The sequence below is a fragment of the Brevundimonas sp. M20 genome, assembly GCF_006547065.1.
Taxonomy (GTDB): Bacteria; Pseudomonadota; Alphaproteobacteria; order Caulobacterales; family Caulobacteraceae; genus Brevundimonas.
In genome coordinates, this window is sequence record NZ_CP041243.1 from 388,918 (window position 1) to 446,588 (window position 57,671).

Genomic DNA, 57,671 nt, shown 5'->3' on the forward strand with positions numbered 1-57,671 from the left:
CGGCTGCGAGCTGGCCATGCTGTGCGACTTCATCATCGCCAGTGAGAAGGCGAAGTTCGGCCAGCCCGAGATCAACCTCGGCGTCGCCCCCGGCATCGGCGGCTCCCAGCGCCTGACCCGTCTGGTCGGCAAGTCCAAGGCGATGGACATGGTCCTGACCGCCCGCATGATGGACGCCGCCGAGGCCGAGCGCGCCGGCCTCGCCTCCCGCGTCGTCCCCCATGACGACCTGCTGGCCGAAACCCGCAAGATCGCCGCGAAGATCGCGAGCCAGAGCCCCCTGGCCGTCATGGCCAACAAGGAAATGGTCAACGCCGCCCTCGAAACCACCCTGACCCAGGGCGTCCAGTTCGAGCGCCGCCTGTTCCACTCCCTCTTCGCCTTCGACGACCAGAAGGAAGGCATGGCCGCCTTCGTCGAAAAGCGGAAACCCAACTTCACCGGCCAATAAGCGCGCCCCGTCTGCTCCCCGTCGCCCCTCGACGGGGAGGGGGACCGCGCGACGCCCGCAGGGCGCCGCGGGGTGGAGGGGCTCCGGCCTCAGGCGGCCTTGCGGCCCAAGCGTTCGATCTGATCGTTAAAAGCCGCGCAGACCGTCAGACGCTCTTCAGTCGGGAGCCAGTTCGACATCTGCGGCACCACAGTCGTCCAGAATCGCAGCTGCTTTTCGGTCAGCGGCATGGCATCCGCCGCCTCGAGCGTTTGCAGCAAATTCCCCAACCGCGCTCGAACAGTGTCGATGTCGGGGGTTATGGACGGCCGCTCCGCCGCCATGGAAAAAAGCTCGAACTGAGACATTCGGGGATCATCGCGCGATTCTGGGCGAGGTCCAGACGTCGTTATGGTTGCGCAAATACGATCCCCAAGCGATTGAAGGGGGTGTCGAGGGGGCATGGATGTCTGTGACTGAGGAATTGGCGAAGGCTGTTTCGCGTTTTGGCGCATCGGCCACGTCCAAGCTGAAAAATTCGGCAGTCATTGGTCAGCCCGAAGATCAGCTTCGAGCGCCGCTCGAGGGGCTTGTCGCCGACCTTTGCGCTCTGATCGGCCCGGCGGCTGATGGAACCGTCCTCGTCGGCGAAACCTCGCTGGCCGATCTTCTGACCCGGCCCGACTACGCCGTCATCCGCAAGGGAGCGCTGATCGGCCACATCGAGGTGAAGGCGCCCGGCAAAGGCGCGGACCCCCGCAAGTTCAAGGACAAACACGACAAGGCCCAGTGGGAGAAGCTGAAGGCTCTACCGAACCTCATCTACACGGACGGGAACGCCTTCTCTTTGTGGCGCGATGGTGAGAAGGCTGCTGAGATCGTTGTCCTGGATGGCGACATCGAGACGAGCGGCGCCGATCTGAAGGCGCCGTTCGCCCTGCTCTCGCTTCTGGAAATCTTCCTCGACTGGGTGCCGATTTCTCCGCGGACGCCGAAGCAGTTGGCCGAGACCTCGGCACGCCTCTGTCGCCTTCTCCGGGATGAGGTTCTCGAACTGCTTGAGCGCGAACCGCCATCGACCGTTCTGGTCGGGCTGCGCGATGATTGGCGCCAGCTGCTCCTGCCGGAGGCGACCGACGCTGATTTCGCCGACGGGTTTGCCCAGGCGGTGACCTTCGGCCTGCTGATGGCGAAGGCGCGGAACATCGATCTCAGCCTCGGCATAGACGCGGCGGCGAAGACACTCAGCCAGACGAACACCCTTATCGGTTCGGCGCTTCGTCTTCTGATCCAGCCGACGGCCGACGCCCATATTCTGGAGACCTCGATCCAGACCCTGGTCCGGGTGCTGGACGTGGTGAAATGGAAGGCCCTGTCCAAAGGCCATCCCGAGGCCTGGCTCTATTTCTACGAGGAGTTCCTGCAGGCTTACGACACCTCTCTTCGCAAGAAGACGGGCAGCTACTACACGCCGCCCGAGGTCGTCACCGCCATGGTGCGGATGGTGGATGAGGCGTTGCGCTCACCTGCTCGGTTCAATCTCGCGCGGGGTCTCGCGGCGTCGGAGGTTACGGTCGCCGATCCGGCAGTGGGCACCGGAACCTTCCTTCTGGGCGTGCTGAACAAGATCGCGAGAACGGTCGAAGATGAAGAAGGGGCCGGCTCGGTTCCCGCGGCTGTTCAGGCTTCGCTCAAACGCCTGATCGGGTTTGAGCTTCAGTTCGGCCCGTTCGCGGTGGCCCAGTTGCGTCTGCTGGCCGAGATCGCGGAGCTGACGGAGGCGGACCCGGACAAGACGGATTCCACGGCCCTGCGTCTGTATATCACGGACACCCTCTCCGATCCGGATGAGGAGACCCAATGGGTTCCGACCTCGGTAGCCGGCATCGCGGAGTCGCGCCGTGAGGCGAACCGGATCAAGCGGCACGAGGCCATTACCGTCGTCATCGGCAACCCGCCCTACAAGGAGAAGGCCAAGGGGCTTGGAGGATGGGTCGAAAGCCGGGGGCCGGGACTGCGCACGCCTCTCGATGACTGGCAGCCCCCGGTCGAATGGGGCGTCGGGGCCCACGCCAAACATCTGCGGAATCTTTACGTCTATTTCTGGCGCTGGGCGGCGTGGAAGGTCTTCGGCGGCGATCCCTTCCGGGGTGGTACGGACACCGCCGCCATCGACGACTGGACCCGGCGTCAGGGCATCGTCTGCTTCATCACCGTGGCCGGCTTCCTGAACGGACCGGGTTTCGAGAAGATGCGTGCTGATCTGCGTCGCGATGCGGACGAAATCTGGGTCATCGACTGCACGCCCGAGGGGCATCAGCCGCCGGTGTCCTCGCGCATCTTTGATGGGGTTCAGCAGACGGTCTGCATCGTCATGGCCCTGCGCAAACGACCGGACAGCCCGTCGGGGTCGGCGCGGGTTCGGGTGCGTTCCTTGCCCGAAGGGGCGCGCAAAGAGAAGTTCGACGCGCTTGCGGCGATTGGTCTGGATGACGCTGGATGGGTGGAAGCGCCTCAAGAGCCGCGTGCCCCCTTCCTGCCTGCTGCCGAGGCAGCGTGGGGTGGCTACCCGGCGCTTGATGAGCTTTTTGTCTACAACGGCTCTGGAGTGATGACGGGCCGGACTTGGGTTATCGCGCCAGATGCTCAATCGCTTAAGGAGCGCTGGGCGCGCCTGGTTGCTGAGAAGGATGTCGCAAGGAAGGAAAATCTTTTCCATCCGCACATGAATGGCGACCGGACGCTGACCAAGGTCGTACGGGAATCCTTGGCCGGCCATAAGCATCCGCCATTGTCGGTGAATGATGACGAAGGGACGGGAAATGCCCCTCTTCCCTATGCCTTCAGATCCTTTGACCGACAGTGGGTGCTTCCCGACAATCGCCTGATTAATCGGGCGAATCCGACCCTGTGGGATGGCCACTCTGAGCAGCAGGTCTATTTCACTGCGCCTCACGACCGAACGCCGACCGCCGGGCCGTCCTTGACGGCAACTTCTCTGATGCCGGATTTGCACCACTACAATGGTCGCGGTGGTCGAGTTTTTCCGCTTTGGGGTAACGCTGACGCGACGCAAGCTGGTTTCTCGCCCGTTCTGATCAAGTCACTAGGCGAGACCTACGGCTTGGCGATTTCGCCCGAAGATCTGATGGCCTACATCGCTGCCGTCGCCGCCCATCCCGGCTACGTCGAGCGGTTCCGAACGAATCTCAAACAGCCCGGCCTGCGCATTCCCGTCACCGCCGATGGGGCCTTGTTCGCTGAGACTGCCAAGCTGGGCCGTGAGGTCATCTGGCTCCACACCTTCGGCGAGCGGTTCCAGGACGACCGCCCCGCTGGCTCGCCGCGCGTGACCGATGGCCCCGAACCCACGATCCCCAAAGAAGGGGCGCTGCCCAAGACCTTGGCCGAGATGCCGCGCGATCTTGAGTATGACTCGGCTCTGAAGCGCCTGAAGATCGGTACGGGCTTCATCGACAATGTGTCGCCCGAAGTCTGGGCCTATGAGGTTTCGGGCAAGCCCGTGATCCGCCAGTGGTGGAGCTATCGACGCGAGGATCGCTCCAAGCCCCCGATGGGCGACAAGCGGCCGCCGTCGCCGCTCAGCCTGATCCAGCCGACCGAGTGGCTGGCGGAGTACACTACCGAACTGCTGAACGTGCTGCGGGTGCTGACGCGCTTGGTGGCGCTGGAGTCGCATCAGGATGAACTTCTGGGTCGGATCGTGGACGGGCCGACGATCGAGGCTGAGGATCTTGTACAATCTGGCGCGCTGACGGCCGTACCATCGAGGAGTCTCGCCTCAGACGAGGAAGGCTAGAGCGTTTCATCCCTATCGCCTTGATCCGGCGATCTCGCCTTTCCGACTCTTTTTCGGAACCCTCCCGCTAAGGTGACGCTTGAGCTCAATGCTCAAAGCCAAGATGAACCCCCGCGTCTTCTGGGGGGCGAGCCTGATTATCGGGCTGCTCCTCCTCCTCGCCCTGCTCGCGCCGGGCGCTTCCGACAGGGTGTTTCAGGCCGCCCAGGCGTGGGTGATCGACACCTTCGGCTGGTTCTACATCGCCGCCGTCGCGGGCTTCCTCGGTCTGGTCCTGATCCTCGCCGTCGGGCCGACCGGGGCGCTGAAGCTGGGGCGGGACGACGCCGAGCCGGACTTTCCCTACATCTCGTGGCTGGCGATGCTGTTCGCGGCGGGGATGGGCATCGGCCTGATGTATTTCGGCGTCGCCGAGCCGATCCAGCATTTCATCAACCCGCCGGCTGAACAGGGCGGCACCTTTTCCGCCGCCCGCGAGGCCATGGGCATCACCTTCTTTCACTACGGCGTCCATGCCTGGGCGATCTACGGTCTGGTCGGGCTCAGCCTGGCCTTCTTCGCCTACCGGAAGAACCTGCCCCTGACCCTGCGCTCGGGCCTGTCGCCGCTGCTGGGCAAGCGGGTGAACGGGCCGTTGGGCGACGCCGTCGACATCTTCGCCATCTGGGGCACGGCCTTCGGCATCGCCACCTCGCTGGGGTTCGGCGTGTCCCAGATGAACAGCGGCCTGTCCTATCTGCTGGGCATCCCCAACACCGTTTGGGTGCAGGTCGGGCTGATCGCCGTGGTCATGGCGGCGGCGACGCTGTCGGTGCTCAGCGGGGTGGGCAAGGGGGTGCGGCGCCTGTCCGAGCTGAACCTGACGCTGGCCGTCCTGCTGATGATATTCGTGCTGGCGGTCGGGCCGACCGGCTTCCTGTTCAAGGCGCTGGTCCAGAATTTCGGCTTCTACCTCGACCATTTCTTCGAGCGCAGCTTCCTGATGTACGCCTATGAGCCGCGGGCGTGGATGGCGGACTGGACGCTGTTCTACTGGGCCTGGTGGATCGCCTGGTCGCCCTTCGTCGGCATGTTCATCGCCCGCATCTCGCGCGGTCGCACGGTACGGGAGTTCATCCTGAACGTCCTGCTGGTCCCGGCGGGCTTCACCTTCCTCTGGATGACGGTCTTCGGGAACACCGCCATCAGCCTGGACATGGGGGCGGCGGCCGGGGCCATCTCCCAGGCCGTGACGGCCGACCTCTCGACCGCCCTGTTCCACTTCCTCGAGCAGCTGCCCGGCGCCGCCATCACCTCGACCCTGGCGATCATGCTGGTGGCCGTTTTCTTCGTCACCTCGGCGGATTCCGGGGCCCTTGTCATAGACACCATCGCCTCCGGAGGGGCGGACGAGACGCCGAAATGGCAGCGGCTCTACTGGTGCCTGCTGCTGGGGCTGGTGGCGGCCTTGCTGCTGCTGGCCGGCGGTCTGGGCGCGCTGCAGGCGGCCACGCTCGTGGCGGCCCTGCCGTTCACCGTCATCATGATCCTGATCTCGGTCGGTCTGGTGCGCCAGATGAACGCGGACCTTTCCGGGCGGACGCTGGAGACCGAGGCGCCGCCTCTGTCCGAGCAGCTCAAGCGGATATTCTCGCCGGCCTCCCGCAAGGAGATCGATCGCCAGTTGGCCCGCGCCGGCGTTCCGGCGCTGGAGAGCGTGCGGGACGGCCTGCGGGATGAGGGGTTGGCCGCCGAGGCCGTCGCCGACGAGGGCGGGGCGTCCCTCACCGTCGATGTGACCGAGGGCCGGGCCTTCCACTACCGGCTCTCCGCGCTGCGGCGTCCGCGTCCGGCCCTCAGCGCCCTGGATGCGCCCGAGGGACGCCGGACCATGGAGTGGCGGCTGTCCGCCCGCTCGGACGACGCCGGTCGCGCCCGGGACGTCACCGGCTTCACCCGCGACCAGCTGGTCGAGGATGTGCTGGATCACCTGCAGCGCTGGAGGCGGGGATGAGGGGACACGGAATCCGAGTCAGACTCGCCTTGATCCCCCCGACCCTTTCCGCTATAGCCGCGCGCTCTTGAGATTTCCGCACGCCGTGGATGTGAGTTCCGCGGCGTTTTCCGTTCGAAGGTTTGACTGATGGCCAACAATCCCGGCGCCAAGAAAGCGATCCGCAAGATCGCCGCCCGCACCGAAGTGAACAAGGCGCGCCGCACGCGCGTCCGCACCTTCCTGCGCAAGTTCCAGGAAGCGGTCACCGGTGGTGACGCCGGCGCCGCCAGGACCGCGTTCGTCGAAGCTCAATCGGAGCTGATGCGCGCTGTGTCGAAGGGCGTCGTTCACAAGAACACCGGCTCGCGCAAGGTCTCGCGCCTGGCCGCGCAACTGAAGAAGATGTCGGCCGCCTGATTTTCGGGCGCCGGACGGCCTTTCACAGGCCTGTCATGGTAAACACGAGCGATTTCAACGGCGAGGGCGCGCAAGCTCCCTCGCCGTTTGCGCGTGCGGCGGTAACCGTTATCACGCGAAACGGCGCTCGCTTCTGTGGCGAAATCTGGATTTCCCAAGGCGGTGACAGCACTTGCTGGAGTCAACAATTTTAACTGCAAATTGAGTCTCGAATCAGCGTTGACCCGCCCTTCGCCGGGCGTAAGTTCAAGGGGCTGACGCACTTCCATCCCCACACGGATGAAGACGGCGCGGAACCCTGTTCCGCACCGGCGTGAGCCGTCTGATCGAGAGAACGACCCCATCCGGGCGGCGGCTTCGTCGCACCGGGCAGGAGAAGTCGTCCCTGCATCGGCCGGTTCAGAAGGGCGTCGCGTGATGGATTTTTGCGGCGGGTGGCTGACCGATGATGGGGAGCGCAATGATGGCGGGGATGACGGATCCGGATCATATCTGGACCGAAGCGGCCGGACGGCTGCGCGGTGAGATCGGCGAGGGGGCGTTCAGTTCCTATATCGCGCCGTCGGCCGTGCGCGTGGACGGCTCGGGTCAACTGATCCTCGTCACCCCGACCGCCTATGCCCGTGACTGGGTGCGCAAGAACGCCCTGCGTCGCATGAACGAGCTGTGGCTGGGCCTCGACGCCCAGGCCCGTCGTCTGGACGTCCGCTGCCGCGCCGAGATGGGCTCGGTCGCCCCGGCCTCGCAGGTCGCCGCCGGCCGCGCCGCCCCTTCGGCCCTGTCGGGCAATGTCGTCGCGATGCCCCACGCCTCCATGCCCCTGGCCACGGTCGCCCCGGTCGCCGACGGCGCCCGCGCCGTGCGCGCCGCCGGTCTGCAGGACCGCCTGACCTTCGACAGCTTCGTGGAAGGTCAGGGCAACGCCTTCGCCCTGGCCATCGCCCGTCAGGCCGCCGCCTGGGCTGACGGTCACTTCAACCCGATCTTCTTCTGCGGCCCCTACGGCTACGGCAAGACCCACCTGCTGAACGCCATCGCCTGGGAGGCCCAGCGCCTGCGTCCGGACGCTAGGGTGGTCTATCTGACCGCCGAACGCTTCCTGTCGACCTTCGTGCGCGCCATGCAGGACCGCTCGACCGCCGCCTTCAAGGACAGCCTGCGCTCGGCCGACATGCTGCTGATCGACGACGTCCAGTTCGTCGGCGGCAAGGCCTCGACCCAGGAAGAACTGCTCTCGACGCTGACCGCCCTGATCGAGGACGGCAAGAAGATCATCCTCTCGGCTGACAAGCCGCCGATGGCCCTGACCGAGGTCGAGCCGCGCCTGCGCAGCCATCTGGCCTCGGGCCTGACCTGCCCGGTCGAACCGGCGGATCGCTCGCTCAAGCTGGCCGTGGCCCGCAACCGCATCGAGGCCCTGGCGAAGCTGGGCGTCGTCTCGGGCGAGGTCCGTCCCGACGTGCTCGAGCATCTGGTCGATCGCACGCCCGGCTCGATGCGCGAGCTGGAAGGCGCCGTGAACACCCTGGCCGCCGTCGCCGCCGGCCGCCTGTCGGCCCTGACCGTCGATGAGGCGCAGGGCCTGCTCGGCTCGGCCCTGCGCGGCGGGCCGGAGCGCCGCATCACCGTCGACGAGATCCAGAAGACCGTCGCCGAACACTTCACCCTCAAGCAGGCCGACCTGCTGTCGGAGCGCCGCACCCGTTCGGTCGCCCGCCCGCGCCAGATCGCCATGTATCTGTGCAAGCAGCACACGACCCGCTCCTATCCGGACATCGGCCGTCGCTTCGGCGGGCGCGACCACACCACGGTCCTGCACGGCGTCCGCAAGATCGAGGAGCTGATCGCCCAGGACGAACAGATCGCCCGCGACGTCGAGGCCCTGACGCGCAAGCTGCGCGGCTGACGCCGCAGTGGCGAGTGATGAGTGACGAGAACGGGCGTTCCACAGGGGCGCCGACTGTTCCACACCTATTCACTCGCCACTCGCCACTCGTCACTCGCCACTTCCTTGCTCCGGCCCGCTAATCCGCTAGTGTCCATACCCCATAGTTTACCGGCGGCTCTCGGTGAGTCGCCGCGGGGCGAGACGACATGCAACTGACCATCGAACGTTCCGCGCTTCTGAAGGCCCTCGGGCACGTCCAGAGCGTCGTCGAGCGTCGCAACACCATTCCGATCCTCTCCAACGTCCTGCTGTCGGCGGGCCGCGACAAGCTCAGCTTCGCGGCCACCGATCTCGACATGGAGATGGTCGACGAGGCCGAGGCGACCGTGAACGTCGAGGGCCAGATCACCGCCCCGGCCCACACCCTGTACGAAATCGTCCGCAAGCTGCCGGATGGCGCCGAGGTGTCCCTGTCCTATTCGGGCGACGACCCCCGCCTGCTGGTCCAGGCCGGTCGGTCCAAGTTCAACCTGCCGGTCCTGCCGGCCGGCGACTTCCCGGTCATGTCGACCGAGACCACGGGCGCCCGCTTCACTCTGACGAAGGAAGACCTGGCCCGGCTGATCGACAAGACCCGCTTTGCCGTCTCGACCGAAGAGACCCGCTACTATCTGAACGGCCTGTATCTGCACACGGTGGCCGAGGGCGGCATTCCGCTGCTGCGCGCCGTGGCCACCGACGGGCACCGTCTGGCGCTCGCCGAGACCCCGGCCCCCGAAGGCGCCGCCGGCGGCCCGGGCGTCATCGTCCCGCGCAAGACCGTCGATCAGGTCCGCCGCCTGCTGGATGACGGCGCCGGCGCCGTCGAGGTGCAGGTCAGCCCCCAGAAGATCCGCTTCGAGTTCGGCGAGGCCTCTCTGACCTCAAAGGTCATCGACGGCGCCTTCCCTGACTACATGCGCGTCATCCCCAAGGGGAACGACAAGCAGGCCGACATCGACAACGCCCTGTTCTCCAAGGCCGTCGATCGCGTCGCCACTATCTCGGCGGAAAAGAGCCGTTCGGTGAAACTGGCCTTCGAGCTGGACCGCGTCACCCTGACCGTCCGCAACATGGAGGCCGGGCAGGGCGTCGAGGAAGTCGAGATCGGCTATTCGGAAGAGCCCTTCGAGATCGGCTTCAACGCCCGCTACCTGCTCGACGTCGCCGGCCAGATCACCGGCGAAACCGCCCACTTCAAATTCGCCGACCCGGCCAGCCCGACCCTTGTCCTCGATCCGGGCGATCCGGGCGTCCAGTACGTGCTGATGCCGCTGCGGGTGTGAGGCGAAGTGATTGGTGGGTAGTGATTGGTGATTGCTGGACTGCGGGCGGAATTCACCCGGTCGCCAGCGGTGCGCGCCGTTCTTCTACTCACCAGCCACTTTTCACCCACGCTTGATCACATCTCTCACCCTCACCGACTTCCGCTCCTATGCGAGCGCGACCCTGCCCATCGCGGCGGGGGCGGTGGTGCTTCATGGGCCGAACGGCGCCGGCAAGACCAACCTGCTGGAGGCGCTCAGCCTCTTCACGCCCGGCAAAGGGCTGCGCGGCGCCACGGCTCCGGAGATGGGCCGCCGGGAGCCGGGCGAGGCGACCGGCCGCGCCTGGGCCGTCGCCGCCGTCCTCACCGACGGCGAGGGCGAAACGAAACTCGGCACCGGCGTCCAGACGCCCGGCGCGGCCCGCCGCATCGTCCGCATCGAGGGCGAGACCGCCCAGCCGGGCCGTCTGCTCGACTATCTGCGCCCCGTGTGGGCCACGCCCGAACAGGACCGTCTGTTCTCTGACGCCCGCGCCGCCCGGCTGAAATTCTTCGACCGACTGGTCTTCGCCGACCGCCCTGATCACGCCGCCGCCGTTTCCGCCTACGAAAAAGCCCTGCGCGAGCGCCTGCGCCTGCTGACGGAGGGCGCCGAAGGCCGCCCGGCCGACCCCCTGTGGCTTGATGCGCTGGAAGTCAGGCTGGGTGAGGCCGGAGCCGCCGCCGCGACCGCCCGCGCCGCGGCCCTGACTGTCCTCCAGTCCGCCATCGACGCCCGCAATGATCGTCCTTTCCCGCAGGCGGATCTCAGCCTGACGGGGGAAGCTGAAGCCATGGCCGTCTCGGGTGCGGACCCGGACGCCATCGCCGCCGCCATCCGTGAAGGGATGGTGCGTTCGCGCGGGCGCGACGCCGCCGCCGGCCGCTCCCTGTTCGGTCCGCATCGCTCTGACCTGACCGCCCTGCATCGCGAGAAGAACCGCCCCGCCGCCGAGGGGTCGTCCGGCGAGCAGAAAGCTCTGGTCCTCAACCTGATCCTCGCCCAGATAACCCGTCTGTCCGGCCAGAGCGCGGCCCCGATCCTCCTCCTCGACGAGGCCCCGGCCCACCTCGACACGGCCCGCCGCGCGGCCCTGTTCGACGAGATCGAGGCCCTCGGCCTTCAGGCCTTCATGACCGGCACCGAGGCGGATTTGTTCGCGCCGTTGGCGGGTAGGGCCCAGTTCGTGAAGGTGGCGGACGGCGGGTTTGGCTAGGTTGCCGCCCTCTCCCTCGGGGAGAGGGAAGGGGCCGCGCCGTCAGCCGTAGGAGGGAGTGGGGTTACACAGTCGGCCGCGCATCTCTCGACCTCACCTCTCCATTCGCCCTCAAGCGAATGGAGAGGACAGACCGGCGCGGCAGCGACGGTCAGGAGAGGGCGGCTCGGTGTCGGCAGAAGACGCCTCGAACACCGGTGTCGGCGACCAACCGTCAAACGCCTGCGCCGCCCCCTCCTGATCGCTGCGCGATCTGTCCTCCCCATCGCCTTGAAGCGGGCGATGGAGAGGTGAGGCGCCGCACTCCATCCTTCAAAGATACGGAGGAGTTCACGTCCTGCCCGCGCAATTCCGGGCACTAACCCTCTGACTGCGCTCCATAATTTCCCGGCCCAGCGTCATTTTCCCGCCATAGGAAGCCCGGCCCTCACAATACGTCCATCCCGTCGATGGGGAGGGCGTCGGATCCACGCTTCTCGACGACGGCGGGCTGTGGCCGAGCGATGAAGCCCGCGCGATGGAGAGTGCGGGGGGGCTCGTCGGGCAGGGATGGATCCCGTCCGCTTGCTCGCCGCGCGCTGTTGGAAGCGGACCGCTGGCGTCTCTGAACGGTCGAAGTCCGCCCCGCGTCGGGGTCAGCAATGATCCCGGCGGTGATCCGGCAAGGCCCCAAGCAAAGGCCGCCAACCGGAGGAACGTGTGGAAAACGGCCGCGCGGGACGTCGCTCTCGTCGAAACGGTAAAACAAAACACCACACACCGGGCGAGGCCCGGCGTCCCGCGCCCTTCCCACTCGACCTGCCGCGTTTCGCGGCGGGCCGAGACCGCATGCTTGTCATCCCGGAGCCCGAAGGGCGAGGCCGATCCGGGCCGATGCGGCGAACAGTCGTGCTCCATTCAAAGCCCTCCCGTTTGGCGGAGGGGGGAGGGTTGGGTGGGGTGAATGCAGTGACGCTCAGAACCACCCCGAAAGGCTCCATCGACCCCGCCTCCCGCGCCTCACGCCGAAACACCGCGCCCTCACCCCCATCCCCGGCCCTCCTCCCTCGAGGGGGAAGGGAGACGCACGAAGCCGGGCGGGGAGGGAGATGGGCGCAATCCACTTCCAACTCCGAAAGCCCGCCCATGTCGCCACGCCGTCCCTCTCGCCGTCATCGTCGCAACGCCATGCTGATGGCCGCCCAACGCCTGCGCCTCGAAGGTGTCGCCCGCGGCGAACTGGAGCCGCGCAGTCCGCGCGAGGCCTGTTTTCAGGGCATGATCCAGGACTGCGGTCGCTTCCCGACGCGCGACTTCATCGTCTCCCCGCTTCTCTTCCTGCTCGAGGATGTCGAGCCGGATTCCGACCCTGTCGGCGCCCCCTGAAACCACCCACGGGAATCGCCCCGGAAAGCTCGCAATTCCCGCGATAATTCCTATATTCTGAGCCTTCCGGCGCGGGCCAGATTCGCGCCGTTTTCCGGGTCCTTCACAGGGCCGTCTCACCGACCGATTTGATGACCGACCAGACCCCCGACGACGCTGTCGCCCCGGCCGAATACGGCGCCGACTCCATCAAGGTTCTCAAGGGCCTGGATGCCGTTCGCAAACGCCCCGGCATGTATATCGGCGACACCGACGACGGCTCGGGCCTGCACCACATGGTCTATGAGGTGGTCGACAACGCCATCGACGAGGCCCTGGCCGGTCACGCCGATCTGGTCGAGGTGATCCTGAACGCCGACGGTTCGGTCACCGTGACCGACAACGGGCGCGGCATCCCGACCGCCATCCACGCCGAGGAAGGCGTCTCCGCGGCCGAGGTCATCATGACCCAGCTGCACGCGGGCGGTAAGTTCGACCAGAACTCCTACAAGGTCTCGGGCGGTCTGCACGGCGTGGGCGTCTCGGTCGTGAACGCCCTGTCCGACTGGCTGAAGCTGGTCATCTTCCGCGACGGCAAGCGCCACGAAATGCGCTTCGAGCGCGGCGACACCGCCGAAAGCCTCAAGGTCACGGGCGACGCTCCGATCCGCACCGAGGGGACGAAGAAAGGCGAATTGCTGACCGGCACCCAGGTCACCTTCTTCCCGTCGCTGACCACTTTCAGCCACATCGACTTCGACCTGAAGACGCTGGAACACCGCCTGCGTGAGCTGGCCTTCCTGAACTCGGGCGTGGTCATCAAGCTGCGCGACGACCGCCACGCCGAGCCGTTTGAGGAAATCCTGCACTACGAGGGCGGCGTCGAAGCCTTCGTGCGCCACCTCGACAAGTCCAAAACCCCTCTGCTCAAGGACGTCATCGTCATCCGCGGCAAGAAGGAGGGGATCGAACTCGACCTCGCCCTCTGGTGGAATGACAGCTACCACGAGACGATGCTGTGCTTCACCAATAACATCCCCCAGCGGGATGGGGGCACCCACCTGTCGGCCTTCCGCGCCTCGCTGACCCGCGTCATGGGCGGCTATATCGAAGCCGCCGGCGCCGCCAAGAAGGAGAAGGTCTCGGTCTCGGGCGAGGACGCCCGCGAAGGCCTGACCTGCGTTCTGTCGGTCAAGGTTCCCGATCCCAAATTCTCCAGCCAGACCAAGGACAAGCTTGTCTCGTCAGAGGTCCGCCCGGCGGTCGAGGCCCTGTGCTCGGAAGGTCTCGCCACCTGGTTCGAGGAGCACCCGGTCGAGGCCAAACAGGTCGTCGCCAAGATCATCGAGGCCGCCGCCGCCCGTGAGGCCGCGCGCAAGGCCCGTGACCTGACCCGCCGCAAGACGGCGATGGAAATCTCGTCCCTGCCCGGCAAGCTGGCCGACTGTCAGGAACGCGATCCGGCCAAGTCCGAGCTGTTCATCGTCGAGGGTGACTCCGCCGGCGGCTCGGCCAAACAGGCCCGCAATCGCGAAAATCAGGCCGTCCTGCCCCTGCGCGGCAAGATTCTGAACGTCGAGCGCGCCCGCTTTGATCGCATGCTGTCGTCCGAACTGATCGGCACCCTCATTCTGGCGCTCGGCACCGGCATCGGCCGCGACGACTTCAACGCCGACAAGCTGCGCTACCACAAGATCATTCTCATGGCCGACGCCGACGTCGACGGCGCCCACATCCGCACCCTGCTGCTGACCTTCTTCTACCGTCAGATGCCGGAGCTGATCGAGCGCGGGCACGTCTACATCGCCCAGCCGCCGCTTTACAAAGTCTCCAAGGGCAAGCAGTCGCGCTACCTCAAGGACCAGGCGGACATGGACGCCTATCTGATCGAGGAAGGTTCGTCGGACGCCGAGCTGGACCTGCCGTCCGGCGAGCGTCGCACCGGTCTGGACCTGCAGGCGCTGGTCCGTGAGGCCAAGGCCTTCAAGGCGGGCGTGGATCGCCTGTCGCAGCGCGCTCCGGCCTTCGCCATCGAGCAGTCGGCCCTCGCCGGTCTGTTCTCTGATGAGGGCGGGGATGTGTCGAAGGCCGCCGAACGTCTGAACCTCTTCGCCGAGGAAGGCGACGGCGCCTGGTCCGGCGCTCCGGGCGCGCAGGGGGCCGTCGCCTTCGAGCGTGTTCGCCGCGCCGTGACCGAACGCATCGTTCTGGAAGAAGCCCTGATCCGCTCGCTTGACGCCCGTCGTCTGGCCGAGCGCGCGGCCGCCTTCGAGGGCCTGTTCGACGCCCCCGCCGTCTTCCGTCGCAAGGACAAGACCGTGACCATTCGCGGTCCGATCGATCTGCTCGACGCCGTCCTCGACGCCGGCAAGAAGGGCATCGCCATCCAGCGCTACAAGGGTCTGGGCGAGATGAACCCCGAGCAGCTGTGGGAGACGACGCTGGACGTCAACGCCCGCACCCTGCTGCAGGTCTCGGTCGAGCATGAGGAAGAGGCCTCCGACCTCTTCGCCAAACTCATGGGCGATGTGGTGGAGCCACGCCGCGAGTTCATCCAGGAAAACGCCCTCGACGCCGCCGTCGACGCGTAAGAGCCGGGCTCCGGGTGGTCCGGGTCATAATAGATGAGAACTGACCCACAATAGATGAGAACGGGTCGGAGATTATCAGAATCGCCTGCAAGCCACCCACTTGCGGACGATGAGGCTCTGGACACGCAAATCAGCGGTACGGAGTTGTGACTTCGGACCGCCCAATTCCGAGTAACAACCGAAGGCCGGCGCATGCTGGCCTTCCTTTGTTCGTCTTAGCTCGTCTGGGAGAACGGCTGTGCGCCAGTAGGGGAGAGGTAAGCAACCTTCAGACGTCCCGCTTGGGCTTGGGTCCGCTCCGCCGGACGTCCCGATCGCCCGATTCTGCCCTGCTCACATCCACGGCGGCATCGAAACGTCTCGCGGTGGCATGATCCACCGAGACAGAGACCTTCAGGGTTTCAACTTCTGCGCCCACCTGCTTATCTTTACCGCTGGGAGAGGCGCCTTTGACATCAGATATCACAATCCCGCCCTTTCTCGCGCAGGAAGCCGCGCGAGGCGGAGTTGCTCTATTTTTTGGAGCCGGCGCCAGTCGTGGTGCGCGTCACCCCGTTCCCAATACGAAAATGCCGCTTGGTCTTGGACTGCGGGACCTCTTGAGCGACGAGTTCTTGCAAGGCGACAGCAAAGACCGCGCTCTGAGTGAGGTGGCATCGTTCATTGAGTTGGACGGCGGTCGCCTTCGCCTTGACTCCTACATCGCGAAGCTTATGCTCGGGCCATTCGGGCGACCGATGTTGGGGCAGCGCTCGCCACGGTTCGCAAGAGTCTGGTCCATAGCGGCTACAAGCGACGCTTTTTGATCGAGCAGGTCATCTGCGTGGTGTGCTTCGAACGTCGGCGGAGGCGTTTCAGAAGCAGTACGTTTCGAGCTCCGAGATCGCGAAGGCGCACGGGCTGAAGGCCGTCGCGGTGACACGCCGGCTCAAACATCTGGGGCTCAAGCCTGCACTGGAAAGCGACGGCAGCGCGCGCGTTCAGGCGTGTTGGCGACGCGCGGACGTTCGAGATCTGGATTTCCAATCCCAGTACATGCTGCCATGTGGACGGGCATCGGCGCCGTCGATGTTGGAAGGCGCACACAGACTCGCGAAGCGGCCTACCGGGAGCCCTCGTCTGGCGGCTGGAGCCATCTACACCCACACCGCTTCCGGCATCCTCGGTACGAACTCCTGCAGCCTGCGGGCGGCCGTGGAAGAAGGTCACATCAGGGCCGTGAGCCGGTCGGCGACGGGCAAGATTTTGACCGTCATCGAGGATGACGTGGTGGCCTTCGCACAGCGATACGTTTTTACGCCCAAGCTGGCTGCGGAACTGGGTCTGTCAGTTCGAAACATCTCACGGGGCTTGCTTCGACTGGGGGTAGAGCCGGTATGGGCGGGCAGAAAGCCGGTTCATGCCCTCTGGGATCGTGATGCGTTCGATACTGGAGATCTGCTGCAGCGATGGGTGACGGCAACGGGCGAGCTGTCCGAGCAAAGCTCGCTCTTCTAGGCTGGCGAAATGGGACGAGATGAAACGATACAGGCACTCCGCCGGCTAGCGCCTGTCCTGGCAGCCCGTGGGGTCGAGCACCTCTATTTGTTCGGCTCCGTTGCCCGCAATCGCGCTGGTGAAGCGTCCGACGTTGACCTGGCGTTCGACGTCGCTCCGGATACCGTGTTTGACGCGTTCGATATGGGCGGTGTGGTGATGGACTTGATGGGGGCTCTTGGCCAGAGGGTGGACCTCGTCGAGCGCCGGTCTATGTCGCCCGAGTTCGCCGCACGCATCGCGCCGGACATCGTCCGAATATTCTGAGCTGTATGCGACTGAAGATCATATGACAGTCTGGCGGCCACGATTACCCGCCAGATACATCGTTCGATGCCGGTGCTGGGGCAGGCGCAAAAAGAGCGAGCGCCCGATCACCGGTCGGACCCCGGAGCAGGACGGTCCGTCCTCGTACGGACACCAGTTTCCAGCCGTCCAGTTCCTCTCCAGACCGGACACGGATGACCTCGCCGTCGCTGCCCTTCAGGTAGGCCGTCGAACCCGCGATCCCGACCAGTGTCGGGGTTTGTACAGCATCGGCGACCGGCTCGGTCCGGAGGGCCCCCAGGGAGAAGGGGAAGACGGTGAGGCGCGTGGACGGGCGGGTCTCGAATGTCGGGCCGTCGAACCGGGCCTGCGCTGGCGCCTGCGCCGAGGCGGGTTCCGGCTGCGGCCACAGAAGTAATCCGAGGGTGAGCGCTGCGCATCCGCCGAGGAGCGCCGGGAGCAGATAGCGTCCGGCGATCTTCATGCGACGACCATCAGCAGTACGAGCGTCACTTGACCTCGCCCTTCGGCGCCCCGAGCCAGGACCAGCGATTCAAGTCGAACGGCCTCCCTGTTCACCGCCACCCAGTTCGCGACGGAACCGACGGCCAGGGCGTCGCCGGATCCGGTGATGCGCATCTCCGCCAGTTTGAGGCCTCCCCCCAAGGGACGGACGGAGACGGTGTCGGCGCCATTGACGAGAAGGCCGAGCTCTCCCAGCCGGACGTTGAGATACTCCGCAATCGCGGTCTCGGGATCTGTGCCCGGCGCGCGAACGAGGGGGTGCAGGGACGGGGGCCGGGGACTCTGCGCGGGAGGCGATGCGGACACGGGCGCGCCGGCCCGGGCGGCGCGGACCGCCATGACGTCGCCGACCACGGCGATGAGGGAGGCGAGGGTGACAAGGCCGAGGCCGACCGCAGCCACCGCAGCCGCGCGCCTGAACCAGACCGGCGGGATCATCGGCAGGTCTCCTCACCAAAGAACACGCCTTGCGGCGCGCCGCCGCTGGCCGGTTGAGCCTCGGCGCCGAGCGTCTCCAGTCGCGCGATGTCGGCGGTGTTCTCCGGGGTGAAGGTCACCTGGCGTGTGTCGGCCGAAAGATTGAGGACGGGGACCGGCTGGGTCCCGATCGCGCCGCCGACGCACAGCAGCCGGGTGGAAGCATCCGTGCGCTCCAGGGCGGCCCAATCCGCCAGGGCGGCGTTACGCTCACGGGCGTCCCGCGTCCGACGGGCGGTCTCGCGTTGGGCCTCCGTGATCTCCGGCAATCGCTGCGCCTTCCATTGGTCGGCGCGCATCTGGCCGGCGAGCGCGACCGCGGCGAGGCCGAGCGCGATCAGCGCCGCCCGCGGCGCGTGGACCAACCAGCGGGCCTCGCGATCATCGACGGCGAAGATATTGCGGAACCGGAAGGTCGCCTCGACCCCATCGACAGATCGGGTGGCTGTGATCGCCCGGCGGGAGGCGAATGCAGGGTTCTGCAGCGCCGACCGCCTGAGGATGCCGAGCGCATAGCCCGTCTCGGCGCCGGTTGTTTTCAGGCGAACGAGATCGAAGACGACATCCTTGGGCGGCAGGGGCGATAACCGATCCAGTTGCAGGCGCACGATCGCCCGGGCCTGACGCAGCGAGGTCGTCGGCAGGCTGACGATGCGGGTCATCACCTCCAGGCGGGGGGAGGCGGCCAACTCGAGGTTCAGGTCCTGTTCGGGCGGCATGACTGACTGACACTGTCAAACTCGCACCGCTCGGGCAGGGTGCAACGATAGGGGCGTTCGGGGGGCGACGAGGCGGGGTCTTCCGCGCGGCAGGTCGGGACGGCCCGATCCGCCAGCCCGGCCTGGGCGAGCGCCAGCCGGTGGGCGCTCCGCCCGAGCGCGGCGTAGGCCGCGCCTGCGCCGACCATCAGGATGGAGGCGACCGACATGGCGATCATGAGCTCGAGGACGGTGTAGCCGGCGCGGGCGGCGCCACGGCGTCCACGACCAGGTCCTGGCCGAACCGCCGGTCCACGGTGATCCGGATGCGCCGCGCGGCGGACCCGTCGGCGTCGAGACTTTCGTAGGTCCATGGGCGTCCATCCGTGCTTCCGGATTGCTGCCCGTCAGGACGAACGCCGGCGTAAAGATCCTCGTAAAGATCGTCGGCGATCCGCATGGCGGTCAAGCGATCCTTTGCTTGCGCGAGGCGAGTCACCGTCGTCGCCGCCAGACCGACGGCGGCGGCGACGCCCAGGGTCATGACCGCCAGCCCGGCGAGGGCGTCGACCGCCAGATAACCGCTTCGACGGGACCGGAGGTCAGACGGCAACGGCGTCACCGATCGCGAGAAGCCCCTGGAAGACCAGCATGGTGATCAATCCGACCATCGCGCCGACCAGGATGATCACCAGCGGGGTCATGATCGACAACAGCCGTTCGACGTTCTCCTGGGCGCGCGCGGCCAGCAGGGCTGAGGCGTTCTGGAGCGCCTCCGCGGCCCGTCCGGACTGTTCGCCCATCGTCACATAGTGGAGCAGGTCCGCGGGCGTCTGGGGAATGGCGCTCAGGATCTCTGACAGCCGCGCGCCCTCCATCAGACGATCATCCTGGCCGGCGAGGGCGCGGCTGAGCCAGTCCACCGTGACCGGATCGCGGGCGAGCCGCCAGGCGGGCGCGAGGGGAACCCCGGCGTGCAGCATGACCGCCAGGCGGGACGCGAGGTTGGCGAAGACGAAGTCCCGCAGGGGAGAAACGCGGCCTCGCATTCCAAGTCGGGACAGCAAGCCAAGCGTGAGCCTGCGCAGGCGGGCCGAGAGGACCAGGGCGCCGGCGCCCAGGCCAAGGCCTGCGGCTATGACGGGGGTCGCCGCGCGGACCATGAGGCCGAAGGTGATGACCGCCTGGGTCTGGGCGGGAATGTCCTGCCCCAGGCCTTCGAAGGCGGGCTCCAGGGCCGGCAGGACGGCGTAGGCGTAGATGCCGATCGCGCCCAGGGCGACCGCGATCACGAAGCCAGGATAGAGGCCCAGGGTGATCAGGCGACGCCCCAGCTGGTCCATCGCGGCCAAAGAGGCAGCGCCGGCGGCGAGCACCTCTGTCTGACGGCCGGAGGCCTCGCCGCCGCGCGCCAGGGACTGCAGGAGCCGCGCCGGCGCGCCGGTGGCGACGCCGAGGGCGCGTGAGAGTGGTTCGCCCTCGATCAGCCGACGGCGGATCTCCCGGATGATGGCGGCGACCTTCGGGGTTTCTCGGGCTTCGAGCAGGCTCAGGGCCGGGCCGATGGCCATGCCGCTCTGCATCAGTTGCGCCATGTCGCGGCCCAGCCGCGCGGCCTCGGCGTTCGACAGGCGAAGCGAGCTCTGACGCTGGAACAGGGCGGGGCGGATCCGGACGGGGTGCAGGCGGCTCTCGATCAGGCGATCGCGCAGCGCCGCGGCGGAGGCGGCGTAGCTCACCCCCGTCTGGTGTCGGCCTTCAGGGGTCAGCACCCGGTAGCGAAAGGCCTTCATCGGTCAGCCAGCCGCCAGGCGTCGCCCCAGTCGACCAGGCCTTGCGCGGACTGGGACAGGGCGTCCTGGCGCAGGCTTGCGTAGCCCGTTTGGCGCGGGAGGGTTTCGCGGAGCGCGGAGGCCGGGGCCCCGACGCCGATCAGTTCGCTCACCTCTGGCGTGCAGACCATCAGCTCGGTGATCGCCCGCCGACCACGCCGCCCGGTTCCCCCGCAGGCCGGGCAGCCCTGGGCGCGGCCGACGCGTGGAAAGCTTGGTAGCCCTGCGTCCGCAAGGGCCGCGCGTTCCGGGACGTCGAGCGGCTCCAGGGTGTGGCAGTGGGCGCAGAGCTGGGCCGCGAGCCTCTGGGCCATGACGCCGATCAGGGCGTCGCCCAGCAGGTAGCGCTCGACCCCCATGTCGATCAGCCGCGACGGCGTGGTGGCGGCGTCGTTGGTGTGCACAGTCGCCAGCACAAGGTGTCCGGTCAGGCTGGCCTGGACGGCGAGCCGCGCGGTCTCCGTGTCGCGGATTTCGCCGACCAGGATGACGTCGGGATCGTGTCGCAGGAAGGACCGCAGGGCGGTGGAGAAGGTGAAACCGGCGGCTTCGTTGACCTGGCTTTGCAGGATGTCCTCGAAGACGTATTCGACCGGATCCTCGACGGTCAGGATCTTCTGGCGGGAGGAGGCCAGCCGACGAAGGCCGGCGTAGAGGGTGGTGGTCTTGCCGCTGCCGGTGGGACCGGTCACCAGAAGCAGGCCGTGGGTGCGTTTCAGGAGCTGGTCCAGCCCGGCGGTCACCGCATCGCGCAGGCCCAGCCGTTCAAGGGAGTACTCCACGTCGCGCCGCGTCAGCAAACGGACGACGAGGGACTCGCCGAACACTGTCGGCGTGGTCGAGATACGGACATCGACGGGCACGCCGCGGACGTTGATGGTGGTGCGGCCGTCTTGGGGCGCACGGCGCTCCGCGACGTCCAGATCCGACAACACCTTGATGCGTGCGATCAAAGCCGGGCCGATTTCGCTCGGCAGTCGATCCTGGTCCTGCAACTGGCCGTCGATGCGCAGGCGCACCCGGGTGTGATCGATTTTCTGCTCGATGTGGACGTCGGAGGCGTTCAGCAGGAAGGCGCGCTCGAGGATCTGTTCGGAGATTCGCACCACGGGGGCGTCGCGGGCGTTGTCGCGGAGTCTTTCGGCGTCATCAAGCCAGGTCGCGGCGATCGGCGCGGCTGTTTGCGGGAGATCTATTGCATCGACCGAGGTCTGGGTCTGGCGCCAACCGCTGAGCGTGATCGTGCGAATGCGTATCTCGCGCCCCAGGGCGAACCAAAGCGCCTCCCGGGTGGCCGCGTCCCCCGGATCGACCAGGCCCAGGCACCATTCGCCGGTGTCGTCCGCCATGGCGATCGCGTAGCGATCCTGCAGGAAGCGGGCGTTGAGGCCGGGCAACTCAAGGGGTTCGATCGGCCGGGTGTCCGGCCAACGCGGGGCGTCATACAACTGACTGCAGGCGTCCGCGATCGCCTCTTCGGTCGCCAGGCCCAGCAGGCTCAGGGCGACGGCCAGCGGTTGGCCGGAGGCCCGGCTGGCGCGGGTCGCGCGATCCACGGCGCTGCCGGACAGGCCGAGCGTCCCGGCCAGGTCAGCCCGCGCATGGTCGGGCGCCGGCAGTTCGAACTCATCAGACGTTACAGTCATTCCGACGCCGATGGACTCGGCCCCCGCTCCCCTATAGTCGCTTGATTAGCGCGTCGGTTCTGGGGGAGCCATGGGGGATATCGGCAAAGGGGTGCGATCGGAGCGATCCGGTCGGCGATCAGGCTATACCCTGACGGAAATGCTGGTGGTTCTGGTCATCATCGGTTTGATCAGTGCGATCGTGGTTCCGCAGACCCTGGGTCAGATGGATCGCGCCAAGGTTCGGGCCGCGCGTCTGAAGATGGAGAGCGTGGCCGCGGCGCTGGAGATGTATTCGGCGGACCTGATGCGTTATCCGAGCGCCGAAGAAGGTCTGGCGGCCTTGACCGACGCCCCGGCGGGCGTGGCGGACTGGGCCGGTCCGTATCTGTCAGACAAGGCCTTGCTGAAAGACCCTTGGGGCGCGGACATCGTCTATGCGCCGCCGGCTGCGGCAGGCGACCGGTTCACCCTCACCAGCTATGGGTCTGACAAGTCGCCCGGCGGCAACGGGTTCAAGCGCGACATCACCTTGCAGGCGGCCCAATGACCTTGAAGACCCGCGCGCTTATAGGCGCGGCGATGTGTGTTCTTGCCGGCTGTGAAGCGCCGCGCGCCATCCGACCGGACCTGGCGGTCATTCCCCAGAGCCGCCCGGCGGCGCTGACCCCGGCGGTCGAGGATACGACCGCGGCCGTGGATGAGGACGCGCTCGCATGGCGCATCGAAAACGCCGCCGCGGCGCCGTCGGCGCCCGCGCCGCGCGCATCACCGCAACGGTCGATGAATGTCGTGTTCGACCAGGCGCCGGTGGCGGCCGTCGTGGATGCGGTGATCGGCCAGTCCTTGCGCAAATCCTATCGTCTGGATCCCTCGGTGCAGGGGTCTTTGACGCTCAGCCTGGTCGGCCGGATGAGCGAGGCGGAGGCGCTGGCGAGCTTTGACCGCGCCCTGCGAAGCATCAATGCCGCTGTCGTTCGCGAAGGCGCGGGATATGCCGTGGTGCCGTCCGCCCAAGCGACCCGGTTCAACGGCTTGCCGGTTGCGGGGGACAGCGCCGATGTCCTCGCGGGTTCCGCTGTCTATCAGGCGCGATCGATCAGCGCCGCCGAGATCGCCCGGCTGCTGGAGCCTTTGGCGGGGGAGGGGGCGGTCGTTCGGGCCGACGCCTCGCGCGAACAGGTCTTCGTCACCGGTGATCCCACCACGGTCAGCGCTCTGGTACGCACCGCGCGGTCGCTCGATGTGGATTGGCTCCAGGGCAAGAGTCTGCAGTTCTTCCCCGTCCGTCATGCAACCCCGGCGGACATCGCTTCGGACATCCGCCAGGTCTTCGGCGGTCCGGACGGCCCGCTGGGCAGCCAGATCCAGTTCATCGAGCTGAACAGGCTGAACGGCCTGCTGGTGATCGCCCGGTCTCCGGCCGGCCTGGACCGGGCTTCCGAGTGGATCGCCCGCTTCGACCGGTCGCCGCCGCCCGCGGCGCGGCGTTTGCGATCTATTCCGCTGGCCAACCTTGAGGCCGAACAGTTTGTCACAACCCTGGGCTCCCTTCTCGGCGCCGCGACCAGTGTGACGCCGACCGCCGGGCAACAGCCCGGCGGACAGCCATCGACGCCCGCGCCCGCGGACACGACGGCCGGCGCCACGCCGGCGGCGGTCGCGGGGGGCGCGGCCGGAACCTTGCGGTTGACGGCCGACCCCAGAACGAATTCCCTGATCCTGCTGGCCGACGACGCGGAGTATCGCAATGTCGTCGACATCGTGCGCGAGCTGGACGCGCCGCCGCCCCAGGTCCTGATCGAGGCGACCATCGCCGAGGTCACCCTGAATGACCGCCTGCGCTTCGGCGTCCAATGGTTCCTGGATGATGGCGATCTGACCGGCGGCTTCTCCTCGACCAGCAATGACGAGGCCGCGCCCAGCTTCCCGGGCTTCTCGTTAAGCTATGCGACGTTGGACATACGGGCCGTGCTGAACGCCCTGTCGACCGTCACGGATGTTCAACTGGTCTCGACTCCGAGGGTCCTGGTACTGTCCAACGAGACCGCCGAACTCCAGGTTGGCGACCAGGTGCCGATCATCACCCAGACCGCGGTCGGCCTGAACAACGATAGTCGCATCCTCAACAGCGTCCAGTACCGCGACACGGGCGTCGTTCTCTCCGTAACGCCACGGGTCACCGAGAGCGGCCGCATGTTCATCCAGATCGAGCAGGAGGTGAGCGAGGTTGCGGGCACCACGACCTCCGACATCGATTCCCCCACCATCCAGCAGCGGCGGCTGAACACCCGTATCCAGGTCGAGGACGGGCAACTGGTGGTGCTGGGCGGCCTGCTGCGGTCGAGCACCAGCCTGGGCGACACCGGCGTGCCTTATCTGAGCCGCATCCCGGCGCTGGGGGCCTTGTTCCGGTCGCGCGACAACAACCAGCGCCAGACCGAGCTGGTCATGTTCCTGCGCCCGAAGGTGATCCGGTCGCGGGGCGATATCGAAGCGGTGACCGCGGAAATGGTCAGCCGTCTCCAGGCCCTGAGTCTGCCCGTTGAAGCGCCCGTCGCGCCCTGAACGGGAGAGCCGGCAGGGATACATCTCCCTGCTCGCCATGAGCCTGACGGTCGGTCTGGCGATCTTCGCCGGCGCGGTGGCGACGGGGACGGCGTCCTATATCCGGGCGACCGGCAGTGAGGCGGGGACGATCCGTGAGCGCATCGGGATGGAAAGCGCGGCGGCGACCGTTCTTGGGCGAGCGGCTGAGGGTTTGACAGTCCAGGCCGAGACCGAGGTCGCGATCAATGGGGTGACCTATCGTGTGTCGCTCACGCCGACGAGTCAGAAGGTCGATCTTGCGACGGATAATGAAACGGCGCTGACCCAAGCTGCTGAGGCGGTGGGGATCGTCGTGGATTCCGAACTGGCGCGATCAGCGACGGGGTTGGCGAACCTCTCAAATCTGCTGAGGCTGAATGCGTCCGACGAGGATTGCCTGCGGGCCCGCTTCACCTATGGGCGCGGCGGGCAATCGCGGAGCGAGGGTGATCGTCCGCCTGCGCTGACCGTTGCTCCGGGTGATCAGCTCGATGTTCGGGTCGCTTCAAACGTCGTGCCGGGCACGGTGCTCTGGATGCGAGCGCGGTTTCTTGACCAGGCGTGGGCCTTGCATGACTACCGCCGGCTGCAAGGCGTCACTGTCTGTGAGACTCAGGGCTCGCCCGGTCCACACTGATTGCCGCCGCTGGGGACGCACCCCTCACCGAGCGTCACCTCCACGGTCACCTGGGCGGTGTCCGTGCCGCCATTCCCGTCGCTGACCGTGTAGCTGAAGGTATAGGTCCCGGGCGTGGAGGGCGCGGTATAGTTCAGATAGCCGCCGCCGGGCGCGATGGCGACGTTCCCGCCCGTCGGCGTGGTCACCGCGGTGATCGTCAGGGCATGGCCGTTGGCGTCCGTGTCATTCGCCAGGGGGAAGATAGCCTGTGCGGCGCTGACTGTCGCGCTGGCGTCGTCGTTCGTCGCCACCGGCGGTTGGTTCGCCGACGAGACGGTGACGGTGACGCTTGCCGTCGCCGTGCCGCCGGCGCCGTCAGAGACGGTGTAGGTAAAGGTCTTTGTTCCCGCGCTCGCCGGCGCTGTATAGCGCACGTAGGTTCCGCCGCCCTGGATGGACACGGAGCCGCCGCCGGTTATGGTCCCGAGGTTCGTGACGGTCAGGGTGTTTCCGTCCGGGTCGGAGTCGTTCGCCCGTACCGGAATGTTCACGCTCGCCGACACCTGCACCGACGCGGCGTCATTGACCGCGGTCGGCGCTGTGTTCGGCGTATTGGTGGTCACGATCTGGGTGCGATTGCCCGCCGCATCATAACGATAGTTGATGGTGACGCCGTTCGAATAGATCGCCCGGATGAGACGGCCGGAGCTGTCATAAACATACTGCACTCCCGCATGAGCCGGCAGGGCGGATGCAAGGAGCAGGGCGCCCAGAACGGCGCTGATGGGCTTGGCGAACGTCATCGGCGACCTCAGTTCGGAACGGCTTTGTTAGCTTCGGCGAGCGCGGGCGAGAGTTCGGCTTCCATGGCGCGACCGGCGTCCTGGTTGGCGCGCCATTCCTGCTCGGTCGGGAGGCGCGGAGGCCTTCCGCGGAATTCGGGCTGTAGAAGCCAGGCGCCCAAGCTGACCGCGAGAGCGACGGTCGCCAGTCCGCTGCCGATGATCGCAACTCTCTTCCATGCAACGGCCTTCAGACGGTCCCGCCAGCTTGTCGCCGAGTGGAACTGCTCCATGTCCAGGATATGAGCCCATTGATGCCGAATGACGGATCCGCAGGCGCGCGCTCGCGCCCACAGTCCTGTCAGCAATGCGTTCAAACGCGCCATACATCCCCCGCCGGCAAGCGAGCAGACTAAAGCTGAGCCTTATTGCAGGGACAAGCTGCAATTTCTCGTTGAGGGGTGGATTTTCTCTCTTTCAAAGCGAGGGCGGTTGAGCTTGTCTGTAAGCGTAGCTGTTGCGCGGTGGGGGCGTTGATGGGTCTCGGTGTTGGGAAGGTCCGGCAGGTTGTTCGCCGGATGGGACTTCGTCGCGTCATGCTGGCGGGTCTGGCCGGGACGATGGCGCTGGGCGCCTCGGCGGGCGCCTTCCTGTCGGTGTCGAAGACCGGCGCGCGCGCGCAAGGGACGCCAGGCTACACGCTCTCCACCTACACGGCGTCTGACCTCCCCGGGTTCCGGCTCTCGGTTCAGCAATCTCTCGTCTCGCCCGGCAGCGGTGATCTGGCGACGGTCTATGGTTCCCCAACCTCGCCGACGGCCGGTGCGCCGAGTGCGCGGATCACTGCATTGGCCCGAGCGCTGGAGAACGATCCGGATCGCATCTACCAGTTCGTGCACAACACCATCCTGTTCGAACCGCAGTTCGGCCTGCACAAGGGGGCGGACGGCGTGCTGCTGGACGGCTCGGGCGGGTCGTTCGACCAGTCGCAGTTGATGGTCGAGCTGCTGCGGGCCTCAAGCTATCAGGCGCGCTTCGTGCTGGGCCAGGTCAACCTGTCCGGCGCGGACGCCAAATCGATCCTGCGCGTCAGCAATGCGAGCCAAGCCTGTCTCCTGCTGGCGGCGGCGGGCACGCCGGCGACGGTGAACGGCGGGACGGCCTGCGGATCGATGAGCGGCGACGTCACCGGGGTGACGATGCTGCACCTGTGGGTCGAGGCCAATATCGGCGGCAGTTGGTATGCCTTTGATCCGTCGCTGAAGCTGAACGACAAGATCACCGGCATCGACCTGTGGGACGCGGCGGGGACCAATGCGGCCTCGGCCTGGAACAACATCTCATCCGGCGTGTCGATCGGCGGCGATAATCTGACCGGCGCCAACGCTGCGAACATCCACGCAGACCTGGAAGCCTACGCGACTGCGTTACAGAGCGACCTGATCAACAGCCACACCGACAAGTCGCTCAAGCAGCTGACCGGCGGTTGGGAGATCGTCCGTACAGAAGCCGCGCCGCGCGATGCGACTCTGGTTCGACAGGCTGCCGTCTCAGCCCGCTGGACCGGGGAGGTACCGGCCCCCTATCGCGCGACCCTCCGTGTCGAAACTGCCGGCTTCGACCACACCTTCGACCTGCCCGGCATATATGGGTGGCGGGTGCAGGCCCAACTCCAAGGCACTCTTGAAAGCAGCAAGCTCGTCGTCGCTGTCCGCAAGCAGGACCACCTCGACGCGAGCGCCAACGCCTATTTCGGGACCGGTGGGCCGAACGCCGCCTGCAATACCGAACTCGTGAAGTGCGGCGCCTTGCCGCTCGCCGCGGAGTTCGCCGCCCAGGATCGTCGCCTCGACCTGACCATCAACCATCCCTACGCCGCGCGCGCGACCGGATCGCCGACGACCGCCCTCGGAAGTTTCGGCGACGAAAAGGTGTCCAAGGCCCTCGAAGTGGGCAAGCGGGCGGACTTGTTGGTCCGTACCGGAGGCGGAGACGGGGATCGCCACAGCGTCTGGTCGGCGGCGATGGATCCGGTGCAGGCGCACCGCATCATCCCTGCCGGCAACGCCTACGAATGCGCGTCCCAATCGGGGAACACCCAGACTGACCCGCATGCGTGCGACGGCACCCAGGCGAGCGACTGGCGCTATTGGCGCCAGACAAGTCAGTACGGCCTCCGTCTTTTCCCGTTGGGCGAAAACGCCGTCGCGGAGATGGGTACGAAGAAGGACGCGCTGATCAACAGCTGGACGGACCTGTTCGACAACACAGTCCGGGTGATGGAAGGGCTGTCCGGAGCCCGCATCTTTCATCAGCATTCGGTTGGGATCGCCATCACCACTGACGGCATGGAGAATGTGCTCGACATCGACACCTCCGTCGGCGTCATGGCGATGGGGACGGATTCTCCCCACCACGTCATGGGCGCCCTCGCCGCTCTTGGAGCGATGGAAGAGGGCTTGGCGGTCAGTCAGATCGCGCGCGACCGAAACATGTTTACGGGCGAGTTGCCTGGCGTGAACGCTTCGCATCGGTTCGGCGAGGGGGCGGCCGGGTTGAAGGTGTTGTCGGCTCCTGGCGCGACTTCAAGCCTTCCGTCGAGCGTCCATCAGGATACGCGAACCCAGATCGAGCGGTATCTCGACCGGGGGTTCGAGGTGGTGGCCACGACTGCAGGGACGGAGAACGCGTTCTTCGCTCGCAGGACGGACGGCTCAGAGCAGGCCTGGATCATCCGTACGCCGGTGCGAGCGCACGAGGACAATCTCGATCCGCGCTCCGCCTTCCGAAAGGGAGCTGAGTCTGATGTGCCCAATCCGCTGGATTACCTGGGTAAGGCCGAAGGCCGCCGCATCGCCGCCAATGTCGCCGGCGCCCATCTCGGCGCGGTCGATCTCAGATCGGGATCCCTTTCCTTCAGCGAAGGCGCCGAGATCACCGTCGGACAGGGGGATTTTCCCTACAGCCTCAGCTTCTCGCGCAGTTACAGTTCGTCCGGCCCCGTGGAGGGACGAAGCGGCCTGGGAACGGGTTGGACCCATAACTGGGAGTCCTCCGTCTCCCAAAGTTCGGACGTTCACGCCTTCTTCCCTGAGGCCAGTGTCGTATCGGCAGCGCCCATGCTGGTTACGGCGATGGTCGCTTTGCAGGCTGCCCGAACCGATACCCTCGAAGGGGCCGTCGTGGGAGGCATCGCGACCTCCTGGCTGAATGATCAGGCCTTCGCAAACGTTATAAACGTCAACGGCGGCGGGCAATCCGCCCGTTTCGTGCGCTTGGTCAGCGGCGCTTGGCACAACCCGGCTTCACCGACGGAGACACTGAGCAATATCGGGCCCGGCGTCTCCTATGCGCGCACCCTCGATTGGACGCTGTCGGACAGGTCCATCATGCATTTTGAGGAAATTCCCTACACTCCCGGGACTAATCGTTGGGATCATGTGTACGGCGAAGAGAACGGCCGGGCGGCCATGACGTCGTGGAGCTTCCCGACCGGTGTTGTGATCACTCTCGCCTACACCGGCCAGAATGCGACCAACTCGCCGTCGTTGACGGCGGTCTCCAACAATCTCGGCGCTGTGCTGACGTTTACCAACAGCGCCGCGCCGGAGATGACGGACCAGGACGGCTGCGAGGCGACGGCGGCCCTGATCGATTACGATGGAGGACGCCGCGCGGCCCAGCAGTCCTGTCACGAGGGACGGCGCTTTGGCGGTCGTATCATGAAGGTGAGCGCCGGGGCGGACGAGGTCCGCTTCGAGTACACGGGGCAGTGCCCCAAGAATGTGAACTTCTGCGCCTTCGAGCTGATTTCGGCGCATCGGCAAGGCCTGCGTAAGCGCTACTACAGCTACGGCGCACCAGCGGGTGCTCTGGCGTATCCCGCCGCCGCCATCGATTATCAGCAGGTTCTGACGCAGGTCGTGGACGAGGGTGTTGCGACGCCGCGGGCCCGGTTCGACTGGCGGGCGGTGGGCGGTCAGGTGGCGCCCTATGTGGCGGAATCGTTCGACGCCCAGAACCGCAAGACGGTCTATCACTCCTCGACCTTCACCTTCTCCTCGGCGCGGGACGCCGAAGACGGCGTGGTGCGTCAGGCCTATGACGAGGATGGTCGGCTGATCGCGTCGGCCGACGCTTTGGGCCGCACCTCGCGAGCGAAGTACGACGGCCCGGGCCGGACCATCGAGATCAAAACCCCTTACGGCGACCGGACGACGTTCGAGTTCGACCGCTGGGGCGATCTGCGGGCGCGTGAGCAGACGCCGATCGACAACTGCATGGCAGGTTACACAACCCCCCAGCAACAGACCTGGGCCGCCAACTACTGGTGCGCCACCATCAGGATCGAGGCGGACTATGATCCGGTCTGGCACAAGCCGACCCTGATCCGCCTGCCGGCGACGGCGGCGGACCCGACCCGGCCGGAATGGACGTTGAGCTACAACAGCAAGGGCCTGGTCGATGTGATGACCGGACCCAAGGTCCCGGATGCGACCAACAACAACGCCCTGACCCATCCGGTCTGGCGAACCTGGTACGACAGCTACGGTCGTCCGAACCGCACACAGGATCCGACCGGCGTGGAATCCGCCATGACCTATGGCGGTGGGACCAATCCGGCCTTCTGCCTCACCCGGCAGGTCCAGGGCTCCCAGGTCTCCGGCGGCACGATCTCCACGGACTTCACCTGTGATCCCGTCGGCAATGTGCTGACCACGACGGTGGGCGGCGCCACGACGACGGCCCACTACGATTCCATGCGCCGCAAACGTCTGGAGACGGGACCGGCCGGGACCAACATCGCGACCAAATGGTTCTATGACGACAACGGCGACCAGACCCTGGTCGAGCGCTGGGACTCCAACACTTCGACCTGGCAGGCGACGACGACCACATACTCCGCGACTCACCAGCCGCTGACCGTGACGGACCCGTCCGGCGACATCGCCCGCACCTGCTATGATCTGGTCGACCGGCCAGTGATGACCATTGATCCGGAACTGCGGGCGACGCGGACGGTCTACAACCTCGCGGGCCAGCCGACGGCCATCCATCGCTTCCAGCGCGCAAGCTCCAGCGGCTGCACGGCCGCGACTGAACTGCCGACCGACGTGAACTTTACCGAGACCCGCTGGCGCCGGTTCGAGTACAACGTCGGCGGAATGCAGGCGGCGGAGATCGACGCCAACGGTAATCGCACAGAGCAGCAGTACGACGGTCTGGGCCGTCAGGTTCGCACGATCTACGCCAACACCCTTCAGGCGTGGACGGCGAGCGACCAGCGCGGTCAGGTCGTGGCGCGCAAACAGCCCGCGGGCCATCTGGTCAGCCTGTTCTATGACGCCATGGGCCGCGACTTCCATGTGCGCGAGTTCGGCGCCGCCGAGACCGGTTACGTCTATCGTGGGCGCAACACGGTCGCCGGCTATGATCTGGCGGGTCGTCCCGCCTACCGGGACGTCTCGACCCAGACGACGAAGACCGCGACCTTCGACGACAGCCTGCGTCGGGATGTTCGCAACTACACCTACAACGACGGACTGAAGCGGCTGACGGCCGAGCAGTGGCGTCCCGAAGGGACGGGCGGCATCAGCTATACGACCGGCTACGAGTACGGGGACGGACGCGGCAACCGCACCGCGATCACCCAGCCTCAGTCGGGCGGGGGAAGCTGGACCATCGACTACATCTACGATCTGGCCAATCGGGTGCAGACGGTCAGCTTCCCCAGCGCCTCGGGCACGCAGACGGTCAACATCAGTCATGACTCCCTCAACCGACGCACGGGCGTCGATCGGCCCGGCTCCGCGGCGGACACGACCTACGCCTATGACGTCGACAACGATCTGACCGGTATGAGCCACGCCTTCGTGGCGGGGACTGGCCCGGGCGCGACCAGCTTCACCTATGGCCGGGACCAGTCCGGCAAGGTGACCTCCATCGGCATCAACCAGCCGGTGTTCGAGTGGATGCCGACGCTGGGTTATGGCCGCACCTATGGTCCGGCCTCGAACATGAACCGGATCAGTTCGGTCAGCGATGCGGTCGAGAGCCGAGGGCTGAGCTGGAACGGGGACGGAGACCTGAGCCAGGAGGTGCGCACGCCGGTCGGCGGCGGGGCGGCGGTGACTTGGACCTACAGCTGGACCTACGGCCACCGTCTGGCCGTCGTGACCAACAACGCGGCGGTTAATCCGCTGACGGCCAGCTACCACTATGACAGCGACGACCGGCGCACCAAGAAGGTGGTCAACGGGGTCACCACCCGCACGATGTGGTCCGGAACCGACGAGCTGGCGGAGTACGACGTCAACGGCGATCTGATCCGCAGGTTCATCCCGGACGGGACGGGCGGCATGGATCAGCGGCTGGCGACGGTGACGGCGTCAGGTGCTGTTTACTGGCACCACACCGACCATCAGGGCTCCGTGATCGCCACCTCGGGCAGTGACGGGCAGACGGTGGGGACGGCGACCTACTCGCCGCACGGGGAAGGCGCGCCGCCGGCCCAGAGCCCATTCGGCTACACCGGGCGGCAGTACGACCCGGAGACAGGGCTCTACTACTACCGTGCTCGGTACTACTCACCCTACCTGGGCACCTTCCTTTCCATGGACCCCATCGGGACCAAGGATGATCCGAACCTCTATATCTACGTGGGGCTGGACCCCACGAATGCGACGGATCCGACGGGGAGGCAACTCGCTGCTATAGGCCGGGCAATCAGGAATGTGCAGCAGGTCGGCGGCCCGATAGTTGATAGCTATCGGAGAGGAATTCGGGATTGGATTGACGGAGTTGACTCCCAAGAGGCCCGAGACACAGAAGCTGTTGTCACGGGCGATGTTGTTGGCTTGTTGACCGGTGGAAACCTACGTGCGGACGAGAGGGTCGTCGTGGATGCGATGGTTGCAGGCGCAACTGGTGGCGTACTCGGCGGAGCTCGTCGTGGAGGGGGGGAGCAGGGAGGCCGGTCGGGAAGAGGGCAACGTGGTCCACAACATCACAGGCCAAACCCCGAAGCTTCTGGGCCGCACTCTCAGTTTCGAACGAATCCAGAAAGCGGGCGGGTGTCTTCGTACGAGACCTACGATTATCCATCGGAGGGGCGTGGTGTCCGAGTTGATATAGAGGGGAGTTCGCATGGCGGTATCCCGACGCCCCATGCGGTTGATACTACGGTACATGTAAATCCGAACGATCCGTCCGCTAGTCGCGTGGTGGAAGGTCCTACTCGTCCTGCGCGTCCAGACGAAATACCTAGGGGGAGGTGATTTTATGAACTTCGATGATTTGATCGCGAGAGGGCTGATATCAACGCTGGATGCCTGGAATGAGGGTGCTGTGAGTAAAATTGGGCTGGAAGACTTGTCTTCTTTGTCGGGGGGCTCGGGATTATTTTTATCTTATGCATCGTTGTTTAGCCCTAAGCTGACCGAAGTGGGGGGGGGTCACTTTCTATCTTTTAGGTTTGATGAAGGTATTTACTTAGAGTGGATTGGATCTGGGCGCGCAATTAGCGATGTAGAACTTGTAATGAATCACGTTCACATGACTTATTTTGCTCAGGGCGAGGATGTTTCTATTGATGTTTTAGACAAAATGGCCGAAGTTTTATTCCATTTCTGGAGTCTGGGTCTTCCGGCGGGGGTTTCCCCTGTTATCCTTGGCAAAGGAACCGTTGACGTTTCGGTGACATTTTTTACATCTTTGTCTTGATGGTTTATTTTGGTTTCTGGAACGTGTGTGCCCTATATTCTTTAGAGGGTTGCAGCCAGGCAAAGTGTTGCTCTCAAGGTGGTTGGCCAAGTGAAGACTATTTAGGGTGGTTGCAACTGGTGATTTGGTGGAAGCAGCGGATTGATACCAACGTAACTATCATGGGCGGTGATAAAACGGGGCGGTTTGTGCGTCTGGCGGATAGCAGTTTGCGCAACTCGAAATCGTCGAAGGAAGAGCTGATGGTCAGCACTCCGGCCCCAAGCTTCTGCCTTCATGACTGGACCCAGTCACATGTGCAGCGGAACGGTGCAGGCTCGACGACCTTCAGCATAGCTCCGGCAAAGTGACCTCAATTGGCATGAGCCAGCCGGTTCTCGAGTGCATGCCGCGCTGGCTTTATGGCCCCACCTATGACCCGGCCTCAAACATGAACAGGATCGGTTCGGTCAGCGATGCGGTCGAAAGCCGGGCGCTGACGTGGTATGGGGACGGGGACCTATAACATGAGGTGCACACTCTGACGGGGGCGGGGCGGCGGTGACTTGGACCTCCGCTGGACCTACGGCCACCGTCTGGCGGGGGTGGCGAACTACTCCCCGGCGGCCCAGCTGGCGGCGACTTACCGCTATGACAGCGACGACCGGCGCACCAAGAAGGTAGTCGGCGGGGTCACCACCCGCATGACGTAGTCCGGAACCGCCGAACTGGCCGAGCACGATGTCAACGGCGACCTTATCGGCGGTTCATCCCGGACCTTATGCAGGTCCTTGGATGGAGGGTGGGACCTCGTCGAGCGCGGGTCTATGTCGCCGGAGTTTGCCGCTCGCATCTAGTCGAGGATCATCTGGATATTCTGATCTTTAGGCAGCCGTGGACGACAGGCAGGGCGGACCCCGGTTTTCTCGGAAATTGTGAACCGGGGTCTCACTTTCCCAGAAATTCTGAACCGCCCAGCTCACTTTCTCAAAAATTGTGAACCAGCATTCTCAAATTTTCTGAATCTCGCAAGGAAAAGGCGAGTCATTTCAGCGAGAGCTTTCTCGTCAATTGTGATTCGGACCATCCGGGCGGCTTGGCCGGGGCCTCCGGCTAAGGCCGCCCGGCTTCCACGAAGGCCCGGATGCTGGGGTACGTCGTGCCTTGCGAGCGGGCGCCGTCACAGACGATCTGCTTGAGGAATTCCGGCGCCGTATTGGGGCGCACCGCTTCCCAGGCGGCGTTTTCCTCGGGATAGTCGCCGTCCTCGCTGCCGTCCGCGGCGAAATCCTTCGCCCCGGCCGTCCGCCATTTCCCGGCGCCGCAGTCGAACTGATAGATTTCCTGGCTGTGGCTGAGATCGGTGGCGGGCAAATTCAGCGGCGCCGAGGCGATCCGGATCGAGGTTATGCCGCCCGGGACCGACGTGATGCTGTCGACATCCGCCAGATAGGCGCGGTTCGGTGTGCGGGAAAAGGCGTGCCAGTCCTCAGCCAGGGCGGGCGTCGCGGCCATGGTCAGGGCAGCGGTGGCCGCCAGTGCGAATTTCATCAGAGAACCTCCCCAGGAACATCGTTAGCCATGATGCTCCAGACCGGCGGTTTTTCAAGCGCCGCCCGCTCAGGCGGCTCTCGCCGTCGCTTCGCCCGCACGGGCCAACGGTTCGAACAGCCAGCGGGCCAGATGGCGCACGACCGGCGCCGCGACCCCGTCTCCGGTCAGCTTGCAAGCCGCGCTGTAAGACCCCGGCAGACGGTAGCTGTCGGACAGGCCCATCAACCGCGCCGTCTCGCGCGCCGTCATCAGTCGCGACCGGATGCGGCCATGCTCGATCACCAACAGCGTCTGGCGGCTCGAACCGCCGCCCGGCGTCCGCAGGCAGCCGGCCATGTCGAACCGCACCTCGGCCCGCTGGACCTTGCGCCCGTCGGCGTCCTTCCGGGTTCGCCGGTAAAGGGCGCCGACCTGCCGGCTACCGGAGGACCGGGCCGCCTCCACCTTGGCCCGATTGACCGGCGACATCAGCTCCAGCAGCCGCGCCGTCTGCACCTGATTGTGCCACTCCAGATGGGCGCCCTCGGCCTCCGTCACTTCGGCCAGACGGGCGGGCGGCGCTTCCGGTTCCGGCAACCGCCACCACAGGGCGCGTTCCCGCAGGTCCTGCGGCAGCCGCTCGACCGCCCGGGTCAGATTGGCGGGATGGAACGACCCCTCAGGTCCGCTCGCCAGCAAGGCCGGGTCGACGGACACATCGCCCCGGACCCCGATCACGAACAGCCGGGGTCGCGACTGCGGCACGAACCGGTCCGCGTTGATCACCAGCGCCCCGAAGGCATAGCCCGCCTCATCCCAGGTCCGGCACAGGATTTCGAAGTCACGCCCCTCCCGCGATGTCAGGGCCCCGCAGACATTCTCGATGGCGACGATCTTCGGGCCCCGCCCCTCGCGGACCAGTCCGTTGGCCAGTCCCCAGAAGGCGTGGAAAGTCCCCGAGCGGGCGCCGCCCAGCCCCGCTCCATGTCCCGCCAGCGACAGGTCCTGGCAGGGGAAGGAGCCCCACATCAGGTCCGCCTGTCCCGGCAGATCGGCGGAGCTCAGGGCGCCGATGTCGCCGACCACCAGGTCCTCGCCGCCCCAGTTGGCGCGGTAGAAGGCGGCCTTTTGCGGGTCGATGTCATTGGCGAAGGCGCAGGTCCAGCCGTCGCCGAGCCCCGCCCGCAGCATGCCGCCGCCAGCGAAGAACTCATACGCCTGAAAAGGTGCCGATTCGACCATTGCCTCCGAGCATGGAGCCTCGGCGGCGCCCGGTCCATGGGTCAGCCGACCAGGGCCTGCCGGTCCCGCTCCAGGAAGGCCACCACCTCGGCGATCTGCGTCCGCGGGTTGCGGGTGTGCGGATAGGCATGGGCCGTCCGAGGCTTCCGGTCGAACCAGATTTCGTCCACCACCTCGGCTGGCCGGGTCGCCGCCAGCCAGTCGATGGTGTCGGCCCCCTCGTCGTCATTGCGCAGGATGGGCGCCAGCACTTTGCGGAACTTGGGCAGGGAGGTCTTCACCCCCGCCGTATCCGCCCAGCCGGGGTGTACGGCATAGGTCTTCGCCCCGATGTCGGCGAAGGTCGCCCGCCAGTGCTCAGCCAGCGCCAGTTGCGCCCGCTTGTGCGCCGCATAGGCGGCGAAGCCGTTGAACTTTTCCTCGGGGATATTCAGCATCGATTTGGTCAGGGGCAGATTATAGAGCCCGCCCGAGACGACGTTGATCACCGCCGCCCCCCGCGCCAGCCGACCCTCGGCATACAGCTGCTCGGTCAGGATGTAGTGGCCCAGCAGATTGGTCGCGTAGGAGGTCTCCAGCCCCTCCGCCGTCGCTTCGTAGGACCGCATCAGCAGCCCGACATTGTTGACCAGCACATCGAACGTCTGGCTCACGATCTCGGGCCGGCGGGTCAGGTCCGACACGGCCTTCATTGAGGACAGGTCGCAGACCACCGGGACGATCTGGCCGGGCAGGCCAGAGGCGGCGGTTTGCAGGGCTTCCAGCGCGGCGACGTTGCGGCCGACGGCATGGACGGTCGCTCCCTTCTTTACGCCGCGAAGCGCCGCGGCGCGGCCCAGCCCGCCTGTCGCACCGGTGACCAGCCAGGTCTGACCGGAATAGTCAGCCCGCACGGGACGGAAAGGCAGTCCACGCGCGACGTAGCCGACACGCGTGAACGAAGGTGCGAAGCGGGCGTAGAAATTCATAGATTTCATAAGGGCTTGCAGAAACGGCGGTTCAGCCATCGGTCATCCTCCCCAGCGCGTCCATTGTCGCTTTCGTAAACATACTAAATGAGTGAGGCGTGTTGGCAACCGGCTTGCGTTTATGGACTAATGGCGTAACGGTTCGATATCGAAAGTCACAGGTGCCGCTTTTCATGACCAGACCGATCCGCGTGATCCAGTGGGCGACCGGCTCGATGGGCAAGACCTGTCTGAGGGCGGTCATCGACGATCCGCGCTTCGAACTGGTCGGGCTGTTCGTCTATGGGGCGGCCAAGTCGGGCAAGGATGCCGGTGAGATCGCGCGACGCGATCCGACCGGCGTGATCGCCACCCGGTCCATCGACGATGTTCTGGCGCTGGAGGCGGATGTGGTCCTGCACTGCCCGATGTTGTCAGACCCCTACGATGGTCATGACGCCGACGTTCGCCGCCTGCTGGAGGCGGGCAAGAACGTCATCTCGATCAACAACTACTTCGAGCCCGGGGCGCTCGGCGCGGACTATGCGGCCCGCCTCGAGAGCAGCGCCTTGAAAGGAGGCGTGACGCTCGCTGGAACGGGAGTCAATCCGGGATGGGTGGCCGAGAGAATGGCGGCCAATGCGGTGTCGCTATGCCTGTCGCATCGGAACGTCGCGACCCGGGAAATCATTGATTGCACAACGGTTCCGAACCCCGACTATGTGTTCGAGGCCCTCGGCTTCGGTGCGGACCCGGCGTCCATTGATCTTGTGGACGGCGCTCTGGCGCGGACCTTCGACAGCATGTTCGCCCAGAGCGTGGAAGGTCTGGCGCAGCGGATCGGGCTAAGCCTGGACGGCTATGAATCAGACCATCAGCTGCGGCTCGCGGCACGGGATCTGACCGTGGCCGCCGGGACTATTCCGGAAGGCACGGTCGCGGCGACCACCTGGCGTGTGCACGGCCTCGTAGACGGGGGCCGTCGCATCACCCATGAGGTCAACTGGATCATGGACCCGACCGATCCGGCCTTCGCCGGGAAACCTCACTGGCAGATCGACGTGGATGGCCTTCCGGGCCTGACCATTGCAATGGATCTGGTGGATACGGCCCCCGAGGGTGTCCGCACCAAACCGGAGCAGTTCGCGGTCGCCGCCATGGTGCTGGACGCCATTCCACGCGTTGTTTCGGCGCCCCCGGGACTGCTGCGACTGTGACCGGAGCGGGTTGCCCGCTAACAAAAGTCATGTCACTTTCAATCAAAGACTAAAATAGCGACTTGAGGAAACGACCATGGCCGAACGCGATCCCGAGGTGCAGGCGCTTCTGGACAAGAAGGCGATCGAGGAAACGCTGCTGTTGTTCCTGCGCGGGTGTGATCGCGGGGATGAAGCGTTGGTGGAGCGGGCCTACTGGCCCGACGGCTGGGAGGATCACGGCGGCACCTTCAACGGTCCGGCCAGCGAGTGGGTGGCTGTGGTCAAGGAGCGTCTGCCCAAGGCCGGGCTGATGAACCACCTCGCCATGAACATGGTCATCGAGCTGAAGAGCGCCACCACGGCGACCGCGGAATGCTACATCCTCACGGCGTCCCGCCTGAAGGTGAAGGGCGAACTGTTTGACACCCGCACCTTGGCCCGCTGTGTCGATCAGATGGAAAAGCGGGGGAGCGAGTGGCGGATCCTGCGCCGCACCATGTGCTGGGAGTGGAACGAGGAACACGAAATCTCGGAAACCTGGGCGCGGGGCGCGATCACCAACGATCCGAGCCAGTTGCGCCGCGGAGCCAAGAAGCCCGACGACATCATCTACACCGCCGCCTGAGGTTCGATCATGGAAGTTCAGGGCTGTGTCGCCATCGTCACCGGCGCCAATCGCGGGATCGGCGAGGCTTTCGTCCGGGTGCTGATGCAGGAGGGGGCGGCCAGGGTCTATGCGGGCGCCCGCGACCCGGCGTCGGCCAAACACCTTGAGGAAGAGTTCCCCGGCAGGGTTCAGGCCGTGGCGCTAGACGTCTCGAAGCCGGACCAGATCACGGCGGCGGCGGCCGGCTGTCCGGACGTGTCGGTCGTGGTCAACAATGCGGGTGCCTTCCACAACGCGCTGCTGATCGGCGCGGACGACATGTCGGCGGCGCGCAACGAAATGGAGGTCAACTATTTCGGCCCCCTCGCGATGGCCCGCGCCTTCGCTCCGATCCTGAAAGCCAACGGCGGCGGGGCGATTCTGAACGTCCTTTCGGTGGGCGGCATCCTCGCCGTGCCGAACATGGGCGGCTACAGCCCGTCGAAATTCGCCATGCGCGCGGCGGGAACCTGTATCCGCGCTGAGCTGGCCGGGCAGGGTACGACCGTCACCTCATTGATCGTCGGATCGGTCGATACCCGCATGGCCTCGCACGTAAGGGGCGCCAAGGAGGCGCCGGAAGACATCGCCCGTGTCGCCATGCGCGGTATCACGCGCGGGACCGACGAAATCGATACCGACCGCTTCGCCGTCGAGATGCGCGCCGCCAAGGCCCGCGATCCGAAGGGGCTGGAGCGGCAGATGGCCAAGGCCGTCCACGTCAAGGAACCGACGACCGGCCGCTAGGCGCCGGCGCACAAAGAAAAAGGGGAGGGAGCCCAATGCCGCCGATTCAGGAGATCATCACGATCCTGGGAATTAACCTCGGGGTCTGTATCGCGTCCTTCGTTATCCTCTGGGCCATCGGCTGCGTTCTGAAGGACGTCACGTTCGTCGACGCCTGGTGGGCGCTGGGGCTGGCCTTCATGGCCGTGACGACCTTCCTGCAGGCGGATGGCTCGCCTGCCCGGATGCAGTTGCTGCTGGTGCTCGCCGGCGTCTGGGGGCTGCGCCTCGGTCTGTACATCCTTTGGCGCTGGCGCTCACATGGGCCGGACAGGCGCTATGTGAAGATGCTGACCCGCGCGCAGGAGACCAAGGGCTGGAGCTTCCCGGTCGCGTCCTGGCGTCTGGTCTTCATGTTCCAGGCTCCGATCCTTTGGGCCGTCAGCCTCCCGGTCCAGCTGGGTCAGCTTTCGACCACCCCGGCCGCAATCGGAACGCTCGGCTGGATCGGCGCCGCGTTGGTGATCTTCGGCATCCTGTTCGAGAGCACCGCCGACTTCCAGCTGGTGCGCTTCAAGGCGAACAAGGCCAACGAGGGCAAGGTGCTGTCCAGCGGCCTCTGGAAATATACGCGTCACCCGAACTACTTCGGCGACCTGTGCGTCTGGTTCGGCCTTTGGCTGGTGGCGGCCGAGACGGGGCTGCTGGGCATCGTCTCCATCGCCGGCCCGCTGCTGCTCCTGCTGATGTTCGTGAAGTACAGCGGAGGGCCGTCCTACGAGAAACGCCTGACCTATCAGCGTCCCGGCTATGCGGAATACATCGCCCGCACCAGTTCGCTGATCCCGTGGCCGCCAAAGAAGGCGGGGGCCGCGTGAAGCGGCCCGCCACCCCCCGCGTCATGTCCACCCCCGGGATCGGCGAGATGACGCCGCGGGGGATGGGGGCCTTGCTGGACATCCACGCCGCGCGCGATCCGGACGCTCCGGCCCTGTCGTTCGAGGAAACGACCCTGACCCGCGCGGCGCTCGCTTCGCGGGTCAACCGTCGAGCACGGACCCTGGAACGACTGGGCGTGCAGGCGGGAGACTTCGTCGCCATCGCCTTGCCGAACACCCCGGCCTTCCTGGAACTGGCGTTCGCGATCTGGGCCCTCGGAGCGACCCCGGCGCCCCTGTCGCACAAGCTGCCGGCCGCTGAACTGGCGGGTATCCTTGATCTGCTGAAGCCTCGACTGGTGGTCATCAATGATGCGGCGAAGGCGGGCGAATGGCCCGCTCATGCGGAGGCCGACACCTTCGACCCCGACGCCGACAGCAGCCCGCTGCCGGAGAAGATCGCGCCTCACCTGAAAGCTATCGCCTCGGGCGGCAGCACCGGGCGGCCCAAGGTCATCGTCGATATGTCGCCGGGGGTCGCAGACCCGGACAAGCCCCTGCTGGGCATGTTGCCGGATGACGACGTCCTGATGAATCCGGGGCCGCTGTATCACGCCGCCCCCTTCGGCATGACCTGCTTCGCGCTCGGTTGGGGCCTGCACGTGGTGCTGATGCCCCGCTTCGACGCCGAGGAAGCCCTTCGTCTGATCGAGCGGCACAAGGTCCGCTGGTTGTTTCAGGTGCCGACCATGATGCACCGCATCTGGGCCCTGCCGGATGAGGTGAAGGCGAAGTACGACATCAGCTCGCTGGACGCGGTCATGCACATCGCGGCCCCTTGTCCGCCCTGGCTCAAGCAGGCCTGGATCGACTGGGTGGGGGCCGAGACGGTCTGGGAGCTCTACACCGGTACGGAGGCCATGGGCGGCACCGGCATCAACGGTGTCCAGTGGTTGAGCAAGCCCGGCTCGGTCGGCCGCATCCTGCCCGGCTACGAAATGCAGGTCCTGCGCCCGGACGGCTCGCCCTGTGACATCGACGAGGTCGGGGAGATCTTCTTCCGCCCATTGCGGGGGCAGGGCGCCACCTACCGCTACCTCGGCGCCGAGCCGAAAGCGGTTGGCGGCTTCGAGACCCTCGGTGACATGGGACGGGTGGACGCGGATGGCTATCTGTTCCTCGCCGACCGTCGTGTGGACATGATCCTGTCGGGGGGCGCGAACGTCTATCCGGCCGAGGTCGAGGCGGCGATCGACGCCTTCCCGGGGGTTCAGTGCAGCGTGGTCATCGGCCTGCCCGATGACGATCTGGGCCAGCGCGTCCACGCCATTGTTGAGACCGTGGACGGAGCGCTGGATCAGGCGGCGCTCGCTGAATTCCTCGCCGACCGCATCGCCCGCTACAAACAGCCCCGCACGTTCGAGGTCACCGCCGACCGCCTGCGTGATGATGCGGGCAAGGTCCGGCGCAGTCAGCTTAGAGCCGAGCGGCTGGAGCGCTGATACGGGCATGAAAAGAGGCGCACGGTCGCCCGTGCGCCTCTCGCTTTCGTCCCGTCCGGATCAACCCATCGCGGCCGGGTCCTTCATCTGGAAATAGTCGCGCCAGGCGACGATCTTGCCAGCGTCATTGAATTCGATGATGCCCATATAGGGGTGGGACACCTTCACCCCCTCGGCGTTGACGTAGTCCTCGCGGCCTTCTGTCAGCACCTTTTTGCCGTTCTGGGCCCAGTTATCGAGCACCCACTCGGTCTCTGAGTGATTGGCCCAATAGCGGCTGATGAACCTGTCGACCCAGTCGATTCCGATCAGGGGCCGCGTGCCGACGTGGTAGTGGTACTCTATGGCCGGGTCGAAGGCATCTAGGAACGCCGCCTTGTCGCGGCGTCCCGAGACTTCCATCAATGCCCGCAGGCGGTCGATCGGCGCGGTCACGCCGTAGCCTTGGTGGCGTCCGGCTTCGCCGGGGCGTGAACCTGCGAGGTGTCGTAATAGTCCCGCATCCGGCGGATCAGGCCGTCGCGCACCTCGAACACCTGCACGAAAGGATTGTCCATCTTCACGCCCGTGGCGCGATCAATGAGAACCTCCATGCCTTCCACGAACAGCACCTCGCCGTTCTCGGCCGAATGGGTCACGCGCCATTCCTGCTGGTCAAAGCCCTGCTCATAATTGGACAGGAATTTGCGCATCTTCTCCTTGCCCACGGCAGCCCGTTTGGTGGGGTGCCAGTGGTACTCGATGTCGTCGGACAGGGTGGCGATGAAGCTCTCGACATCGCGCTTTTTCCACGCGGCCATCATGGCCTCGACCACCTTCATATTCTCGCCCATGGCGTCACTCCCGTTCTTGTCGTTGAGCCAACGCTAGGACGGTAAGTTTGTTTATGCAAGCGACCTGACTTGCGCTTTCAAACCGAAACTTTCACGTCCCGGTGAACGCATTGGGGATCAGGCGATGGTGTGGCCCTTGCCCGGCTTCAGCAGAACCTCGGACATCTTCAGCCGTCCCTTGCAGACGCTGCAATCCACCTCGCTGGCCAGCGCCGCGCCGCAATTGTGTCGGATGCGGACGGGGGCTCCCGCCTTGTCCTTGAGCCAGGTCTCGGCCCAATTCAACATCGTCAGGGCGTGGGGATAGAGGTCCAGCCCCTTCTTGGTCATCCAGTACTCGTACCGGGGCGGGGTGATCTCGTAGAGCCGCCGTTCGAAGATGCCGGCGGTCTCCAGCGTGCGCAGGCGGTCAGTCAGGATGTTGGATGCGATACCCAGCATGTTCTGCATTTCATCGAACCTGTGGATGCCGAAATACTGGACGCTGACGACCAGACCGGTCCACCGATCGCCCAGCAGGTCGACCAGCTCAAGGGCCGCCGTGCCGTCGGTGGGCTGACGTTTGCGGTGCATGCGCTGGACGGGGAGCTTTTCCATCCCCTGGCCGGGGCCGGGCACGAAGCTGCAGCTATGCAGGGTCATGGGCTCGCCGCAGTCAGAGCATCGCACCTCAGGCAGCATCGCCTTGCCGCAGACCGTATGCACGAAGACGGTCGGGGCGCGGCGGCCTGCGACGCCCCAGCGCACGCCCCAGCCCCACATCAGGATCATGCTGTCGAACAGGTCGAGCCCGCGCGGCGTCAGATGATAGGCCATACGTGCGCCCTCATCCTTGTGCGGGCGCTTCTCGAGAATGCCGTGCCGTTCCAGCGCCTGCAGGCGGCTGGACAGGGTGCTGCGCGCACCGCCCAGCCGTTCGTGAAACTCCTCGAACCGGGTGGCGCCGAGGAAAGCTTCCTGAACGATCAGCAGGCTCCAGCGGTCACCGAGCGCATTGAGCGCCCGGTTCAGGGAACTTTTCGGAACCAGCCGGGTCTTCGGCGCGCCTTGGGAAGCCATGGCTTGTCTTAGCGGTCTGGCCGAGCGGGTTTCAAGCGGTCGAGAGCTTCTGTCGGCGAACGGACAGACCGGCGGTTTCCCGATCAAACGTCTCCGCGGTGATCCCGTCCGCCCGCAGCCCCGTCTTCTGGATCTTGTTGGTCGGGGTTTTCGGCAGTTCCGCCTCGACCCGCACATAGCGCGGCACCATGAAGTGGGTCATGCGCGGGATCAGGTATTCGATCAGTTCCTTCGGATCGATGGTCGCGCCGGGAACCGGGGCGACCGCCACCATCACCTCCTGCTCGCCGCCGGGCAGATCGACACCATAGGCCGCCGCCTCGCGCACCGCCGGATGACCGCAGACCTCAATCTCGATCTCCAGCGAGGACATGTTCTCGCCGCGCCTTCGGATCGCATCCTTCTTGCGGTCGATGAAGAAGAAGCAGCCCTCCTCGTCGCGCCGCATCAGGTCGCCGGTGTGGAACCAGCCATTGCGCCAGGCCTCGGCCGTCGCTTCCGGATCGCCCAGGTAGCCGTGGCTCAGGGTCCAGGGATTGTCGGCCCGAATGACCAGTTCGCCGGGTTCTCCGTGCGGCACCTCGTTGTCAAAGGCGTCAACGATCCGGCATTCCATGCCTTCGCGCGCCCGACCGCACGAGCGCATCACCGGCTCGTTCACCGCGCAGATCAGAGGGCCTGACACCTCGGTCATGTTGAAGCCCGAGATGTAGTCGAAGCCGAACCGGTCAGCGAGCGCGACCGTGTCCTCGGTGATCGGCGCCAGGGTCACCATCCGCAGTGGATTGTCCCGGTCGTCCGGCTTCGGCGGTTCCTTCATCAGGAAGGCGGTCAGGGCGCCGATCAGGCCGCTGCACACGGTTGATTCCGTCTCACGGATCACGTCCCAGAAGCGTCGTGTGTCGAACGCCTCGAACAGGGCGACCGAACCGCCGCAGGCGACCGCCGCGGTGATCGCCGCGATGCCGCCGACATGGAACATCGGCAGGTTGACCAGCATCCGGTCGTCGCCGTGCATGTAGCCGTAGGTGACCTTGCCGGTCGTCCACTCCTGCACATAGGAGGTCAGCACCGCCTTCGACGGGCCGGTCGTGCCGGAGGTGAAGATGACCACGGGCACGTCCCATGGATCCGACTCGACCCGGACATAGGCCGAGGCATCGCCGGTGAGGGCAGAGGCAGGTTCGACCGCGACGTCCAGATTGATCGGGCCGTGTGGTTCGCCGGTCAGGATCAGGCGCTGGACCGATCCCAGCGAAAGGCCTTCCAGTCGTTCGACCAGATCAGGGTGCACGATCAGGATCGTCGCCCCGGTCTTGCGAATCGCGTGCTCCAGCAGCTTGCCGCGGAAGCTGGTGTTGATCGGCGCCAAGGCTGCGCCGGCGAAGTTCGCGCCGAACCACGAGCGAACGAGCGCCGCCGAGTTCGGCGCCCAGGCGGCGACGATGTCGCCCTTTCTCACGCCACGTGACTGCAAGGCGACGGCTGTCTCCAGCGCCCGTTGCCGGGTCTGGCTCCAGCTCCATGTCTCGCCGGTCTCATATCGGATGAAGACCTTGTCCGGCGTCGCGGCGGCGTATCGATCCAGCAGGCGCGGGATCACGCACTCATCCGCCGTCGGCGGCTTCGGATCGAACCAGGGAAGCTGCAGTCCGCCCATCAGTTCTCTCCCTGCCACTCGCGCGCCTCTTCCACGCTGGCGCGGAAGTGGGGCAGCGTCTTGATCAGGATGAGCGAGGCGACGGTGATGCAGATACCGCTGACGATGGACAGCGACAGGCCGATCTTCTGCGAACCGCCCAGCAGAGTGTCGCTGATCGCCGCCACGATGGTCGGGCCGCCGGCCAGCGAGATCAGGTTGCCGATCAGGAAGTAGATAGCGGTGACCTGCGCCCGGAACTGGTTGGGCGACACCGACTGCAGCGAGGTCGCGGGCAGGCTGTTCATCACCCCGGCGAAGAAACTGAATACGGCCAGCGAGGCGACGGTCAGGGGCGCGGTCGGCATCAGGGGCGTGGCGATGGCGAAGGGGATGCTGCACACCAAACCGATGATGGCGGCGAACAGCGGGGCGTCCTTGCGGCCGCGCGAGGACAGGAAGTCGCTCAGCCAGCCGCCGACCAGCACGCCCGGCGTCGCGGCCAGCAGCAGGACCGCGCCATAGGTGAAGCCGACCTGCGAGGCCGTCCAGCCATGGGTGCGGATCAGAACCGCCGGAATCCAGGCGAGGTAGGAAATGCCCGCGATTCCGAAGATCGAGAAGCCGATGATCATGGCGTAGAAGGTCTTCTTGCGCGCCCACAGGAAGCGCATCACGCCGGAGTGGGCGTCGGCCTTCACCAGTCCCTGACGAGGCGGCTCGCGGACGATCAGGAACAGGGCGGCGATCAGCAGGCCGGGCAGGCCGACCAGAACAAAGGTCTGTTGCCAGGGAGCCAGTTCACCGACGAGCGGCAGGGTCAGGGAACCGTGGTGGGCGATGACGTCGATCACCCCGCCGCCGATCATCAGGGCCAGACCGGCGCCGATATACGGCCCCATGGAATAGACCGCCAGAGCGCGGGCCCGCATGCGGGGCGGGAAGTAGTCCGAGATCATGGAGTAGGCGGCGGGCGACAGGGCCGCCTCGCCGATGCCGACGCCGATCCGCGCCGCGAAAAGGGCCCAGAAACTGTTGGCCAGACCGCAGCACACGGTCATTACGCTCCACACCACAATGCCGATCATGATGATCAGGCGGCGGCTGCCCCGATCGGCCAGCCGCGCCAACGGCACGCCCAGAAGGGTGTAGAACAGCGAGAACGCCAGGCCTGCCAGCAGGCTGAATTCAGTGTCGCTGATGTTCAGGTCCGCGCGGATCGGCTCGACCAGAAGGCTGAGGATCTGCCGATCTATAAAGCTCGAGGTGTAGGCCACCATCAGCGCAGCGACCGCGAACCATCCCCATCCGGGATGGGGCCAGATCCGGGCCTTTTGAGCGAAGGCCGTGGCGGGCGTTTCAGGGGACGTCGTACTGGTCATCGGCGAGGTCCGGTCAAGCAATCAATCTAAAGGTGAAAGTGACTAGGCGCAGCCTGATCGCCGGCGCGGGACGGGATATCGCGCCTCGTCACGGCCCGCGAAAGCGGTCCGGTCTGATCGCCATGACGTAAGGCCGATGTCTCCATGGGCTCGCCTCAACTCCCTGTTCTCGCGCCGGTTTTCCGGTCTGCGTGGCCTTACGCACTGACTTGTCGCCGGCTCCCGGGAGCTATGGCGAAGCGAGCGTCGCGACCGTCACACACTCAAGCATGGAAGTTGGTCTGATTACAAAAGCTATTTGACAGTCTGAATACGCAAGTTACACCTAGCACTGAAGCACCTCGGCTAAACGAGGGCTCATGGGAGGATAGGGCGTGACCATTCGAGGTTCGATCAGCGTATCCGCATTGCTTCTGGCGGCTTCTCTCGGCGCGACGCCGGTGTGGGCCCAGACGGCACCGCAAACACCGCCGCAAGACAACGCGACCCAGCTGGACGAGGTGATCGTCACCGCGACCAAGCGGGAAGAGCGGCTCATTGACGTCCCGGTCGCCGTGACGGCCATCGGGTCGGAACAGCTCCAGAATTCGGGCGTGTCCGACATTCGTGAGCTGACGGGCCTGGCGCCCAGCGTCCAGTTCCAGACCCCGGGTGGCGGCGCCGACTCGTCGATCCGCATCCGTGGCATCGGCACCACCTCCACCAACCCAGGGCTCGAGTCCTCGGTCGGCGTGGTGATCGACGGCGTGACCCGCGCCCGCACCGGCGTGGCCCTGTCCGAGCTGGGTGATCTTCAACGTATCGAAGTCCTGCGCGGCCCGCAGGGCACCCTGTTCGGCCGTAACACCTCGTCGGGTCTGATCAACGTCGTCACCCGTGACCCGAGTTTCGCCGGCGTCGAGGGACGGCTGGAAGGCACCTACGGCAACTACTCGGACATGCGTCTGGCCGGGGCCATCAACATTCCGCTGTCGGACAACGCCGCCTTCCGTCTGGAAGCCAGTTCCGAGACCCGCGACGGCTTCTACCAGGACGCCAACAGCGCCGAGACCCTGGACAATCTGGATCGCCAGTTCGTCCGCGCCAAACTGCGTTGGGAGCCGAGCGACACACTGACGTGGCGCTTCAGCGCCGACTACACCAACCGTGATGAGAACTGCTGCGTGGCCGTTCTCGCCATCGCCGGCCCGACCTATGGTCTGGTCAACACCTTGGCGGGCGCGCGTGGCGACGTGGGCTACACCAGCACCGACCCGTTCGACCGCGAGGCCTCCAAGTCCAGCGGTCGCCAGAACCAGGAAGACATCGTCGACTGGGGCGTTTCGGCCCAGGCCGACTGGGAGCTTGGTTTCGGCACCCTGACCTCGATCACGGCGTATCGCAGCTGGGAAGCCTATCGCTCGCAGGACTTTGATCACTCGGGCGCTGACCTGGGCTTCTTCGCCCCGGACGGCCTGCACCAGAGTTTTGACGTCTTCACCCAGGAAGTCCGCCTGCAAGGCACGGCGGGCATGGTCGACTGGCTGGTCGGCGCCTACTACTCGGACGAGGACGTGATGAACGACTCCGCGTACCGGATGGGCGCGGACTACCCGCTGATCTACGGCGGCGCCGCAACCTTCCAGGCGACGACCCTGGCGGCCTTTACCCCGGGCGACGGCGCCCGTGGCATCGGCAACCAGAACGGCCGCGACATGTCGGTCTTCACCCACAACATCTTCAACATCACCGACCAGCTGAGCATCACGGCGGGTCTGCGCTACACCAACAACAAGAAGTCGATCGATTTCAGGGGCGAGAACTTCAACCCGGCGTGCGACAGCGCCGTGGCGACGGGGGATGCGCCGGGGATCACCCGCTTCTGCGCCCCGTTCTGGGATACCCGCTTCAACACGGCCGGAGACTCGGACTCGCGAACCGAGGATGCCGTCACCGGCACCTTCAACGTGTCGTATGAGTTCCTGCCGACCCTGACGAGCTACCTCTCGTACTCGCGCGGATACAAGTCGGGCGGCTACAACTTCGACCGGGCCGGCTTCACCACTCCGGCCACGCCGAACGCCGCTGATCTGGCCTTCTCGGACGAGACGGTGGACGCCTATGAGTTCGGTCTGAAGGGCGAGTTCTTCGACCGCACCCTGACGGCCAATCTCGCGATCTTCCATCAGAAGTTCTCGGGCTTCCAGCTGATCGAGTACACGGGCGTCAACTTCGTGGTTCGCAGCCTCGAGGAAGCGATCTCGGAGGGCGCGGAGCTGGAGATCACCTGGCGTCCGATGCCGGGCCTGACCCTGACCAACGGCCTCAGCTACACCGACGCCTACTATCCGACGAGCGCCGGCAACTCGGCCTACTCGGGTCGGGAGATGGAGCAGTCGCCGGACTGGGTGAACGTCACCTCGGTCACCTATGAGTTCCCGATCGGCGAGCAGCTGACCGGCGTGGCCTATATCGACAACCGTTACAGCTCCGAGTTCTACACCGGCGGCTTCGATCCGAACCGGATCCAGCCCTCGTTCTCGGTCGCCAACGCCCGCCTCTCCCTGCGGGGACCGGACGAGACCTGGGCGGTCGACATCTGGGCGCGGAACCTGTTCGACAAGGACTACTATCGCCGCGTGATCCCGGCCACGTTCCAGGCCGGATCCTACTCGGCCTTCCTCGGCGACCCCCGTACCTACGGGATCACCCTGCGGCGCACCTTCTGACGGACGCTGCGTTTTCCTGAACCTTGGGGCCCCGGCGCGATCCTGACGCCGGGGCCTTCTTCTTGTCTGTTGCAAAGAAGCCCTCCCAATCGACGGGGGAGGGCTGGTTGGGGGTGAGTTCAGGCTGTTTGAGGCGGTGCGGGGGAGGTGGTGTCAGCGCCTTGTGCGCCACGCTTTCAAGACCTGGCGCCCACCCCCATCCCCGGCCCTTCCCCGTCGAGGGGGAAGGGAGAGGGTTTTGGCTAGAACCCCATCTGCTTCGCCGCCAGGTCGCGCAGGATCTCCTCGGAGCCGCCGCCGATGACGAAGATGCGGGCCTCGCGGTAGATGCGCTCGACGCGGTTGTCGCCGGTGTAGGCGCGGCCGCCGAGGACCTGCAGGCTTTCGCGGGCGCAGTGCTCCAGCGTGGTGGTGGCCTGCACCTTCAGCAGGGCCAGATCGGCGACCGGGGTCTCGCCGCGCTGGAAGCGCCAGACGAGAATGTCGAGGAAGGCGTAGGCGGCCTTGAGGCGCTGGATCATCTCCACGATCTTGTGGCGCATCGACTGGTGGTCGATCAGCCGCTTGCCGAAGGTCTGGCGCTCGCGGGCGAACGAGATCGCCTCCGCGATGCAGGTTCGGGCCATGGCGAGGGTGGCGGAAATGCCGCTGAAGCGCTCGATGTTGAACTGGCCGGCGAGGCCCGCGAAGCCGCGGTTCTCGACCCCGATCAGGTTGCTGACGGGAACCTCGACATTGTCGAACTTCAGCCAGCCGTTGTTGCGATTGTACCATTCAAGGCCGGGCACCGGGCCGCGGGTCAGGCCTGCCCGATCGGTCTCGATCAGCAGCATGGACAGACCGCCCATGCCGGGGCCGCCGGTGCGCACGGCGGTGAGCAGGAAGTCGGCCTTCATGGCGCCCGAGATCAGGGTCTTGCCGCCGTTGACGACGAAGACGTCGCCCTTGCGCTCGGCGGTGGTGGTGAAGGCCGAGACATCGGAGCCGCCGCCCGGTTCGGTGACGGCAAAGGCGATCTTCTTCCGGCCCGCCAGCACCGGCTTGGCGACGCGCTCCAGCATCTCCGGCGTGCCGCCCGAGATGATCGGGGGCAGGGCGATCCACGGGGTGGCGAGGTCGGCGAAGACCACGCCGGAGCCGAGTCGGAAGAACTCCTCGGCGAAGATGATGCGATCCCACAGGTCGATGTCCTCGCCCGTACCGCCGAGGTCTTCGCGGAAGCCCATGCCGAGAATCCCGGCCTTGGCCGCCTCGACATAGAGGCTGTCGGGGAAGTCGGAGGCGGCGTCCCAGTCCTTCAGGTTCGGGGCGATGTGGGTGTCCACGAAGGTCCGAAGCTGGGTCCGCCAGCCGTCATGCCGCGCCGTGAGGAAGGGGCTGGGCGGGCGCAGGCCGTCGAAGTCGAGCGCCGTAGCGGTGTGGTCTGCCATCGATAATCCTCCCGTTTCGCGCCGTGTTCGGCGTCGCTTTCGATTTGATACTAAAAGCCCTCGCCAAGGACGACAAGAATGGTATTCTAACGAAAGCCACTATTTCCGGGCCTCTGGTCCGCAAGGAGTTTTCGATGGGTTTCGAACCGACCGGCGCCGCGCGTGATGTCCAGCTGGGCAAGGTCTCGCAGGAGCCGTTCAAGGTCACGCTGAAGCCGAACGAGCATCCCTACATGACCGGCGCCTGGACGCCGCAGCATGAGGAGTTCACGGCCGAGGACATGCCGGTGATCGGGACCATCCCGACCGACATCGACGGCGTCTATGTGCGCAACACCGAGAACCCGGTGCATGAGCCGATCGGCCGTTATCACCCGTTCGACGGTGACGGCATGATCCACACGATCAGCTTCCGGGACGGCAAGGCCGCCTATCGCAACCGTTTCGTCCGCACCAAGGGCTTCCTGGCGGAGCAGGCGGCGGGGCATGCGATCTGGGCCGGACTGGCCGAGCATCCGTCGTTGTCGCAACAGCCGGGCTGGGGCGCGCACGGCGGGCTGAAGGATTCGTCCTCGACGGATGTGATCGTCCACGCGGGGGCCATCCTGTCGACCTTCTACCAGTGCGGTGAGGGCTATCGCCTCGACCCCTACACCATGGAGCAGCTGGAGAGCGCCGATTGGGTCCCACCGGAAGGGATTTCGGCCCACCCGAAGGTCGATGAGAAGACCGGCGACCTGCTGTTCTTCAACTACTCCAAGGCCGCGCCGCACATGCATTATGGTGTGGTCGGGCCGGACAACAGGCTGAAGCATTTCACGCCGATCCCGCTGCCGGGCGCGCGCCTGCCGCACGACATGGCGTTCACGACCAATTATTCGATCCTGAATGACTTCCCGCTGTTCTGGGAAGAAGACCTGCTGCCCAAAGGCATCCATGCGGCGCGCTTCCATCCGGAGATGAAGTCGCGGTTCGGGATCATTCCGCGCTACGGCAAGGCCGAGGATGTGCGCTGGTTCGAGGCCGATGCGACCTACGTCCTGCACTTCCTCAATGCATGGGAGGAGGGCGACGAGATCGTCATGGACGGCTACTTCCAGGACAACCCGGTGCCCCAGACCAGCCCGGACGCTTGGCCGGGGCATGAGCGGATCATGACCTTCCTCGACCAGAACATGCTCCAGCCCAAGCTGCACCGCTGGCGCTTCAACCTGAAGACCGGCGAGACGACCGAGCAGCGGCTGGATGATCGGGTGCTGGAGTTCGGCATCATCAACAACCAGTACGGCGGGGTGAAGTACCGCTACGCCTACAGCGCCGTGTCCAAGCCCGGCTGGTTCCTGTTCACAGGTCTGGTCAAGCACGACATGGATACGGGCGAGAGCTGGGCCGTCGACTTCGGCCCGGAACGCTACGGCTCCGAGCCCGGGTTCGCCCCGCGCATCGGCGCGACGAGCGAGGATGACGGCTATCTGATCACCTATGTCACAGACATGATCGAGAACCGGTCGGAATGCGTGATCTATGATGCGCAGAAGCCCGGCGACGGGCCGGTGGCGCGGATCATCCTGCCGGGCCGTCTGTCCAGCGGCACCCACGCCACCTGGGCGCAGGGCGAAACCATCCGCGCCTCGCAGGCGGCGGCGTAAGGGACAGGACAAATGACCTACATCCTCGGCGGCTGGCAGTCGGACTTCGCGCGCAACTACGCCCGTGAGGGGCTGGAGATCGGCGACGGCTTCGCGGAGGCCGTTCACGGCGCGCTGGATCAGACGGGGCTGGAACCGGAAGACATCGACGTAGGCCACGTCGGCAACTTCGTCGGCGACCTGTTCACCGGTCAGGGGATGTTGGGCGGTTTCTTCGCCATGGCGGACGACCGGTTCACCGGCATGCCCGCCTCGCGCCATGAGGCGGCCTGCGCCTCGGGCAGTCTGGCGATCATGGCGGCGACGGCGGACATCGAGTCCGGCCGCTACGGGACCTCGCTGGTGCTGGGTCTGGAGATGATGCGCAACGTCCCCGGCGTGACGGCCGCCGAGCATCTGGGCGCCGCCGCATGGGCCGGGCACGAATATCTGGACGCCACCTATCCCTGGCCGCGCGCCTTCTCGGACCTGACCGAGGAGTACGACCGCCGCTACGGCATCAGTGAGCAGCATCTGCGCCGGATCGCGCAGATCAATTTCGCCAACGCCAAGCGCAATCCGAACGCCCAGACCCGGAACTACCAGTTCACCGAGGCCAGCTTCTCGAACGACGACGAGGCCAATCCGGTGATCGAGGGGCGGGTGCGCAAGACCGACTGCGGGCAGGTGACGGACGGGGCATCGGCCATCGTTCTGGCCTCGCCGGAGCGGGCGGCCGAGTATGCGCGCAAGCGGGGGATTCCGCTGGAAAGCCTGCCGCGCATCAAGGGCTGGGGCCATCGCTGCGCGCCCCTCGACTATGGCCGGAAAATCCGGGCCAGCGAGGGGCAGGCCTATGTCTTCCCGCAGGTGAAGCGGGCCATCGACGATGCCCGCGCGCGCGCCGGTGTGACGCTGGAGCAGATCCACGCTGTCGAGACCCACGACTGCTTCTCGATGACTGAATACATGGCCATCGACCATCTGGGCCTGACGGCGCCGGGCGAGAGCTGGAAGGCGATCGAGGCGGGCGACATCGAGATGGGCGGCAAGCTGCCGATCAATCCGTCGGGCGGCCTGATCGGCTGTGGTCATCCGGTGGGCGCGACGGGCGTGCGGATGGCGCTGGACGCGTTCAAGCAGACGACGGGCACGGCGGGCGAGATGCAGGTCGAGGGCGCGCGCAACGTCCAGACCCTGAATATCGGCGGCTCGACCACGACGACGGTGAGCCTCGTCATCGGGGTGTGAGTCCGGCGGGCGGATAGACGTCGGAGACGGTGGAGACGCGTGAAATACACCGTCTATGCCGTCTATCCCGTCTATGTCGTCTACGCGGTCTGCCGATCCCAAACCCTGTAGTGGCGGGCATTTGAACGATTCAGGGCGTTGGACGGTCCGTAATATCATCCGGGTGATAGTCTATCACTTGAGGGGGCGGCCCGGGGACCGGTTCAAATGCAGTCTGGCACGCGCCTGCGTCAAAAATGGTCGTGTGCGATCAGCTCCCGGCTTTCGTCATCCTCCGGCAAGCCGCGCAGCGGCGCAGACCGGGGAGCCTAGCGGCGCGCGTTAGCGCGACCCGAAGGGCGGCGCGAAGCAACCAAGCTGTCGGGAGCGCCGGCGCTAATCATCGACATCTTGTGTTTCGCCGCCTTCGCGGCACCGCTGGGTCCCGACTTTCGTCGGGATGACGATAGCGGGGAGGGGGTGCGGCTATCGCGCCGCCCGGATCGACACCCCCACCGTCCCTTGCGCGATCACCAGCCCGTCCGCCGTCGAAACCGTCGCCTCGACGACGGCCTTGCGGGCGTCGCGGAAGACGATGCGGCCGACGGTCTCCAGCCGGGCGCAGTCCAGCGGCGCTGCGTTGAGGAAACGCATCGACAGGTCGGTGGTCAGCAGGCTCTGTCCTGGCTCCAGAATGGTCATCACTGCGCTGCCGCCCGCCACGTCCACCAGCGCCGCCGAGACCCCGCCGTGGACCAGCTCCATGAAGTTGGCGTGGCCGGGGTCCAGATCGCAGACGATGCGGACGGACCCTTCATCGAACTCGACCGGCCGGGCGGCCAGGCGCTGGGGGAAGCCGCCGACGCTGTCGGCCCGCTGCGCCCAGCGGCGCAGAAGCTCCAGCCCCGTCGCGGTCGGGTCGAGGTCGAAGTCGACGGGCGCGATGGCGTTCACGCCGCCGCGCCCCGGACCGTCCGTCCTCCGGTCCTCGACTGGAAACGGGCGACGGCGGCGTCGTATTCGCCCGCCAGCCGGTCGACGATGTCGGCGACCGGCTCGACGGCCCGGACGGACTCCAGCCCCTGACCAGCGGCCCAGATGTCGCGCCAACGCTTGGTCGATCCGCCCGAGGTGTAGTTGCGATCCGGGGCGGCGCCGAGGTTGTCGGGGTCCTGACCGGCGGCGATCAGGCTGGGGCGCAGCCAGGACGCCGGGGTGCCGGTGACGGAGGCCGAAACGACCAGATCGTCCGGTCCGGAGTCCACCACCATCTGCTTGTACTCGGGCTGGGCCATGCTCTCGGCCGAGGCCAGGAAGCGGGTGCCCATGTAGACGAAGTCGGCGCCCGCGGCGACCGCGCCCGCCACGCCCGCGCCGTCGCCGACGCCGCCGCCGACCGCGATATAGCCGTCGAAGAAGTCGCGCACCGCCGAGATGAAGGCGAAGGGCGACAGGTGGCCGGTGTGGCCCCCGGCGCCCGCGCTGACGCAGGCCAGACCATCGACGCCGGCCTCAGCGGCCTTCTTCGCCAGCTTCATCGAGACGACGTCGGCGAAGACCAGACCGCCGTAGGACTTCACCGTCTCCATGACCGGCTTGGGCGAGCCCAGCGCCGTGATGACCACGGGCGGCTTGTACTCGGCGATCAGCCGCAGGTCCTCGGGCAGGCGGGTGTTGGTCGAGTGGGTGATCATGTTGGCGATCCACGGGGCGTCGCCCGGCTTCAGCGCGTCGGTGATCGTGCCCATCCATGTGTCGAGGTCCTCGACCGTGCGGCAATTCGGCGTGGGGAAGGCGCCGCCGATCCCCGCCTTGCAGGCGGCGATGACCAGTTCCGGCCCGCTGATCAGGAACATGGGCGCCGCGAACACGGGCAGGCGCAGGGTATCGAAGGGGGAGGTCATGCGGAGGGGGTCTCGTTGGCGACGGACTGGCGAAGCTCCCGTTTCAGGATCTTGCCGACAGGGTTTCGGGGGAGGGCCTCGATGACGTCGAGGCGTTCGATCTGCTTGTAGACGGCGACGTGACGGTCACCGGTCAGGAAGGCGTTGATCTCGGCCATGCTTGCGCTTTGGCCGGGACGGAAAACGACGAAGGCCGAGAGGCGCTCGCCCAGATTGGGATCGGGGGCGCCGACGACGGCGGCCTCGGCGACGGCCGGGTGGGCCATCAGATGGTTCTCGATCTCCTCGGAGGAGATGTTCATGCCGCCGCGGATGATGATGTCCTTCAGGCGGCCGACGAATTTCAGATACTGGAGCCGGTCGCCGGCCAGTTCGAACAGGTCGCCGGTGCGGAACCAGCCGTCGGCGTCGAAGGCGCGTTCGTTGATCTCGGGCGCGCGCCAGTAGCCGGAGAAGATGGTCGCGCCCTTGACCCGCAGCTCGCCCGGCTGACCGGCGGTGGTGATCTCCTCATCGGTCTCGGGATCGACCAGACGGGTGAAAATGCGGTCGTGCAGGACGCAGGCCCATTTGAACCCCTCGCCCAGACGCGGGAACAGGCTGGCGCGGTCGGCGGCTTCGGGCAAATCCTTCAGCGCGGAGGGGAAGGACGCCCCCTCGTTCGAGCCGAAATAGTTGACGATCTGGACGCCGTATTTCTCGTGGAAGCCGCGCACCATCCATTCCGACAGGGGCGCCGAGCCCGAGCCGATGGACTTCAGCCGCCTGAAGTCGATGCCCTCCAGCATGGCCTCATTCTGGAGGAGCAGATTCAGCACGGCGGGCGGGGCGACGGTGTAGTCGATCTTCTCGTCCCGCATCTGCCTGAGCAGGACCTGCAGGTCGAACGGATGGTGCTGGATCAGGGCGCCGCCGAGCAGCAGCCAGCCGATGAAGGCGGTGGAAATGCCGCCCATATTGACCATCGGGAAGGGGTTCAGCAGGCGGGCGCCGGGCTCCAGATCGGCGGCGTCGATGACGCCATGGCCCATGATGAGCCATTCGTTGTGACTGCGCGGCACGCCCTTGGGCTGGGCCTCGGTGCCGGAGGTCCAGCAGATGGTGACGATGTCATCGGCGGTGATGCGCGCATCCTTCGCCGCCTTCTGCGCCGCCTTGTGCAGGGCGGGCGTGACGCCGTCCATGAGGGGCTCAAGGTCCAGACCGCCGTCCGGGCAGGTGGCGCCCAGGACGAAGACGTGGCGCAGGGTCGGGCAGGTCGCCTTCAGCCCGACGATCATCTCGCCGTGCATCTGCTTGCCGATGCGGTCGTTGGTGATGGCGGCGACCGCATCGGTGCGGTCGATGATGTAGGACAGCTCATGCTCGCGGTACTGGACCGGGGCGGGGCTGACGATCACGCCCAGCCGCAGGCAGGCCAGATAGCTGATGGTCAGCTCGGCGATGTTCGGCAGCTGGACCACGACCACGTCGTCCTTGCCGATGCCGTGGGCGGTCAGGACGGCGC

Annotated in this window: 48 protein-coding genes (2 of these 48 only partly in view); 26 read left to right on the top strand and 22 right to left on the bottom strand. The window is 66.0% G+C overall.

The window, feature by feature from the left end:
• Positions 1-451 carry the 3' portion of an enoyl-CoA hydratase-related protein gene (locus FKQ52_RS01985; protein ID WP_141625629.1) on the top strand. Its footprint begins 335 nt before the window's first position, so only the last 451 of its 786 coding nucleotides appear in the window; its start codon lies beyond the left edge, outside the window; the stop codon is at positions 449-451.
• 89 nt (positions 452-540) lie between these two features.
• Here FKQ52_RS01985 and FKQ52_RS01990 read toward each other — a convergent pair whose 3' ends face one another.
• Positions 541-798, bottom strand: a complete 258-nt coding sequence (locus tag FKQ52_RS01990) for a hypothetical protein (protein WP_141625630.1) — start codon at positions 796-798, stop codon at positions 541-543.
• A gap of 98 nt (positions 799-896) precedes the next feature.
• Here FKQ52_RS01990 and FKQ52_RS01995 point away from each other — a divergent pair, with 98 nt between their 5' ends.
• From FKQ52_RS01995 to FKQ52_RS02040, 10 genes are all read left to right on the top strand, one after another.
• The gene (locus FKQ52_RS01995; protein WP_141625631.1) at positions 897-4,250 is read left to right on the top strand and encodes a type ISP restriction/modification enzyme; all 3,354 of its coding nucleotides are present in this window, start codon (positions 897-899) and stop codon (positions 4,248-4,250) included.
• 88 nt (positions 4,251-4,338) lie between these two features.
• Positions 4,339-6,243: a BCCT family transporter gene (locus tag FKQ52_RS02000; protein ID WP_141625632.1), complete on the top strand. Its 1,905-nt coding sequence runs from the start codon at positions 4,339-4,341 to the stop codon at positions 6,241-6,243.
• 129 nt (positions 6,244-6,372) lie between these two features.
• Positions 6,373-6,642 carry a 30S ribosomal protein S20 gene (gene rpsT, locus FKQ52_RS02005; RefSeq protein ID WP_141625633.1) on the top strand — a complete coding sequence of 90 codons (270 nt, stop codon included), beginning with the start codon at positions 6,373-6,375 and terminating at the stop codon, positions 6,640-6,642.
• A gap of 445 nt (positions 6,643-7,087) precedes the next feature.
• On the top strand, positions 7,088-8,548 hold the full coding sequence (dnaA, locus tag FKQ52_RS02010) for a chromosomal replication initiator protein DnaA (RefSeq protein WP_370451011.1): 1,461 nt from the start codon (positions 7,088-7,090) through the stop codon (positions 8,546-8,548).
• 188 nt (positions 8,549-8,736) lie between these two features.
• Positions 8,737-9,855: a DNA polymerase III subunit beta gene (gene dnaN, locus FKQ52_RS02015; protein WP_141625634.1), complete on the top strand. Its 1,119-nt coding sequence runs from the start codon at positions 8,737-8,739 to the stop codon at positions 9,853-9,855.
• 112 nt (positions 9,856-9,967) lie between these two features.
• Complete coding sequence (gene recF / locus FKQ52_RS02020) at positions 9,968-11,092, top strand: DNA replication/repair protein RecF (RefSeq protein ID WP_141625635.1); 1,125 nt, start codon at positions 9,968-9,970, stop codon at positions 11,090-11,092.
• A gap of 1,125 nt (positions 11,093-12,217) precedes the next feature.
• Positions 12,218-12,457 (top strand): hypothetical protein, encoded by a 240-nt coding sequence (locus FKQ52_RS02025; RefSeq protein WP_141625636.1) that lies wholly within the window; start codon positions 12,218-12,220, stop codon positions 12,455-12,457.
• Positions 12,458-12,588: 131 nt separating this feature from the next.
• Positions 12,589-15,027, top strand: coding sequence for a DNA topoisomerase (ATP-hydrolyzing) subunit B (gyrB, locus tag FKQ52_RS02030; protein WP_141625637.1), 2,439 nt, complete (start codon positions 12,589-12,591; stop codon positions 15,025-15,027).
• An 828-nt stretch (positions 15,028-15,855) separates the two neighbouring features.
• Positions 15,856-16,524: a hypothetical protein gene (locus FKQ52_RS02035; protein WP_141625638.1), complete on the top strand. Its 669-nt coding sequence runs from the start codon at positions 15,856-15,858 to the stop codon at positions 16,522-16,524.
• Between the two features lie 87 nt (positions 16,525-16,611).
• Positions 16,612-16,830 (top strand): nucleotidyltransferase domain-containing protein, encoded by a 219-nt coding sequence (locus FKQ52_RS02040; protein ID WP_168196760.1) that lies wholly within the window; start codon positions 16,612-16,614, stop codon positions 16,828-16,830.
• A 43-nt stretch (positions 16,831-16,873) separates the two neighbouring features.
• Here FKQ52_RS02040 and FKQ52_RS02045 read toward each other — a convergent pair whose 3' ends face one another.
• Genes FKQ52_RS02045 through FKQ52_RS02070 form a run of 7 tightly spaced genes read right to left on the bottom strand, consistent with a single transcriptional unit; the run spans position 16,874 to position 22,008 of the window.
• The gene (locus tag FKQ52_RS02045; RefSeq protein ID WP_141625640.1) at positions 16,874-17,314 is read right to left on the bottom strand and encodes a hypothetical protein; all 441 of its coding nucleotides are present in this window, start codon (positions 17,312-17,314) and stop codon (positions 16,874-16,876) included.
• Positions 17,311-17,793 (bottom strand): hypothetical protein, encoded by a 483-nt coding sequence (locus FKQ52_RS02050; protein WP_141625641.1) that lies wholly within the window; start codon positions 17,791-17,793, stop codon positions 17,311-17,313. The genes FKQ52_RS02045 and FKQ52_RS02050 overlap by 4 nt, the downstream gene beginning before the upstream one ends.
• A complete protein-coding gene (locus FKQ52_RS02055; protein ID WP_141625642.1) occupies positions 17,790-18,551 on the bottom strand; it encodes a hypothetical protein in 762 nt (253 codons plus the stop codon). The genes FKQ52_RS02050 and FKQ52_RS02055 overlap by 4 nt, the downstream gene beginning before the upstream one ends.
• Entirely contained in the window at positions 18,530-18,769 is a 240-nt protein-coding gene (locus tag FKQ52_RS16335; protein WP_168196761.1) for a hypothetical protein, read from the bottom strand. The genes FKQ52_RS02055 and FKQ52_RS16335 overlap by 22 nt, the downstream gene beginning before the upstream one ends.
• Entirely contained in the window at positions 18,766-19,143 is a 378-nt protein-coding gene (locus FKQ52_RS16340; RefSeq protein ID WP_168196762.1) for a hypothetical protein, read from the bottom strand. Before FKQ52_RS16340 ends, FKQ52_RS16335 begins: the two co-directional genes overlap by 4 nt.
• A complete protein-coding gene (locus FKQ52_RS02065) occupies positions 19,133-20,323 on the bottom strand; it encodes a type II secretion system F family protein (RefSeq protein WP_141625644.1) in 1,191 nt (396 codons plus the stop codon). The genes FKQ52_RS16340 and FKQ52_RS02065 overlap by 11 nt, the downstream gene beginning before the upstream one ends.
• Complete coding sequence (locus FKQ52_RS02070; RefSeq protein WP_141625645.1) at positions 20,320-22,008, bottom strand: GspE/PulE family protein; 1,689 nt, start codon at positions 22,006-22,008, stop codon at positions 20,320-20,322. Before FKQ52_RS02070 ends, FKQ52_RS02065 begins: the two co-directional genes overlap by 4 nt.
• Before the next feature lie 139 nt (positions 22,009-22,147).
• Between FKQ52_RS02070 and gspG the strand changes: the two genes are divergently transcribed.
• Genes gspG through FKQ52_RS02085 form a run of 3 tightly spaced genes read left to right on the top strand, consistent with a single transcriptional unit; the run spans position 22,148 to position 25,213 of the window.
• On the top strand, positions 22,148-22,537 hold the full coding sequence (gene gspG, locus FKQ52_RS02075; RefSeq protein ID WP_240811712.1) for a type II secretion system major pseudopilin GspG: 390 nt from the start codon (positions 22,148-22,150) through the stop codon (positions 22,535-22,537).
• Positions 22,534-24,555 carry a type II secretion system secretin GspD gene (gene gspD / locus FKQ52_RS02080; protein ID WP_141625647.1) on the top strand — a complete coding sequence of 674 codons (2,022 nt, stop codon included), beginning with the start codon at positions 22,534-22,536 and terminating at the stop codon, positions 24,553-24,555. Before gspG ends, gspD begins: the two co-directional genes overlap by 4 nt.
• Before the next feature lie 37 nt (positions 24,556-24,592).
• On the top strand, positions 24,593-25,213 hold the full coding sequence (locus FKQ52_RS02085; protein WP_141625648.1) for a hypothetical protein: 621 nt from the start codon (positions 24,593-24,595) through the stop codon (positions 25,211-25,213).
• Here FKQ52_RS02085 and FKQ52_RS02090 read toward each other — a convergent pair.
• On the bottom strand, positions 25,189-25,998 hold the full coding sequence (locus tag FKQ52_RS02090) for an RHS repeat domain-containing protein (RefSeq protein ID WP_141625649.1): 810 nt from the start codon (positions 25,996-25,998) through the stop codon (positions 25,189-25,191). The two genes, FKQ52_RS02085 and FKQ52_RS02090, sit on opposite strands and share 25 nt — an antisense overlap.
• Before the next feature lie 8 nt (positions 25,999-26,006).
• Positions 26,007-26,363 carry a hypothetical protein gene (locus tag FKQ52_RS02095; protein WP_141625650.1) on the bottom strand — a complete coding sequence of 119 codons (357 nt, stop codon included), beginning with the start codon at positions 26,361-26,363 and terminating at the stop codon, positions 26,007-26,009.
• A gap of 192 nt (positions 26,364-26,555) precedes the next feature.
• Between FKQ52_RS02095 and FKQ52_RS16815 the strand changes: the two genes are divergently transcribed.
• From FKQ52_RS16815 to FKQ52_RS16345, 4 genes are all read left to right on the top strand, one after another.
• Positions 26,556-33,254: an RHS repeat-associated core domain-containing protein gene (locus tag FKQ52_RS16815; protein ID WP_168196763.1), complete on the top strand. Its 6,699-nt coding sequence runs from the start codon at positions 26,556-26,558 to the stop codon at positions 33,252-33,254.
• Positions 33,255-33,258: 4 nt separating this feature from the next.
• Positions 33,259-33,699 (top strand): hypothetical protein, encoded by a 441-nt coding sequence (locus tag FKQ52_RS02105; RefSeq protein WP_141625652.1) that lies wholly within the window; start codon positions 33,259-33,261, stop codon positions 33,697-33,699.
• 110 nt (positions 33,700-33,809) lie between these two features.
• On the top strand, positions 33,810-34,049 hold the full coding sequence (locus FKQ52_RS02110; RefSeq protein WP_141625653.1) for a hypothetical protein: 240 nt from the start codon (positions 33,810-33,812) through the stop codon (positions 34,047-34,049).
• Between the two features lie 195 nt (positions 34,050-34,244).
• Positions 34,245-34,391, top strand: coding sequence for a hypothetical protein (locus FKQ52_RS16345; RefSeq protein ID WP_168196764.1), 147 nt, complete (start codon positions 34,245-34,247; stop codon positions 34,389-34,391).
• 400 nt (positions 34,392-34,791) lie between these two features.
• Here the strand turns inward: FKQ52_RS16345 and FKQ52_RS02115 are convergent, their stop codons facing one another.
• The 3 genes from FKQ52_RS02115 to FKQ52_RS02125 all read right to left on the bottom strand — a co-directional run bounded on the left by FKQ52_RS02115 (position 34,792) and on the right by FKQ52_RS02125 (position 37,421).
• Entirely contained in the window at positions 34,792-35,229 is a 438-nt protein-coding gene (locus FKQ52_RS02115; RefSeq protein WP_141625654.1) for a surface-adhesin E family protein, read from the bottom strand.
• 69 nt (positions 35,230-35,298) lie between these two features.
• On the bottom strand, positions 35,299-36,453 hold the full coding sequence (locus FKQ52_RS02120; protein ID WP_141625655.1) for a DNA cytosine methyltransferase: 1,155 nt from the start codon (positions 36,451-36,453) through the stop codon (positions 35,299-35,301).
• Positions 36,454-36,494: 41 nt separating this feature from the next.
• Positions 36,495-37,421, bottom strand: coding sequence for an SDR family NAD(P)-dependent oxidoreductase (locus FKQ52_RS02125; protein WP_168196765.1), 927 nt, complete (start codon positions 37,419-37,421; stop codon positions 36,495-36,497).
• A gap of 173 nt (positions 37,422-37,594) precedes the next feature.
• Here FKQ52_RS02125 and FKQ52_RS02130 point away from each other — a divergent pair, with 173 nt between their 5' ends.
• The 5 genes from FKQ52_RS02130 to FKQ52_RS02150 all read left to right on the top strand — a co-directional run bounded on the left by FKQ52_RS02130 (position 37,595) and on the right by FKQ52_RS02150 (position 42,351).
• Entirely contained in the window at positions 37,595-38,617 is a 1,023-nt protein-coding gene (locus FKQ52_RS02130; protein WP_141625657.1) for a hypothetical protein, read from the top strand.
• Between the two features lie 76 nt (positions 38,618-38,693).
• On the top strand, positions 38,694-39,224 hold the full coding sequence (locus FKQ52_RS02135; protein ID WP_141625658.1) for a nuclear transport factor 2 family protein: 531 nt from the start codon (positions 38,694-38,696) through the stop codon (positions 39,222-39,224).
• Positions 39,225-39,233: 9 nt separating this feature from the next.
• Positions 39,234-39,992 (top strand): SDR family oxidoreductase, encoded by a 759-nt coding sequence (locus tag FKQ52_RS02140; RefSeq protein WP_141625659.1) that lies wholly within the window; start codon positions 39,234-39,236, stop codon positions 39,990-39,992.
• A gap of 35 nt (positions 39,993-40,027) precedes the next feature.
• The gene (locus FKQ52_RS02145) at positions 40,028-40,849 is read left to right on the top strand and encodes a DUF1295 domain-containing protein (RefSeq protein WP_141625660.1); all 822 of its coding nucleotides are present in this window, start codon (positions 40,028-40,030) and stop codon (positions 40,847-40,849) included.
• 23 nt (positions 40,850-40,872) lie between these two features.
• A complete protein-coding gene (locus FKQ52_RS02150) occupies positions 40,873-42,351 on the top strand; it encodes an AMP-binding protein (RefSeq protein ID WP_240811713.1) in 1,479 nt (492 codons plus the stop codon).
• A 60-nt stretch (positions 42,352-42,411) separates the two neighbouring features.
• Here FKQ52_RS02150 and FKQ52_RS02155 read toward each other — a convergent pair whose 3' ends face one another.
• From FKQ52_RS02155 to FKQ52_RS02175, 5 genes are all read right to left on the bottom strand, one after another.
• A complete protein-coding gene (locus tag FKQ52_RS02155; protein ID WP_141625661.1) occupies positions 42,412-42,786 on the bottom strand; it encodes a nuclear transport factor 2 family protein in 375 nt (124 codons plus the stop codon).
• On the bottom strand, positions 42,783-43,184 hold the full coding sequence (locus FKQ52_RS02160; RefSeq protein ID WP_141625662.1) for a nuclear transport factor 2 family protein: 402 nt from the start codon (positions 43,182-43,184) through the stop codon (positions 42,783-42,785). The genes FKQ52_RS02155 and FKQ52_RS02160 overlap by 4 nt, the downstream gene beginning before the upstream one ends.
• 117 nt (positions 43,185-43,301) lie before the next feature.
• The gene (locus FKQ52_RS02165; RefSeq protein ID WP_141625663.1) at positions 43,302-44,243 is read right to left on the bottom strand and encodes a helix-turn-helix domain-containing protein; all 942 of its coding nucleotides are present in this window, start codon (positions 44,241-44,243) and stop codon (positions 43,302-43,304) included.
• Positions 44,244-44,274: 31 nt separating this feature from the next.
• Positions 44,275-45,903, bottom strand: a complete 1,629-nt coding sequence (locus tag FKQ52_RS02170; protein WP_141625664.1) for an AMP-binding protein — start codon at positions 45,901-45,903, stop codon at positions 44,275-44,277.
• Complete coding sequence (locus FKQ52_RS02175; RefSeq protein ID WP_141625665.1) at positions 45,903-47,264, bottom strand: MFS transporter; 1,362 nt, start codon at positions 47,262-47,264, stop codon at positions 45,903-45,905. Before FKQ52_RS02175 ends, FKQ52_RS02170 begins: the two co-directional genes overlap by 1 nt.
• Positions 47,265-47,638: 374 nt before the next feature.
• Between FKQ52_RS02175 and FKQ52_RS02180 the strand changes: the two genes are divergently transcribed.
• Positions 47,639-49,972 carry a TonB-dependent receptor gene (locus FKQ52_RS02180; RefSeq protein ID WP_141625666.1) on the top strand — a complete coding sequence of 778 codons (2,334 nt, stop codon included), beginning with the start codon at positions 47,639-47,641 and terminating at the stop codon, positions 49,970-49,972.
• A 242-nt stretch (positions 49,973-50,214) separates the two neighbouring features.
• On the opposite strand, the gene FKQ52_RS02185 is transcribed toward FKQ52_RS02180, so the two are convergent.
• Complete coding sequence (locus tag FKQ52_RS02185) at positions 50,215-51,402, bottom strand: acyl-CoA dehydrogenase family protein (protein WP_141625667.1); 1,188 nt, start codon at positions 51,400-51,402, stop codon at positions 50,215-50,217.
• Between the two features lie 134 nt (positions 51,403-51,536).
• Here FKQ52_RS02185 and FKQ52_RS02190 point away from each other — a divergent pair, with 134 nt between their 5' ends.
• The gene (locus FKQ52_RS02190; RefSeq protein WP_141625668.1) at positions 51,537-53,051 is read left to right on the top strand and encodes a carotenoid oxygenase family protein; all 1,515 of its coding nucleotides are present in this window, start codon (positions 51,537-51,539) and stop codon (positions 53,049-53,051) included.
• A gap of 12 nt (positions 53,052-53,063) precedes the next feature.
• A complete protein-coding gene (locus FKQ52_RS02195) occupies positions 53,064-54,281 on the top strand; it encodes an acetyl-CoA acetyltransferase (RefSeq protein WP_141625669.1) in 1,218 nt (405 codons plus the stop codon).
• Positions 54,282-54,746: 465 nt separating this feature from the next.
• Here the strand turns inward: FKQ52_RS02195 and FKQ52_RS02200 are convergent, their stop codons facing one another.
• The 3 genes in view from FKQ52_RS02200 to FKQ52_RS02210 are tightly spaced (each overlapping or abutting the next) and all read right to left on the bottom strand, a layout consistent with a single transcriptional unit that may run on beyond the window.
• A complete protein-coding gene (locus tag FKQ52_RS02200) occupies positions 54,747-55,214 on the bottom strand; it encodes a PaaI family thioesterase (protein WP_168196766.1) in 468 nt (155 codons plus the stop codon).
• Positions 55,211-56,164, bottom strand: a complete 954-nt coding sequence (locus FKQ52_RS02205) for a nitronate monooxygenase family protein (RefSeq protein WP_141625671.1) — start codon at positions 56,162-56,164, stop codon at positions 55,211-55,213. Before FKQ52_RS02205 ends, FKQ52_RS02200 begins: the two co-directional genes overlap by 4 nt.
• Positions 56,161-57,671 carry the 3' portion of a class I adenylate-forming enzyme family protein gene (locus tag FKQ52_RS02210; protein WP_141625672.1) on the bottom strand. 208 nt of this gene lie beyond the right edge of the window, so only the last 1,511 of its 1,719 coding nucleotides appear in the window; its start codon lies off the right edge, out of view; its stop codon occupies positions 56,161-56,163. The genes FKQ52_RS02205 and FKQ52_RS02210 overlap by 4 nt, the downstream gene beginning before the upstream one ends.

Excerpts from the sequence above, each read along its gene's own strand:
- FKQ52_RS01990 (WP_141625630.1), bottom strand. The coding sequence starts at position 798 with ATGTCTCAGTTCGAGCTTTTTTCCATGGCGGCGGAGCGGCCGTCCATA.
- FKQ52_RS01995 (WP_141625631.1), top strand. The coding sequence starts at position 897 with ATGTCTGTGACTGAGGAATTGGCGAAGGCTGTTTCGCGTTTTGGCGCA.
- FKQ52_RS16335 (WP_168196761.1), bottom strand. The coding sequence starts at position 18,769 with ATGATCGCCATGTCGGTCGCCTCCATCCTGATGGTCGGCGCAGGCGCG.
- FKQ52_RS02065 (WP_141625644.1), bottom strand. The coding sequence starts at position 20,323 with ATGAAGGCCTTTCGCTACCGGGTGCTGACCCCTGAAGGCCGACACCAG.
- FKQ52_RS02055 (WP_141625642.1), bottom strand. The coding sequence starts at position 18,551 with ATGCCGCCCGAACAGGACCTGAACCTCGAGTTGGCCGCCTCCCCCCGC.
- FKQ52_RS02150 (WP_240811713.1), top strand. The coding sequence starts at position 40,873 with ATGTCCACCCCCGGGATCGGCGAGATGACGCCGCGGGGGATGGGGGCC.
- gyrB (WP_141625637.1), top strand. The coding sequence starts at position 12,589 with ATGACCGACCAGACCCCCGACGACGCTGTCGCCCCGGCCGAATACGGC.
- dnaA (WP_370451011.1), top strand. The coding sequence starts at position 7,088 with ATGATGGGGAGCGCAATGATGGCGGGGATGACGGATCCGGATCATATC.
- FKQ52_RS02205 (WP_141625671.1), bottom strand. The coding sequence starts at position 56,164 with ATGACCTCCCCCTTCGATACCCTGCGCCTGCCCGTGTTCGCGGCGCCC.
- FKQ52_RS02070 (WP_141625645.1), bottom strand. The coding sequence starts at position 22,008 with ATGACTGTAACGTCTGATGAGTTCGAACTGCCGGCGCCCGACCATGCG.
- FKQ52_RS02085 (WP_141625648.1), top strand. The coding sequence starts at position 24,593 with ATGAGCCTGACGGTCGGTCTGGCGATCTTCGCCGGCGCGGTGGCGACG.
- FKQ52_RS02135 (WP_141625658.1), top strand. The coding sequence starts at position 38,694 with ATGGCCGAACGCGATCCCGAGGTGCAGGCGCTTCTGGACAAGAAGGCG.
- FKQ52_RS02165 (WP_141625663.1), bottom strand. The coding sequence starts at position 44,243 with ATGGCTTCCCAAGGCGCGCCGAAGACCCGGCTGGTTCCGAAAAGTTCC.
- FKQ52_RS02125 (WP_168196765.1), bottom strand. The coding sequence starts at position 37,421 with ATGAATTTCTACGCCCGCTTCGCACCTTCGTTCACGCGTGTCGGCTAC.
- FKQ52_RS02170 (WP_141625664.1), bottom strand. The coding sequence starts at position 45,903 with ATGGGCGGACTGCAGCTTCCCTGGTTCGATCCGAAGCCGCCGACGGCG.
- gspD (WP_141625647.1), top strand. The coding sequence starts at position 22,534 with ATGACCTTGAAGACCCGCGCGCTTATAGGCGCGGCGATGTGTGTTCTT.
- FKQ52_RS02115 (WP_141625654.1), bottom strand. The coding sequence starts at position 35,229 with ATGAAATTCGCACTGGCGGCCACCGCTGCCCTGACCATGGCCGCGACG.
- dnaN (WP_141625634.1), top strand. The coding sequence starts at position 8,737 with ATGCAACTGACCATCGAACGTTCCGCGCTTCTGAAGGCCCTCGGGCAC.
- FKQ52_RS02145 (WP_141625660.1), top strand. The coding sequence starts at position 40,028 with ATGCCGCCGATTCAGGAGATCATCACGATCCTGGGAATTAACCTCGGG.
- FKQ52_RS02185 (WP_141625667.1), bottom strand. The coding sequence starts at position 51,402 with ATGGCAGACCACACCGCTACGGCGCTCGACTTCGACGGCCTGCGCCCG.
- FKQ52_RS02160 (WP_141625662.1), bottom strand. The coding sequence starts at position 43,184 with ATGGGCGAGAATATGAAGGTGGTCGAGGCCATGATGGCCGCGTGGAAA.
- FKQ52_RS02090 (WP_141625649.1), bottom strand. The coding sequence starts at position 25,998 with ATGACGTTCGCCAAGCCCATCAGCGCCGTTCTGGGCGCCCTGCTCCTT.
- FKQ52_RS02130 (WP_141625657.1), top strand. The coding sequence starts at position 37,595 with ATGACCAGACCGATCCGCGTGATCCAGTGGGCGACCGGCTCGATGGGC.
- FKQ52_RS16815 (WP_168196763.1), top strand. The coding sequence starts at position 26,556 with ATGGGACTTCGTCGCGTCATGCTGGCGGGTCTGGCCGGGACGATGGCG.
- FKQ52_RS02105 (WP_141625652.1), top strand. The coding sequence starts at position 33,259 with ATGAACTTCGATGATTTGATCGCGAGAGGGCTGATATCAACGCTGGAT.
- FKQ52_RS02095 (WP_141625650.1), bottom strand. The coding sequence starts at position 26,363 with ATGGCGCGTTTGAACGCATTGCTGACAGGACTGTGGGCGCGAGCGCGC.
- FKQ52_RS02190 (WP_141625668.1), top strand. The coding sequence starts at position 51,537 with ATGGGTTTCGAACCGACCGGCGCCGCGCGTGATGTCCAGCTGGGCAAG.
- FKQ52_RS02195 (WP_141625669.1), top strand. The coding sequence starts at position 53,064 with ATGACCTACATCCTCGGCGGCTGGCAGTCGGACTTCGCGCGCAACTAC.
- FKQ52_RS02175 (WP_141625665.1), bottom strand. The coding sequence starts at position 47,264 with ATGACCAGTACGACGTCCCCTGAAACGCCCGCCACGGCCTTCGCTCAA.
- FKQ52_RS02140 (WP_141625659.1), top strand. The coding sequence starts at position 39,234 with ATGGAAGTTCAGGGCTGTGTCGCCATCGTCACCGGCGCCAATCGCGGG.
- FKQ52_RS02000 (WP_141625632.1), top strand. The coding sequence starts at position 4,339 with ATGCTCAAAGCCAAGATGAACCCCCGCGTCTTCTGGGGGGCGAGCCTG.
- FKQ52_RS02025 (WP_141625636.1), top strand. The coding sequence starts at position 12,218 with ATGTCGCCACGCCGTCCCTCTCGCCGTCATCGTCGCAACGCCATGCTG.
- gspG (WP_240811712.1), top strand. The coding sequence starts at position 22,148 with ATGCTGGTGGTTCTGGTCATCATCGGTTTGATCAGTGCGATCGTGGTT.
- rpsT (WP_141625633.1), top strand. The coding sequence starts at position 6,373 with ATGGCCAACAATCCCGGCGCCAAGAAAGCGATCCGCAAGATCGCCGCC.
- FKQ52_RS02045 (WP_141625640.1), bottom strand. The coding sequence starts at position 17,314 with ATGAAGATCGCCGGACGCTATCTGCTCCCGGCGCTCCTCGGCGGATGC.
- FKQ52_RS02050 (WP_141625641.1), bottom strand. The coding sequence starts at position 17,793 with ATGATCCCGCCGGTCTGGTTCAGGCGCGCGGCTGCGGTGGCTGCGGTC.
- FKQ52_RS02120 (WP_141625655.1), bottom strand. The coding sequence starts at position 36,453 with ATGGTCGAATCGGCACCTTTTCAGGCGTATGAGTTCTTCGCTGGCGGC.